The sequence below is a fragment of the Moorena sp. SIO3I8 genome, assembly GCF_010692325.1.
In the GTDB taxonomy this organism is placed as follows: domain Bacteria; phylum Cyanobacteriota; class Cyanobacteriia; order Cyanobacteriales; family Coleofasciculaceae; genus Moorena.
The window spans coordinates 1-51827 of record NZ_JAAHHW010000046.1; the positions used below are offsets into that span (position 1 = coordinate 1).

51 protein-coding genes are annotated in these 51827 nt (G+C 44.0%); 21 read left to right on the top strand and 30 right to left on the bottom strand.

Annotation, left to right across the window (positions count from 1 at the left end; all coding sequences use genetic code 11):
- The first annotated feature begins 30 nt into the window (after positions 1-30).
- From F6K51_RS18315 to F6K51_RS18330, 4 genes are all read left to right on the top strand, one after another.
- A complete protein-coding gene (locus F6K51_RS18315) occupies positions 31-210 on the top strand; it encodes a hypothetical protein (RefSeq protein ID WP_293022533.1) in 180 nt (59 codons plus the stop codon).
- A 195-nt stretch (positions 211-405) separates the two neighbouring features.
- Positions 406-1287: an EfeM/EfeO family lipoprotein gene (locus tag F6K51_RS18320; protein WP_293022536.1), complete on the top strand. Its 882-nt coding sequence runs from the start codon at positions 406-408 to the stop codon at positions 1285-1287.
- A gap of 826 nt (positions 1288-2113) precedes the next feature.
- Positions 2114-3130, top strand: coding sequence for a chlorophyll a/b binding light-harvesting protein (locus F6K51_RS18325; RefSeq protein ID WP_293022539.1), 1017 nt, complete (start codon positions 2114-2116; stop codon positions 3128-3130).
- Between the two features lie 145 nt (positions 3131-3275).
- Complete coding sequence (locus F6K51_RS18330) at positions 3276-4304, top strand: chlorophyll a/b binding light-harvesting protein (RefSeq protein ID WP_293022542.1); 1029 nt, start codon at positions 3276-3278, stop codon at positions 4302-4304.
- A gap of 498 nt (positions 4305-4802) precedes the next feature.
- On the opposite strand, the gene F6K51_RS18335 is transcribed toward F6K51_RS18330, so the two are convergent.
- Both F6K51_RS18335 and F6K51_RS18340 read right to left on the bottom strand, forming a co-directional pair.
- Positions 4803-4928 carry a hypothetical protein gene (locus F6K51_RS18335; RefSeq protein ID WP_293022545.1) on the bottom strand — a complete coding sequence of 42 codons (126 nt, stop codon included), beginning with the start codon at positions 4926-4928 and terminating at the stop codon, positions 4803-4805.
- Positions 4929-5061: 133 nt separating this feature from the next.
- Entirely contained in the window at positions 5062-5244 is a 183-nt protein-coding gene (locus F6K51_RS18340; protein WP_083304956.1) for a hypothetical protein, read from the bottom strand.
- A gap of 115 nt (positions 5245-5359) precedes the next feature.
- Between F6K51_RS18340 and F6K51_RS38485 the strand changes: the two genes are divergently transcribed.
- The gene (locus F6K51_RS38485; RefSeq protein WP_364300732.1) at positions 5360-5704 is read left to right on the top strand and encodes a transposase; all 345 of its coding nucleotides are present in this window, start codon (positions 5360-5362) and stop codon (positions 5702-5704) included.
- Between the two features lie 378 nt (positions 5705-6082).
- Positions 6083-6541 (top strand): transposase, encoded by a 459-nt coding sequence (locus tag F6K51_RS18345; RefSeq protein WP_293022660.1) that lies wholly within the window; start codon positions 6083-6085, stop codon positions 6539-6541.
- 168 nt (positions 6542-6709) lie between these two features.
- Here F6K51_RS18345 and F6K51_RS18350 read toward each other — a convergent pair whose 3' ends face one another.
- The 5 genes from F6K51_RS18350 to F6K51_RS18375 all read right to left on the bottom strand — a co-directional run bounded on the left by F6K51_RS18350 (position 6710) and on the right by F6K51_RS18375 (position 12265).
- Positions 6710-7039, bottom strand: a complete 330-nt coding sequence (locus F6K51_RS18350) for a hypothetical protein (RefSeq protein ID WP_293022550.1) — start codon at positions 7037-7039, stop codon at positions 6710-6712.
- Positions 7040-7178: 139 nt separating this feature from the next.
- Positions 7179-7916, bottom strand: a complete 738-nt coding sequence (locus tag F6K51_RS18355; RefSeq protein ID WP_293022553.1) for an alpha/beta hydrolase — start codon at positions 7914-7916, stop codon at positions 7179-7181.
- Positions 7917-8285: 369 nt separating this feature from the next.
- Positions 8286-8798: a flavodoxin FldA gene (gene fldA, locus F6K51_RS18360; protein WP_293022556.1), complete on the bottom strand. Its 513-nt coding sequence runs from the start codon at positions 8796-8798 to the stop codon at positions 8286-8288.
- Between the two features lie 828 nt (positions 8799-9626).
- On the bottom strand, positions 9627-11129 hold the full coding sequence (locus F6K51_RS18370; protein WP_365939981.1) for a chlorophyll a/b binding light-harvesting protein: 1503 nt from the start codon (positions 11127-11129) through the stop codon (positions 9627-9629).
- Between the two features lie 95 nt (positions 11130-11224).
- Positions 11225-12265, bottom strand: coding sequence for a chlorophyll a/b binding light-harvesting protein (locus F6K51_RS18375; RefSeq protein ID WP_293022559.1), 1041 nt, complete (start codon positions 12263-12265; stop codon positions 11225-11227).
- Between the two features lie 104 nt (positions 12266-12369).
- Here F6K51_RS18375 and F6K51_RS18380 point away from each other — a divergent pair, with 104 nt between their 5' ends.
- Entirely contained in the window at positions 12370-12981 is a 612-nt protein-coding gene (locus F6K51_RS18380; RefSeq protein WP_293022562.1) for a Crp/Fnr family transcriptional regulator, read from the top strand.
- Between the two features lie 121 nt (positions 12982-13102).
- On the top strand, positions 13103-13270 hold the full coding sequence (locus F6K51_RS18385; RefSeq protein WP_293022565.1) for a hypothetical protein: 168 nt from the start codon (positions 13103-13105) through the stop codon (positions 13268-13270).
- Here F6K51_RS18385 and F6K51_RS18390 read toward each other — a convergent pair.
- From F6K51_RS18390 to F6K51_RS18455, 14 genes are all read right to left on the bottom strand, one after another.
- Complete coding sequence (locus F6K51_RS18390) at positions 13247-13396, bottom strand: hypothetical protein (protein WP_293022569.1); 150 nt, start codon at positions 13394-13396, stop codon at positions 13247-13249. The two genes, F6K51_RS18385 and F6K51_RS18390, sit on opposite strands and share 24 nt — an antisense overlap.
- A gap of 36 nt (positions 13397-13432) precedes the next feature.
- Positions 13433-14935: a zinc ribbon domain-containing protein gene (locus F6K51_RS18395; RefSeq protein WP_293022572.1), complete on the bottom strand. Its 1503-nt coding sequence runs from the start codon at positions 14933-14935 to the stop codon at positions 13433-13435.
- Positions 14936-15029: 94 nt separating this feature from the next.
- Positions 15030-15545 carry a glutathione S-transferase family protein gene (locus F6K51_RS18400; RefSeq protein ID WP_293022575.1) on the bottom strand — a complete coding sequence of 172 codons (516 nt, stop codon included), beginning with the start codon at positions 15543-15545 and terminating at the stop codon, positions 15030-15032.
- A gap of 83 nt (positions 15546-15628) precedes the next feature.
- Positions 15629-17512 (bottom strand): aspartate kinase, encoded by a 1884-nt coding sequence (locus F6K51_RS18405; protein ID WP_365939982.1) that lies wholly within the window; start codon positions 17510-17512, stop codon positions 15629-15631.
- 341 nt (positions 17513-17853) lie between these two features.
- Positions 17854-18684 carry a DUF3050 domain-containing protein gene (locus F6K51_RS18410; protein ID WP_293022577.1) on the bottom strand — a complete coding sequence of 277 codons (831 nt, stop codon included), beginning with the start codon at positions 18682-18684 and terminating at the stop codon, positions 17854-17856.
- Between the two features lie 238 nt (positions 18685-18922).
- The gene (locus F6K51_RS18415) at positions 18923-20125 is read right to left on the bottom strand and encodes a 4-hydroxybenzoate 3-monooxygenase (RefSeq protein WP_293022578.1); all 1203 of its coding nucleotides are present in this window, start codon (positions 20123-20125) and stop codon (positions 18923-18925) included.
- A 205-nt stretch (positions 20126-20330) separates the two neighbouring features.
- On the bottom strand, positions 20331-20780 hold the full coding sequence (locus F6K51_RS18420; RefSeq protein ID WP_293022581.1) for a carboxymuconolactone decarboxylase family protein: 450 nt from the start codon (positions 20778-20780) through the stop codon (positions 20331-20333).
- 330 nt (positions 20781-21110) lie between these two features.
- Positions 21111-21914 carry an FMN-dependent NADH-azoreductase gene (locus tag F6K51_RS18425; RefSeq protein WP_293022584.1) on the bottom strand — a complete coding sequence of 268 codons (804 nt, stop codon included), beginning with the start codon at positions 21912-21914 and terminating at the stop codon, positions 21111-21113.
- Positions 21915-22132: 218 nt separating this feature from the next.
- On the bottom strand, positions 22133-23152 hold the full coding sequence (locus F6K51_RS18430) for a methyltransferase (protein WP_293022587.1): 1020 nt from the start codon (positions 23150-23152) through the stop codon (positions 22133-22135).
- A 57-nt stretch (positions 23153-23209) separates the two neighbouring features.
- Positions 23210-24907, bottom strand: a complete 1698-nt coding sequence (locus F6K51_RS18435) for a class I adenylate-forming enzyme family protein (protein ID WP_293022590.1) — start codon at positions 24905-24907, stop codon at positions 23210-23212.
- Between the two features lie 87 nt (positions 24908-24994).
- On the bottom strand, positions 24995-25261 hold the full coding sequence (locus F6K51_RS18440) for a hypothetical protein (RefSeq protein ID WP_293022592.1): 267 nt from the start codon (positions 25259-25261) through the stop codon (positions 24995-24997).
- Positions 25262-25391: 130 nt separating this feature from the next.
- Positions 25392-26504: a 3-dehydroquinate synthase II family protein gene (locus F6K51_RS18445; protein WP_293022594.1), complete on the bottom strand. Its 1113-nt coding sequence runs from the start codon at positions 26502-26504 to the stop codon at positions 25392-25394.
- The gene (locus F6K51_RS18450) at positions 26504-27292 is read right to left on the bottom strand and encodes a 2-amino-3,7-dideoxy-D-threo-hept-6-ulosonate synthase (protein WP_293022597.1); all 789 of its coding nucleotides are present in this window, start codon (positions 27290-27292) and stop codon (positions 26504-26506) included. The genes F6K51_RS18445 and F6K51_RS18450 overlap by 1 nt, the downstream gene beginning before the upstream one ends.
- Before the next feature lie 238 nt (positions 27293-27530).
- Entirely contained in the window at positions 27531-27683 is a 153-nt protein-coding gene (locus F6K51_RS18455) for a hypothetical protein (protein ID WP_293022600.1), read from the bottom strand.
- 265 nt (positions 27684-27948) lie between these two features.
- On the opposite strand from F6K51_RS18455, the gene F6K51_RS18460 reads away from it, so the two are divergent.
- Positions 27949-31539: an NB-ARC domain-containing protein gene (locus F6K51_RS18460; RefSeq protein ID WP_293022602.1), complete on the top strand. Its 3591-nt coding sequence runs from the start codon at positions 27949-27951 to the stop codon at positions 31537-31539.
- A gap of 239 nt (positions 31540-31778) precedes the next feature.
- On the opposite strand, the gene F6K51_RS18465 is transcribed toward F6K51_RS18460, so the two are convergent.
- Both F6K51_RS18465 and F6K51_RS18470 read right to left on the bottom strand, forming a co-directional pair.
- The gene (locus tag F6K51_RS18465) at positions 31779-32414 is read right to left on the bottom strand and encodes a response regulator transcription factor (protein ID WP_293022604.1); all 636 of its coding nucleotides are present in this window, start codon (positions 32412-32414) and stop codon (positions 31779-31781) included.
- Positions 32411-33655 (bottom strand): sensor histidine kinase, encoded by a 1245-nt coding sequence (locus F6K51_RS18470; protein WP_293022606.1) that lies wholly within the window; start codon positions 33653-33655, stop codon positions 32411-32413. The genes F6K51_RS18465 and F6K51_RS18470 overlap by 4 nt, the downstream gene beginning before the upstream one ends.
- A gap of 161 nt (positions 33656-33816) precedes the next feature.
- Between F6K51_RS18470 and F6K51_RS18475 the strand changes: the two genes are divergently transcribed.
- The 7 genes from F6K51_RS18475 (at position 33817) to F6K51_RS18505 (ending at position 38629) form a co-directional block, all read left to right on the top strand.
- Complete coding sequence (locus F6K51_RS18475; protein WP_293022609.1) at positions 33817-35868, top strand: alpha/beta fold hydrolase; 2052 nt, start codon at positions 33817-33819, stop codon at positions 35866-35868.
- A 51-nt stretch (positions 35869-35919) separates the two neighbouring features.
- On the top strand, positions 35920-36162 hold the full coding sequence (locus F6K51_RS18480) for a hypothetical protein (RefSeq protein WP_075905140.1): 243 nt from the start codon (positions 35920-35922) through the stop codon (positions 36160-36162).
- A gap of 163 nt (positions 36163-36325) precedes the next feature.
- Entirely contained in the window at positions 36326-36457 is a 132-nt protein-coding gene (locus tag F6K51_RS18485; RefSeq protein ID WP_293022614.1) for a hypothetical protein, read from the top strand.
- 80 nt (positions 36458-36537) lie between these two features.
- Positions 36538-36789 (top strand): hypothetical protein, encoded by a 252-nt coding sequence (locus F6K51_RS18490; RefSeq protein ID WP_293022617.1) that lies wholly within the window; start codon positions 36538-36540, stop codon positions 36787-36789.
- A 198-nt stretch (positions 36790-36987) separates the two neighbouring features.
- Entirely contained in the window at positions 36988-37581 is a 594-nt protein-coding gene (locus tag F6K51_RS18495) for a DUF4058 family protein (protein ID WP_229415520.1), read from the top strand.
- Complete coding sequence (locus F6K51_RS18500; RefSeq protein WP_293022621.1) at positions 37566-37781, top strand: DUF4058 family protein; 216 nt, start codon at positions 37566-37568, stop codon at positions 37779-37781. The genes F6K51_RS18495 and F6K51_RS18500 overlap by 16 nt, the downstream gene beginning before the upstream one ends.
- 245 nt (positions 37782-38026) lie before the next feature.
- Positions 38027-38629 carry a Uma2 family endonuclease gene (locus tag F6K51_RS18505; protein WP_293022624.1) on the top strand — a complete coding sequence of 201 codons (603 nt, stop codon included), beginning with the start codon at positions 38027-38029 and terminating at the stop codon, positions 38627-38629.
- 713 nt (positions 38630-39342) lie between these two features.
- Here the strand turns inward: F6K51_RS18505 and rpiA are convergent.
- Positions 39343-40053 carry a ribose-5-phosphate isomerase RpiA gene (gene rpiA, locus F6K51_RS18510; protein WP_293022627.1) on the bottom strand — a complete coding sequence of 237 codons (711 nt, stop codon included), beginning with the start codon at positions 40051-40053 and terminating at the stop codon, positions 39343-39345.
- Positions 40054-40581: 528 nt separating this feature from the next.
- Positions 40582-41061 carry an RNA-binding protein gene (locus F6K51_RS18515; RefSeq protein ID WP_293022630.1) on the bottom strand — a complete coding sequence of 160 codons (480 nt, stop codon included), beginning with the start codon at positions 41059-41061 and terminating at the stop codon, positions 40582-40584.
- 382 nt (positions 41062-41443) lie between these two features.
- Here F6K51_RS18515 and F6K51_RS18520 point away from each other — a divergent pair, with 382 nt between their 5' ends.
- A complete protein-coding gene (locus tag F6K51_RS18520; protein WP_293022633.1) occupies positions 41444-42805 on the top strand; it encodes a DUF2157 domain-containing protein in 1362 nt (453 codons plus the stop codon).
- 24 nt (positions 42806-42829) lie between these two features.
- Positions 42830-43498, top strand: a complete 669-nt coding sequence (locus F6K51_RS18525) for a GDYXXLXY domain-containing protein (RefSeq protein WP_293022635.1) — start codon at positions 42830-42832, stop codon at positions 43496-43498.
- On the opposite strand, the gene F6K51_RS18530 is transcribed toward F6K51_RS18525, so the two are convergent.
- Entirely contained in the window at positions 43430-43618 is a 189-nt protein-coding gene (locus tag F6K51_RS18530) for a hypothetical protein (protein WP_293022637.1), read from the bottom strand. The two genes, F6K51_RS18525 and F6K51_RS18530, sit on opposite strands and share 69 nt — an antisense overlap.
- Positions 43619-43819: 201 nt before the next feature.
- Between F6K51_RS18530 and F6K51_RS18535 the strand changes: the two genes are divergently transcribed.
- Both F6K51_RS18535 and F6K51_RS18540 read left to right on the top strand, forming a co-directional pair.
- Entirely contained in the window at positions 43820-44695 is an 876-nt protein-coding gene (locus F6K51_RS18535) for a hypothetical protein (protein ID WP_293022640.1), read from the top strand.
- Positions 44695-45591, top strand: a complete 897-nt coding sequence (locus tag F6K51_RS18540) for a hypothetical protein (protein ID WP_293022643.1) — start codon at positions 44695-44697, stop codon at positions 45589-45591. Before F6K51_RS18535 ends, F6K51_RS18540 begins: the two co-directional genes overlap by 1 nt.
- Before the next feature lie 202 nt (positions 45592-45793).
- Here the strand turns inward: F6K51_RS18540 and sppA are convergent, their stop codons facing one another.
- Entirely contained in the window at positions 45794-47611 is a 1818-nt protein-coding gene (sppA, locus tag F6K51_RS18545; protein ID WP_293022668.1) for a signal peptide peptidase SppA, read from the bottom strand.
- Positions 47612-47820: 209 nt separating this feature from the next.
- Here sppA and F6K51_RS18550 point away from each other — a divergent pair, with 209 nt between their 5' ends.
- Positions 47821-47982, top strand: a complete 162-nt coding sequence (locus tag F6K51_RS18550) for a hypothetical protein (RefSeq protein ID WP_293022646.1) — start codon at positions 47821-47823, stop codon at positions 47980-47982.
- Here F6K51_RS18550 and fni read toward each other — a convergent pair.
- From fni to F6K51_RS18565, 3 genes are all read right to left on the bottom strand, one after another.
- Positions 47948-48976 carry a type 2 isopentenyl-diphosphate Delta-isomerase gene (gene fni / locus F6K51_RS18555; protein ID WP_293022648.1) on the bottom strand — a complete coding sequence of 343 codons (1029 nt, stop codon included), beginning with the start codon at positions 48974-48976 and terminating at the stop codon, positions 47948-47950. The genes F6K51_RS18550 and fni overlap by 35 nt on opposite strands.
- Positions 48977-49011: 35 nt before the next feature.
- Positions 49012-49557 (bottom strand): bifunctional pyr operon transcriptional regulator/uracil phosphoribosyltransferase PyrR, encoded by a 546-nt coding sequence (gene pyrR / locus F6K51_RS18560; RefSeq protein ID WP_008184410.1) that lies wholly within the window; start codon positions 49555-49557, stop codon positions 49012-49014.
- A gap of 104 nt (positions 49558-49661) precedes the next feature.
- Positions 49662-50972, bottom strand: a complete 1311-nt coding sequence (locus tag F6K51_RS18565; RefSeq protein WP_293022657.1) for a peptidoglycan-binding protein — start codon at positions 50970-50972, stop codon at positions 49662-49664.
- Positions 50973-51827: the final 855 nt, after the last annotated feature.

The following is a 51827-nucleotide window of genomic DNA, read 5'->3' on the forward strand; positions in this document are numbered from 1 at the left end:
GGGGAGATGGGGAGATGAGGAGATGGGGAGATGGGGAGATGGGGAGATCGGGAGATGGGGAGATCGGGAGATGGGGAGATGGGGAGATGGGGAGATCGGGAGATGGGGAGATGGGGAGATGGGGAGATCGGGAGATGGGGAGATGGGGAGATGGGGAGATGGGGAGATAAAGAGATGAGTAGCCGTAGTTTCCAGAATTGGAATCAGTAACACTAGTCTGACTTGGGACTTTTTTTTTGGGCCACTTTTAATGAGTGGTATGGGATACTTGTGTCTTTACAACCTGTTCACAATCTCTTCATCACATCTTTAAGGTTTAATTTATCGATAAATATTTTTATCAAGTTGATCAAGGTCTACTATAATAATCGAAGCTAAAAAAGAATCTTTCTCAAGTTTAACCCCATGACAATTAATCGACGAAAAATACTACAAATTACTGCTGTGGGTGGTTTAGGCACCCTAGCGGCTTCTAGTCTAATTCGCCCTGGTTCAAGCAAGGAGTTAATTGCAGCTGCTAGAGACCCCTATGCTGCAGAGGTTGATCAGGGCTTAAGGTATTTCCGACAACAAGCCCAAGTACAGCTACCCCTTGTCGAAGACTTAGTGAAAGCAATTCGCAGTGGCAATTTGGAAAATGCCAAAGACGCCTATGTCAAAGCCCGTCCTCCTTACGAGCAAATTGAAACCTACGCAGCCAGCTTTGAAGAAACTGACCGGGATATTGATGCTCGCCCCTCTGCTTTTGATGGTGGGGAGGATAACCCAGAATTTAAGGGATTTCACCGGATCGAAGTTCTCTTGTACCGGGAAGGGAACGTGAAAGCAGCGCTTCCTTTTGCTAAAGAGTTAGTCGAGAGCGTCAAAACCCTAATCAAAGATTTAGATCAGCGGCAGAACTTCAATTCCACCTTGAACTTTGAGGGGATGATTGCTTTGGCGACAGAAGTAGTAGCCAAGAAGATTTGTGGCGAAGAAGAAACTTGGTCGGATCAGAGCCTGTTAATCTTCTCAGATAACTGGATCGGAATTTTCAGCCAGTATGCTCCCTATTCAGCAAAAGTGGCAGACAAAGACCCCAGTGTCAATGAAGAGGTTAAGGCAGCTTATAAAGCAGCAAAAGGCAAGCTTAAACCTTACTTCACCCAGGGCGAAGTCGCAGCTCAACCCTATAGTTCTCTCGACATTAGTCAGCGAAAAGATATTGTGGACGTCGGCTATCGGTTCCGGAGAGCTTTGGTCAAAGCAGCAAAGGTTTTAGAAATACCCGTTGGTTTCGAAGTTTAGGGAACGGTGGCACGGTGGCACAGTGTTAGCTGTTGGGTTTTGAGTTCATGGTTTTTGCCCTTAATCCTACTTATGCCTAATACCACCTAAGACGATCATGCCTATTCCGGTCAACGACCAGCAAAAAGCGCGGCAGAGAGTAATAAATGTAATCTCTGCCGCGATTCTGGCTCGTTATCAGACATAAGAGAAGATGTCTTAGGATAGACAGTATCAATATTGCTAAACTTTGTCAAGTGTTACCAAAGGGTCTATTATAGAATTTGTGATTACATTAAACCGATAAGGGTGGTTAGAGCCATAGGGCATTAGATCAAAGACAACTGACGCTTCCGTACGTGACTAAACCATAAATATAGCGGTAATCTGGATATAAACTTACTACAGGTAGTGCATATGGTGGCCGATACCTAAGTCTTATTAAATCATATTTAAATTGTACGATTTCATATATATCTCAGATATATAAGTCAAGTTTGAGCTGAATGACACCAGTAGATGTTCTCATTTTGACAGCATTTTCCGCAACTATTAGAAAAACTAATGATAAAACTTATTTATCAAATAAAAACTGATGAGAGGTGTTGACAACAATTTTGGGTAACTTGGGATTAGCATAAATAGCTGTAACTTTTGATATACAAGACTTTCATAGAATTAATGAATCTAAAAAATGATAATTAGTTGCAATAAATGTTAAAAAATATTGCAACTAAGTTTAAATTGGCTCCCTAATGCTGCACAATCGATTCATGTGATTTCACCTCAACCCTAAACAGGAGGTGGTGAAACAATGAAGCAATTAAGGATCGAGTAAGGATCGAGTATGCAAACATACGGTAATCCCGAGGTTAAATATGACTGGTGGGCTGGTAACGCCCGCCTAGCCAACTTGTCTGGCAAATTCGTAGCTGCTCATGTCGGCCAAGCAGCCCTGATCGTTTTTTGGGCTGGAGCATTTACTCTGTTTGAAATTTCTTGGTATGATCCCACCCTGCCCATGGGTGAGCAGGGGCTGATTCTGCTGCCCCACTTAGCTACTTTGGGCTGGGGTGTAGGCTCAGGCGGTCAGATAGTGGATACTTACCCCTATTTTGTTGTTGGCGCTCTACACCTGATCTCCTCGGCTGTTCTGGGAGCGGGTGCTCTGTTCCATTCCGCTAAAGGTCCAGCACAATTGAAAGATGCTGGCGGTCGTGCCGCTAAATTCCACTTTGAATGGAATGACCCTAAGAAGTTAGGCTTTATTCTTGGGCATCATCTCATTTTTCTAGGAGTAGGCGCTCTGTTATTGGCCGCGAAAGCCATGTACTTTGGCGGACTATACGATGCCACCATTCATGATGTCAGGCTCGTTACCAGCCCAAATCTTAATCCATTGGCAATCTATGGCTATCAAACCCATTTTGCCTCGGTGGATAACTTAGAAGACTTGGTAGGCGGTCACATCTATGTTGGCTTGCTACTCGTTGGTGGTGGTATTTGGCACATCCTCATCCCACCACTGAAGTGGGCAAAGAATCTCGTAAGCTTCGAGGGAGAAGCGGTTCTTTCCTACTCTCTCGGCGGTATTGCTCTAGCAGGATTTGTAGCAGCTTACTTCTGCGCAGTTAATACCCTAGCCTATCCCGTCGAATTCTATGGTCCTGCCTTAGAGGTCAAGCTTGGTGTTTCGCCATATTTTGCAGACACTATTGAGTTGCCTTTGGGTGCCCACACTCCTCGCTGCTGGTTGGCCAATGCCCACTTCTTCCTAGCTTTCTTCTTTCTTCAAGGTCACCTATGGCATGCATTGCGTTCCATCGGCGTTGACTTTAAGAAATTTGAGGAAGGCTTGAATTAATCAGCTAGTAAAAAGCAGCCCTCTCTAGATAGTAGGTGTTAGGTGCTGTCCAATCAATCTAACACCTACTAAACCAAAAATTTCCTGGGCTGCTGAGTAGCACTCTACCAAATTTATGTTTTAGATAGAGATATACTCGGTTTTCATGACAACAAATAGTATTCCATCACGAACTAATCCGGATTGGTTGCTTGGTAATGCCCGTCTTAGGGACTTATCCGGTCAATTATTAGGAGCTCATATTGCTCACGCTGGTTTGATTATGTTCTGGGCAGGCGCAACTACCATAGCGGAAATTTCCCAGCTTGTGCCTGGTCAGCCGATGTCCGAGCAAGGATTAACGTTGTTACCCCACTTAGCCACTTTAGGCTGGGGTGTCGCACCCGGTGGTGTGGTCACAGATACCTATCCCTATTTTGTGATTGGCATTTTGCATCTAGCTGCATCCGCTGTTTTGGGTGCAGGTGGTCTATTTCATGTTTTTAGTGGTGTTGCAAATTTGAAAGATGGCACTGGACGCGCCCCTAAATTCCACTATGAATGGACTGACCCCAAGAAGCTCAGCTTTATTTTAGGACATCATCTGATTTTCCTAGGTGTGGGTGCGTTGTTGCTGGTAGCCAAGGCAATGGTTTTTGGTGGCATTTATGACGCTGCTGTCGGCAATGTACGTATCATTACCAGCCCAACGCTTAACCCAGTGACTATCTTTGGTTATCTCTTTGGCATTGTCGATGGGGTTTGGAATCCTCTTGGAATGGCAGCTGTCAATAATTTAGAAGATGTCATTGGTGGTCATATTTGGATTGGGATGATGTGTATTGGTGGCGGGATTTGGCATATTGTCTCCACTCCATTTAACTGGGCTAGGAGTGCCCTCCAGATTGAAGGAGAAGCAATCCTCTCCTACAGTTTAGGGTCTCTAGCGTTTATGGCTTTTGTGTCTGCTGCTTTTGTTGCTAACAACACTACGGTCTTTCCCACTGAATTTTACGGTTCTAACCGTCTGGTAGCAGCAAATGTTCAGTTTTTCTTGGGACTCTTGTTCTTAGGGGGGCACTTGTGGCATGCTGTCCAAGCCCGTTCTGGCAGTGTATTAATGAGTACTCAGATTAAGTACTTAGATAAACTGTCAAAATCCCAAGACAATCCAACGACAGAGCCTTCGTCATAATTTCTTTGAAAAACTAGTTGCTAATTTTTAGCATTAAGTGGTATACTAAAAATGTAAGTTGCCATCTAGACGAGACACAGAGCCAGGGTTTCTTCTCTAGACAGGAAGCTAGTCCTCCTTATGGTAAACCAACAGCCAATCAGATCACTAGGGTGGTGATCTGATTTTTATTTTTTAGCTATTTATCAATAAAGTTTATTATTAAAAGCCCAATTCTTATGGAACCAGAAACCTGCTGGAAAACTGAAGCTGTTGTCAGCCGTGAGCTTTTAGCTCACGCTACCCGAACAGCGGTCAGCGGTCAGCCATTCTCTACTTGAAATGCAGACGTAAAAAAGATTAAACCAATGCTTAGTTGTTGTCTTAATGCAGCGCGGTCTTGGGGGTTTCCCCCAAGACCGCTTAGGTGCGCTTATTTAAAAACTGTTCGCGTAGCGTGGCACAGGCTTCTAGCCTGTGATATGGCCCATTAGCTGATAACTGATAACTTACGGTTACCTAACTTGCGTTCGCATAGCGTGACCGTAGGTCAATCCCCTTTGGCGCGCCAGAGCCAAACATATTATCAAAAAGGGAGTTTGTTCGCGTAGCGTGGCCAAAGGCCAGGGAAAAAGAATACCCCATCCTTCTTAAGGTTTAAAGTTACCGTAAGAATAGGGTCGCCTTAATAATAAAGTTTTAACCCTTTTGCTCATAGCCGACCAACCATAAAGGCGACCCTATTCTAAGGTTTCGTCTCCGGGGATGAATTTTTCCCTCAATCAGGCAAAGTCCCAGTCCTCCCTAGGAACTCTAAGTATTCAGAAAGGCTTAAGCCCGAACGAGCAGCCAGCCTTTTTAATCCTTGCCAACCAGTTTCAGTGGCCTTGATGCTGTAACTTTTTTTAGCTTCCTCGTGTAATCTGGGTCTTCCTACTTTTCTTTTAATTTGTTCACTCATTTACTTGACATTATTATTTTGGGGGTCTATAATTAGATTAGCACTGAAAGAGGTCGAACAGATGCAACTAGGATACTCTTACAAACTCAAGCCCACTCAACGACAAAAAGCCGTAATGAATCGGTGGTTAGACATGTTGAGGTCGCAGTATAATTACCTGCTTAGAGACAGAAATGATTCTTACAATCAAGCAAAAGCTCCTAGATTAGGCAATTATTGTGATCTGAAAAGCGGTGGAGAAGCGTGTCCATTAACTTGTTCAGTCAGCAAAAATTATTCAGTAGGTTACCCTTGGAAGAAAAGTCGAAATAATCCAAGACGAAGTGCCTATGAAGCCCAAAGTTCTAGTCTTCCCATACTCAAGAAAGAAAGACCCTGGTATAAATCAATTCATTCAACTGTATTGCAACAAACTCTAAGACAATTGGATGTTGCATTTGCTAAATTCTTTAAAGGATAAACTGGATACCCTAGACCAAAAAGAAGGTCACGATTTAGGAGCTTCAAATATGCTCCTGGTCAAGTAAAGCTTGATGGGGACAATATATATCTCCCAGGAATTGGATGGATGGGTTTTTACAATTCTCGCCCTATCCCTGAGGGTTTTATTTTAAAATCAGTCACTGTTCGGAGGAAGGCTCGCGGTTGGTTTGTAAGTCTTCAAATCGAAGACAAGTCAGTTCCAACTACTCCGATAAGGAGTAATAGCGAAATCAATCCTCTAAGAGTCAAAGGCTGCGATCTAGGAATTAACAAGTTAGTCAGTATCTCTAATGGTAAAACAATAGCTAATCCAGCTAAACAAAAGTCTTTTAAACGCAGATAAAGACGCTTAAAACTGAGACAAAAGGCTGCTAGCCGAAAGAAAAAAGGTTCTAAAAATAGAGGAAAGTCTTACTCTAGGGTGGCCTCACTTCATGAGCGTATTGCAAACAATCGTAGTGCCTATCATTGGGATGTAGCTAATCAGTTAGTCAAAGATACAGATGCCTTGGTACTTGAAGATCTTAATATAAAGGCAATGAAATCTCGCTGTAAACCTAGACCTAATGAGAATGGTGGATATGTCCGCAATGGACAGTCGGCAAAAAGAGGTTTAAACAGATCAATATCTAATGCAGCTTGGGGTGAACTGGTTAAAAAGGTAGAGGTCGTGGCTGCGAAGTCAGGCATACCAGTAGTCAAAATAAATCCCAAGCACACGTCTCAAAAATGCCCGAAATGCCATCACGTCAGTAAAAGTAACAGAAAGAAAGAAAAGTTTGTCTGTACCAATTGTGGTCACTATGATGACTAGAAATGTTAATGGGGCAATAAACATCAAAATGCGGGGTCTAAAAAAACTGGGAATTGACCCCACTCAGCTACCTCCGGTGCGGGGGGAAGTCACGCCCACGGAGTTAACAGCAACATAGTTGTTGTGCCTGGGAATCCCCATCCCTGCGACGGGTGGGGAGGTTCAACGTCACACAACTTTAGAAGTAGCTTGATGACTACACTTACACCGTCGTGAGTTAACCCTAGCAGGATTGAGAGTTGCCTCATAGTCATAACAATTGATTGCCTCTTCTGTTAGCGCCTTTGACGGATGTACTGTACACTTGAGGCGATAATCTCCAGTAAAAAAGGCGCAGCGACTACAGGGAATTTGATGTAATTGTCTCAGATGAGCGACACCGTCTCGAAAGGTCGCCCGCATCCGCCATAACGCTATTCCGATTAATGTCCAAGCAGCTATGCAGCACAGAAACGTTAGCAAATGTTGAATAACCTGAGAAAGAAGTATCTCGAACATGCTTAACTACTAACTAATAAGATTTCAATTTATGGATGCTACAGATAGTTTCAGCTATCAGCCATCAGCCTATGCGCTACGCGCACGCTGCGCGAACAGCTATCAGCTATCAGCTAATGGCTGATGGCTAAATGCTTACCTAAGTACTAATTGCTAATGGCTCAGGGACTGGTGATGATAGGGATTCCCAAAACCGGATGATTTGCCTTCCTACTCGATTGGGATGGAAATAGTGGCAAAAGTGACCCCCTTCGGGATATTCCCATAAGCGATCGCATTCTTTTAACCAAGATTTCCATCCTTGCAAAGCATTAGAATCAACAATAATGTCATCCTTGCAACCACATACCATTAATGGCACTTGCACTGCTGTTGGTGGTACACTAACCCGTTGATATAGGGAATGAGGAGAGGGAGAATAAGCTAAATCCTGCTCTAGGATGGTTACTAAACCTTTCGTGATACGGTGATTGTGATGACCAAAGAGGCTCTTAACCATTTGGCTAAGCAACACTTGGCGAGTGCAGGGTAAAAGTTGGAGCTGCACATAGTAGTGGGCTTGCCAGTCAACTGCGGGATTAACACCTACTGATAATAGAGTTAAAGACTTGACTTTTTCAGGATATTTACGGCTATAGAGTAGTCCTACCAAACCAGCAGTGCTGTGGCCTACCAGATGGATAGGATGATCTGAGGTTTTGAGATAGTCATGAAGTAAGGTCAGGGCGATATCAAGAGAAGTTGGTTCATCTTGGTTTTGGCGATACTCCCACTGGCCAACTCGCTTTTGTTTAGACAAATAACGAATTAAAGGCTGATCAAAACGTAGAAAACTTGGACTAACATTCAACCAAAGGATTTCAGGCAAATTAGACATATAGCAAAGGGAGTAGGGAGTAGGGAGTAGGGAGTAGGGAGTAGGGAGTAGGGAGTAGGGAGTAGGGAGTAGGGAGCAAAAATTATCATAATTCCTACACGGATCCCTATAGCAATTTTATAATCACAAATCTTCAATAGGGGTGAAGCATTTTATTATATGTTTGAAAGTCATTAATGTTGACCGTTAACGCTCAAATGTAAGTGGTCAATAGTCAACGGTCAACGTAGCTAGCTTTATAAAAAAGAGACGGTTTTCAGGTGCGACCCGTGGCGAATTTAATTCGCCTACGGAAAGCGCACCTCAGGTTTTTTCCTAATTGGAAAATACCCAATTTAAATGCAAAGCAGCTTACAACGGTTGTAAAAACTAAACTCCAAACTCTTGTTTGAGTTGGGCTACCCAAGTTTTTATCCGTTTTTCAGTCAGTTCAGACTGGTTATCGTCATCGAGGGCAAGACCAATAAACTTACCATTTTTGAGAGCTTTTGATTCATTAAATTCGTAACCCTCATTCGGCCAGTTTCCAACGGTGCTACCCCCCAATTCGGAAATTTTTGCTTCTAGAATACCAATGGCATCCATAAAGTTATCGGGATAGCCCTCCTGGTCTCCAGTTCCAAAGTAGGCAACTTTCTTACCACTAAAGTTGATATTATCTAGCTCTTCAAAGTAGCCATCCCAGTCAGCTTGTAATTCCCCAATATCCCAAGTAGGACAGCCGATGATGATATTGTCGTACTTTTCAAAATCGCTATTTTCAGCCTCTTCTATTTTATGTATAGTGACGACACCATCACCGCCAAGTCCTTCTTGAATTTCTTCAGCTGCCGCCTCTGTTTTACCGGTTTGAGAGCCGACGAAAAGACCAATTTTTGACATTTTTATTTACTCCTGATTGATGTTGATTAGATGGTGTAATAGCAGCATGTTAATTTTATTAATTCCTGATTCAGATCCCCCTAAATCCCCCTTAATAAGGGGGACTTTTTAATCTAATTTCCCCTTATTAAGGAAAACTTTTTAATCTAATTCCCCCCTTTTTTAAGGGGGGCTAGGGGGGATCTATGTACAGAATTACAAAGATGACATGCTCCTTGGTGTAAGGATTGCTCGCTCAGCGCTCAGCTATTTTTAACCAGCCTTTAGTTAAAGGGAAAGTAATTTTTAACTCAATCCCTAAGTTTTACTTGATTCAAAATCTTGCTGAGTGCTGATAGCTGTTCGCGCAGCGTGCGCGTAGCGCATATACTTACTAGATGGTTGAGAAACTAAGTAGTATGCTTGCTGTGCTTAGTGGTTACCGAGGTAGAGTCAGTCAGTATCCTTTCCTCCAGCATTGGCATCTGTTGCCGACAGTGGCAGCAATACCAGTAAATGCTAGTTGCTAGTGGAGACATCCATCGTGGTTATGGCATCCATCTTTATGAACGCCCTCTAGGTCGTTTCTAGTTTATCACTAAATTTTATCAATAAACTGAAACCAAAAGGAGGGCATATTGTCTGTTCCAATAGTTTAGGTCAAAGTTGCACTTAACCTGGCTGTCACTATGGGACGGATGAACGGTTAGTTATATCTAAGCTAGGGAAAAGAGATAATGGGGTTAGGGTTGACATGGCTTCCTAGCCCCAAACAGCTCCTGTTTTAAGAAGCGTATAGAATGCTCCATTAATTACTCTAGCATTTGTTGAGACTTCTTAGCAACTATTTTAACCCATCATTCCCTGAATCATACTTAGGTTATTGACCAGCAGATAGGCAAAAATCGCTCCTCCTGCGCCACCAACTAGAAAAGCTCCAGCAAACTGACTCCATCCGTCAGCAGTTTGGATAGTTTCTGGTACCTCGGGTACCCTGGTAACGAATGTGGGTCGAGGTACAGTTTTTAGCTCTTTTTTAAAGGTGACTGTACCGTAGATTGATAGGCCGATGGTCGCGATTACAATCAGAGCAATGGCTGCTGTTACACCAGCTAAGTTTGCCATCTGTGAATCCCGCAACGGTCCTAATTTGGCAAACGGACCAAAGATAAAATACCCATGAGCCATGCCAATTTCTAGACCCCTGGACAGGGGAGAAAGACCGGGACGGTAAATAGGTAGGTTTTTGAGGAAGTTAAGGCTGAGATCTGAGGAGTTAATTGGGGTTGCCAAGTCACCAACTTGGGGATTACTCCGAGGGATAATCAGCTCACCTTTTTTGAAGTCAAAACCAGCTTCTGCTCCTCGCGCCCGGATAGCATGCCAGATATGACCGAACAGAAACAACACGGCAAAGACAAAGTGGAATGCTGCCAACCAACCGCGAGCAGATACGATGCCATCACTGGATTCTAAAGTGCCTACTGGACCATAGAACACTTCCGGATAAACGGTGTCATTGACCATGACAAAGTAGGCGGCAAAAATTCCCATGTAGGCCAGCGCCCCTAAGCTATAGGAGAGATAAGCTTCTCCGGAATAAACCAAAACCTCACGTGCCCAGTTAAATGGCTTGGTTAAGATGTGCCAGAAACCACCAGCAATGCAGATCGAACCAATCCAGATGTGACCACCAACCACATCTTCTAAATTCTTGACGGCTGCCATGCCTTCTGAACCGGATGCACCAATTAAGTAGCCAAAAATTTTGACAGGGCTAAGGGTGGGATCGGTAATCACTCGTACATTGCCACCGCCACTTGCCCAGGGGTCAAATAGTCCACCCCAAAACAGGGCTTTAGCTACCAAGAGCCAAGCACCAACTCCCAAAAGGATGAGGTGAATGCCGATAATGGTGGTCATCTTGTCGGAGTCTTCCCAGTCATAGCCAAAGAAACCAGCAAAGGTGCCATCATTGGTTAATTTATCTGGGGCAAGCAGGGAATGGTAAAGTCCTCCAGCTCCGAGCACTGCTGAGGAAATCAAATGCAAGACCCCAACTACAAAATAGGGATAGGTGTCGATAATTTGACCACCAGACCCAACACCCAAGCCTAACGAAGCCAGGTGGGGCAACAAGATTAATCCCTGGTCATACATCGGCACGTCAGGGTTGTAGCGAGATAGTTCAAACAGGGTCATTGCTCCCGCCCACAGGACTATCAAACCAGCATGGGCGATATGAGCACCTAGCAACTTACCGGATAATTCAATAAAACGAGCATTACCAGCCCACCAGCCTACTTTTGAGATTTGGCCTTGGTTGGGACTATCAGCAATTACTGCTGTCATTGATGTACCTCTTTGAGAATTATTGGCATTTTGAGTTGGTCAATAAAGTGCCATTATATACACACTTTATTAGAATTAATTGCATTAATCTGAATTTAGGTAGTAGCTTCTGAAGCTACTACCTGACCCCGGCCAAAATCAAACCCAGCTGCTCGCAAAGCATGCCAAATATGACCTTGGAGGAAGAAAAACCCAAGGAAGAAGTGAGCATTAGCTAACCAACTCCGACAAGAAATAGAGCTAGAGTTAGGATCGGCAAAGTAGGGGAAAACATCCAGCTTAATTGATAAGGCAGGTCCATAGAAGACTTCTGGGTAGACTACGGTGTTAACAGCGCAGAAGTACGCGGCGATAAAGCCCATCAGCGCCAAAGCACCCAAGCTGTAGGAAAGATAGGCTTCTCCAGACCAAATAAAAAGACCGCGCGTCCACTCAGATGGCTGAGTCTTGATGTGCCAAAAGCCACCGCCAATACAGAGCAGACCAACCCAAATATGACCACCAACTACATCCTCTAGGTTACTGACTCCAGCAATCCAGTTCTTGCCCACAGTACCAAACAGATAACCGAAAATCACTGCTGGATTCAGGGTAGGGTTGTTAATGACTCGCACATTCTCCACTGCTGGATCGTACAACCCCCCAAACGCGATCGCTTTAGCCACCAGTAGGAAAGCTCCAAATCCCAGTAGAATCAGGTGAATGCCAATGATAGTGGTCATTTTGTCCCCATCTGCCCAGCTATACCCAAAGAAGCCAGACTTTTCTTCTAAAGTTTCCGGACCACGGAGGGCGTGGAAGATACCACCAAAGCCGAGAAATGCTGAAGAGATCAGGTGCAAAACACCAATCACAAAGTAGGGGTAAGTATCCACTATAGCTCCCCCAGCACCAACGCCCCAGCCTTGAGCTGCTAAGTGGGGCAGCAGGATTAAGCCTTGTTCGTACATGGGTTTGGCAGGATTGAAGCAGGATAGTTCAAACAGGGTTATTGCTCCAGCCCAGAAGACGATTAGACCAGCATGGGCAACATGAGCCCCCAATAATTTCCCGGATAACTCCGTGAGGCGAGCGTTACCTGCCCACCAACCATACTCTCCCTCTACTAATCGGGAACTCTCAGCAATGTTTGCCACTATACTACACCTCCTAGGATTTTATTGCAAAATATATTCAATAGTTACTTGGAATAGCTTACACTACTGCTTAAGGAAAATGAAACCTATTTTTATTAAGAATCATGACAATTCGCAGATTTGGTAAGGGATCACAGCAATCGTTAGTCACTCAGAACCCTGTCACCACTAGGTTCAAGCCATCTGTTCATCTCTTTAAGCGCCATGACTTGATTGCTCTAGAACCCGATCAACTATGGGTAGTTCAACAGGGTGTGGTTAAAACCTTGACCTGGAATGACGAAGGAACAGTAATTACATTAGGATATTGGGGAGTTGGGGATGTAGTGGGGAAATCTTTGTCTAACTTGCAAACTTACGAGATCGAGTGTTTGACTAGGGTTAAAGCGCAATGTCTGTCTTTGTCTCAGTCTTACCGCTTATCCGAGGCTATTGTTTGCCATCTGCGACAGACAGAAGAGTTGCTGTGTATCATTAGAACACCAAGAGTCTCTCAGCGTTTGCAACAGTTTTTGAGTTGGTTAGCCCGGAAGTTCGGTCGTCCCGTCTGTAGTGGGCAACTTATTGATATACCAGTGACCCATCAAGAACTAGCTGAGATGATTGGCACCACACGAGTAACCATCACCAGGCTGATCAAGCAGTTTGAGGAAGAAGGGATAATCAGTCGTCCTCGTCGATACTGTATTGTGTTGCGCGATTGTTCTGAAATATAAATGAAAATGCTATCAATGGCGCTAGATTCAGCATACCTGGAAAGAGTACCGCTAGCGCCATGGACGTGATTAAGTTACGGGCTGATGGTGGGGAGGAAATTATGCGTTGCTTAATAATAGAATGATTTTAATAGTTTTGTGGAATGGGCATCTTGGTGGAACGGGCATCTTGGTGGAACGGGCATCTTGCCCGTTATCAATAATTTCGGGCGGGCAGGATGCCCACCCCACTCATATTAATTCGAAGATTCAGCAATGCCCGAAATTATGCGATCGCAATGTAGCCTGATAATTGCTTAATCCGCTCCATCCAAGACAGCACATTGGGGTAAGCATCTAGAGAAATCTTGGCGTCTGGTGAGAGAGATACTCTTAAACCGTCATTAATCGGGATAATCCGGTATAAAACGGTCAAGGTGCAATTTATTGTTGCCTGAGGGAGGAGTGGTAGTCAGCAATTGGAGTTAAGCCTTCCACTCATCTTTCTAGGCGATCCTGGCATCTCGACCAGGAGTTCCTTAAAAGCCTTAGTTTTGCTATGCTTGCAATTAATCCATCCAAGCTCAACTGCATCAAGCAAACTAAGTCCCATCCCTTCCAAGAAACGCGCGGTACGACGCAACAATACTGCCTGCACCTCGGTTTTACTCATATACCGGGTGATTTCCTTATCCGTACCTCGATTAAGTATGTTTTTGGCAGCATTGTAGTCAGCCTGTAACACGACCCCATTAAACCTGGTAAAATTGTCCCCGTTTCTTTCCCCCAACAGGGTTCCAGTAACAGAGTCAACTTGCGACGTGTAGCTAGGCTGAACTTCCGTAACAACCGACCCAGTCCAATCAGCCCATTTCTGTAAGGAGTCCCGCATTTTCCCTTTCATCCAGCTATTAAGCTTACGGGACATGGCTTTGGACTGGCGTTTATTTTTTATTGGTTGTGTTAAATCTTCCGCAAAAACTAAGAGTGATTCACCATTAAAAAGAGACTTGGAGGCCGCTCCTATTATGGCAGTTAGTTCGGCTTGGTTCTGTCTGTATCGCTTGTTTTCTGTTTTTCTAGTTAGGTTGTTTTTAAGGATACGAGCAGATTTTGCTGGAGCAAGTTTTTCTAACTTTCTATGTATCGCCCAAAGCTTTCCTCTATTACGATTCTTGGCACAGATGCGATTGGACTTTTTGGTAGCCGCTTTGCCCAAATTTTTGCCATGCGCTTGGCCATTTGAATCATATAAAGCCTCTGTGTACCCTTTGTCTATCCCGATAGGGTGGCGGTTAGCGGGTACTTCCACTGTTCCATAATCTACTAAGAAGTGAATTTCAAATCTTTGTAGAGTTTGATTGTAGATTAATCTAATCTGCCCACTTATTTTGCGATTAGATCTGACGATTATTCTGTTTCTTTTTCCTCTTCTTAATCCAGCTAGTTCTAGCTGATAAGTGTTACGGGAGAGCCTCCTGCACTTATAGCCTATTTGTTGATAGACTATCTGGTTCTTGACCCAGGAATGACCCCTTTTAAACTCCTTTCTGACCAGCCTATGCAGCAGTGGGTTCTCCAGAAAAGCCAAGGTCTTAAGCTGTTTACAAAGCTCCTTTCTTGTCTTTTGATTGTCTTTCCCAGGAAACCTTTTATAAATTTTTCTGACAACGGCGTCGATACAAGCTGCTTGGCTCGCTGTGATAGCCTTCGCTACATCGTTTACAGTCCAATCCATCAACTTGGCAGGCAATCCCAGAGTATCGGGAGTCCTGAAACTCTTCACTTCCGGGATGGCCTTTTTCCAGTCCAGTCCCCAATGGTTAATGCTGCCTAGTTTATTGTAAGACTCAGACCTGACAATTCCTAACTTTTTCATTACCTGCAACAACTCAAACTCTACCGACTTAGTCATCCCCACTACGGGGACAACCTGAGTCGATATTTTCTTTGTTGCTCCTACTTTTCTTGGCATTGTTAACTGACTGTGTCCTACATCTTAAGTGTACTCTAGCGCTAGCAAAATGTCAATGTCGGTTTTATACAGTTAAATACTGTTTTATACCTATTTATTGGGGTTTAGTTGCGGGACTAACATAGGGGAAGCAAGCAATATCAGCAATTGTGGGGTGACCCAGTTCCAGCCATTCCCGATCACTGAGGTGGTTGTCGAGCAGTGTCAGGATAGTTTCCGACTTTTGTGTTGCTACCTCGATGTTAACGGTTTGTACATTAAACTTGTAATAAAGTCTAGCAAACTCTGGACCCTGACGAATCTCTCCTGCAGTTGTAGATAACCAGCGCACCACTCGACTCATAGCTTCAGGCTCCAAAGGCAGCCAGTCTTCGCTACCATAGCGCCGTGCTAGATATACTAAAATAGCTTGGGCATCCTGAAAGATTAAATCTCCATCGGTGAGAACTGGCACTTGTCCAAAGGAATTCAATTCCAGAAACTCTGGAGATTTGTGTTGACCATTGTCCAGATCAACCCAGACAGTCTCGTGTTCTAACCCAAGTAGTGACAGCATTAGCCGCACTTTGTAGCAATTGCCAGATAGCTGGTAATCATAAAGTTTGATCATGATTTTATTCTCCTGATTTTTGCCTAATTTTTGTCAGTATTCAGCCGTCAGCTTTAATTGTGCCGGATTTATTAGCCTACTTATTAGCCTGCGTAGCTCGGCTTTGCTGGTGTAGCCAAACCCTTGAGGGTTTGGGCATAGTTTTTAAGCACCGGGATGCTCCCCTTATGCACCGCATTTAAAGCCTTAACTCCTTCTTCTTGAGCAACCACACAACTAATTTTAGTGTCCGAACTTGTAATCATCTGAATAGTTATTTGCTGTTGTGCTAATGCCTCAAAAAACTGAGCCACAACCCCTGGTTGTGCCACCATACCACCCCCAACTAGACTAACTTTAGCGATTTCTGTATCCACTAGAATTTCCCCACAACCAATACTTAGTGCTAACGCTTTTAAAGCCATGGATGCTGCTTCAGCATCAGCTTGAGCCACCGTAAACGCAATATCACAGCTGGGGATATCATTAAAGCTATGACAGCGTTGAGACTGAATAATCATATCAACACTAATATTTTCTTGTGCCAGTCGTCCAAAGACTTTTGCTGCCATTCCCGCTTGATCTCTGACATGGCGAATTGTGATACAAGCTTGGTTGAGATCAACCACAGCACCGCATACTGGGGATGGGCTTGAACCGGTAGAAAACTCCTGAATTGAATCAGCTCCGAGCACTACAGAACGATCAATTTCAAAAGCCTGACACAAAGCAGCAACAGCGCGATCGCATACCTCAGCATTAATCACACAGGTGATCTTCAACTCAGAGGTAGAAATCATCTCAATATTAACTCCCGCCTCTGCTAGAGTAGAAAACATTTTAGCTGCAACCCCAGGACGTCCAATCATACCAGTTCCAGTAATTGCCACTGTTGCCATATTCTGCTCTACCATCATTTCTACCTCTTGTGACCCTTGCCAAGGATCCCTGTATAAAGCAGAAGTAATCAACTCTTTGAGTTTAGTTTCACTTGCTGCAGCTCCTAAAGTCTCACCTTGTTCAAAACCTCTGTTCACTACGGTCAACGCAATATCTTTACCATCGTCCTCCTGAATTGACTGAATCATCAGATTAACATCGAGATTGTCACGAGCAATTTCATCAAATAACCCTGCCGCTACCCCTAAACGATCCCGCCCTTGCCATCGGGCTACTTTTACTTGATTTGTCTCCAATTCCACTCCATATACTGCCTTGTTAATTTCCAACCCTTTCAGAGAACGAGGTTTAGGCATCGGAGAAATTATCCTAGTTCCTGGTGCATTGTTCCAGCTTGAACGTACAACCAAAGGTACCCCATAATTACGAGCAATCTCTACCGCCCTAGGATGTAGCACCTTTGCCCCTAAACTCGCTAACTCTAGCATTTCATCACAAGTAATTTCTGGGATTAATTGTGCCTCTGGTACAATCCGAGGATCAGTTGTAAAAATGCCTGGAACATCAGTATAAATTTCGCACAAATTTGCTTTTAAGGCAGCCCCTAACGCCACAGCTGATATATCTGAACCGCCACGTCCTAGAGTAGTAATTTCAAAGTTATCACCACTGCTCATACCCTGAAATCCAGCTACAACTACCACTGTTCCTTGATTAAGATAGTGCTGAATTCGCTTTGGCTGAATTTCCCAAATCCTGGCACGACCGTGTTCAGCATCAGTGATAATTCCTACTTGTGCCCCAGTTAAAGAAATAGCCGGTTGTCCCAATTCCTGCAATGCCATACTCAGCAAAGCAATTGATACTTGTTCTCCAGTAGACAGAAGCATATCCATCTCCCGAGCACTGGGATTAGTCGAGACTGCCTTCGATAAACTGAGCAAGTCATCAGTGGTTTTACCCATCGCCGAAACCACTACCACCACAGTATTATTATTTTGGACTGTTTGCTTCACCCGCCGGGCAACTGCTTTAATTCTTTCAACTGATCCAACCGACGTACCACCATACTTTTGAATAATTAGCATTATCTAGCCTCAGATAAAGTATTAATTTTAAATTGATTTAAATAATACAAATTTTTTTTTTTATTGCTTTAGTAATGGCTAATCGAAGGATTTACTAGTAAAATAGTATTACTATAAACAAGTAACATAAAACTTCGGGAAAGGGAACAGTATGAAAGAGCTATTGAGCCCTATAATAACCTGAGTTCGATGACCCTTCCCTGTTCCGAAGTTCCCTGTTAACTATGGCGGTTTGCATAACTATTAGGTACACAGGATTGTTTTCCCTGTTCCCTGTTCCCTGTTCCCTGTTCCCTAAAAACCCAGAACTTTGTACCTAACAGCAATTGCAAACCGCCTTATTACATCTCAAGCAGCGCTATATCATTCTCTTTGTTGAGCTGAATCAACTCAGCTACACCATCCCATAGAGCATAGCGTGCTTTGAGAGCATTCTCAGCAGAGTTGAAAGCTTGCTCCCACTTTACAGGATCATCACCACAAAGATTTTTTAAGAGTTTTTTCCCCATCGGAACATGTTGATCCTCATCCAGAAAATTATGCCTGTCTAGATAGAGACGCAAAGAATCCCAAGTAAATCCATAAAGACTATCTAAAGTAGCAATAACCTGTCTGAACATAGCAGGAATGATATCTTCTCGACCTAGTAGAAAAGCTGCAGCTACTTCATGGGTTGACTTAGTCGTAGTTTCCAAGGTTAATTTCACAAACGTTTTGGTTAATTCAGGTATCGAAATAGAGGCTAGACTTTGCTCAGATGGAATACCTTTTCTAAGAGAATATATAAACGTTTTAATTGGATTAGTATCAGCCCCAATCTCTGTCATCGCCACCATATATAGATCATAGTGACTGATGTAATTTCCTGGTGAGACTTCATCAGTCTCTTCAGCTAAAACAATCTCATTGACCATCCTGGCAGAATTAATATCTGTCGGTGGCACCCAAGGTACATCCAAGCAAGTGACTCGGTGTTGAAGAGTCTTAATCAGAGACATGAAATCCCAAACAGCAAACACGTGAGACTCCATAAATATCTGTAGAGATACCAAATCATCTAACTGTTGGTAAAGCGGGTGATTGATCAGATCCATACGGCTTGGTTTAAGTTTTTCTTCCAGCTGAGTGTAATAGTCGAAACTCTTATAATTTTGCATTTCGATAATCTTCATGATTGGTCTCCTTAATAACCTGTAGTTTTTTTTTAATCGGGTGAGGCACAAACTCCTCGCTTTTAGGGAGCAGGGAGCAGGAAACAGGGAACAGAGAAGAGAGAAGAGGGAATAGCGAGGCAATTGCATCAAGACAGGAAAAAAATTCTGTATACCTCTCAGATAGGGCTCCTCAATGAATTGTGAGAATTTTGTTACCTACTCCCTACTCCCTACTCCCTACTCCCTACTCCCTTTGCTAAATAATACCGACATAGTTTCTGGCAAAATCCCTAGCAAATGTCACCGATGTAGACAATTGCTTCAATTTCGATTCACTCAACTTATTGAAGAAACGGACATTATCTACATCCTTCTCTTCAGACTTATGCAGCATATGCAACATCGAACAAGAGAATTCTTGAGCACGCCAAATATAGGGCAAACGAATTTCCGAGTAGCGTTTTAGGTAAGAAATATCCCGTTTTTCCTGGTAGTAACTTACCAATACTTCTCCGAGAACACCCGCATCCTGTACCGCCAGATTTAAACCTTTCCCACCGCAAGGTGTAATAATGTGACCCGCATCACCAGCTATCAATAACCGTTGGTACTGTAACGGCTCCATAACATAACTGCGCATGGATAAAATCCGCTTGTCAAAGATTTCCCCTTCTTTCAAGGTCCATCCCTTTTTCGCCAGACGCTTGGCCAAGGTACTCCAGATGCGTTGATCAGGCCAATTTGTAACCTCATCATGGAGTGGAACTTGTAAATAGTAACGAGAAATCTTGCTATTGCGCGGCATGTGAGCTCCAAAGCCATCATGATGCAAGCCATAGATGACATGTTTTGCAGAAGGTGGTGCGTAAGCTAAAATTGCCAGCCAGCCGTAGGGATGCTGTTTTGTGTAGATGTCTACCGCTCCGTCTGGAATTGATTGGCGCGAGATTCCATGATAGCCATCACACCCTGCTACAAAATCAGCATGAATCGTGATGGTGGTGTCACCATCTTTATCGTAACACTCAACAATGACGCCGTCATCGGTTTGAGTAATTTTTTTCCCCTCATGGCGTAACAATAACTTACCACCTGCATCCAGATATCTTTGAATCAGATCGTCATTGAGATCGCTTTGGGGATAAATGTAATGGACATCCCCATCAGCTAACTTGCCGTAATCAAAGACAACGCTGTAATCAGGGTAACGAAATTCACAGGTATCATGGGTATAGCCATTTTGGAGAATTGTATCCGCTAGACCATGTTTTTTGAGTAGGTCAACTGTGGTGCTTTCCAGCACACCGGCCCGCGCCTTCGTATATATTTCTTCGCGGTTGTATCTATCCGCAATGATACAATCAATCCCATTTTGTAGCAGGATATTACCAACTACAATCCCAGCTGGACCTGAACCTAAAATACAAACTGATGTTTTCAATGCTGTACTATTAGTCATGGTTTAAGCTACCTCTTTAGTTAGATTTGAATAACAAGAAAGCACATTTTATTGACAAACAGCCTCTGTAAGCAGTCAGCAGTCAGCAGTCAGCCGTCAGCCGTCAGCGGTCAGCTTAAAATAAACTTATTTGGCTGATAGCTAATAGCTGATAGCTGTTCGCGTAGCGTGCGCGTAGCGCATTAGCTGATAGCTTACACACCCTCTAATAGGCACCTGGAATCATTTTTGTAGTAATAGCAATACGATTCCAACCATTTATCGTGACAATAGCCATCAAAATTTTAGCGATTTCAGTTTCTGAAAAATAGCGACTTACCTCTTCATAAACTGAATTCGGTACCTGATTCTCTGAAATCAGAGTTACTGCTTCAGTTAGCTCTAATACAGCCCGCTCTTCTGGACTAAAAAACGGCGCTTCTTGCCAAGCATTTAGGGCATAAATTCGTTGTTCTGTTTCTCCATTACTTCTGGCTTCTTTTGTATGCATATCGATACAAAACGCACATTTATTCAGTTGAGAAGCACGAATTTTTATCAACTTTATCAGTGTTTTATCTAACCCACTTTTATTCACATATTTTTCCAAATAATTCATGGCTAGATAAGCTGCTGGTTCAACTTTATTTAGTTCCAATCTTGTTTCCATTTCCATACCTAAATTGGTTGGTAAACTTACAAAAGTTGACGTTTTAATTGATTAAGCTAATACAGCGGTTTGCAATTCAATTAGGTGCAAATTTATGGGTTTTTAGGGAGCAGGGAGCAGGGAGCAGGGAGCAGGTAAGAGGTAAGAGGTAAGAGGGAAAACAATCTTGTCTACCTGATAGTTATACAAACCGCCATATCCATTTAAATTTCAGTCCGATCCACTTCTGAAAAAGCCGGTCTACCCTCTCCCCATCTCCCCATCTCCCCATCTCCCCATCTCCCCATCTCCCCATCTCCCCATCAGCCGACCTTTACAATTTAAATGCGTGAGACCTTACCAGGTTTCTACTGCTTTCTCAAGCTCAGCACGGGCATTGGCCAAAGATTGCTGACGGGCTTCTTCCCCTAAATCTAGTTTCTCGGCATGAATAAACGTGATATCTGTAATGCCAAGTACTCCAAATATAGCCCGTAAAAAAGGTTCCTGATAATCGTAATCAGCAATAGGGCTTCCTGGAGAGAAAGTACCGGCACGAGCTGTAAAAATTAGCATTTTCTTTCCCTTAGGAACTAAGCCCCGATATTGACCAGGTTCGTCAAAGGTAAAGGTGCGATTAAATCGAAAAATTTGATCGATATATGCTTTGAAGGTAGATGGAACATTGAAGTTGTACATGGGAATGCCAAAAACATAGCGATCGGCTGCTAAAAATTCATCCACCAAAGTATCTGATACTTTAATTGCCTCTACTAATTCAGTAGTGCGTTTTTCGGGAGGACAAAATGCTGCAGCAATCCACTTTTCATCAACATGGGGCACAGGATTATGACCTAAATCTCGATAGCTGACAGTGTCGTCTGGATAGAAAGACTTCCAAGTTTGAATAAACCGATTAGACAATTGCCGAGAAATAGAGCGATCGCCACGGGGACTCGCATCAATGTGAAGAATATGCGTCATCTTAAGTTGAAGGTTGTTTGCCTGTTTGATTGGAGGTTGAAGGTTGAAGGTTGAAGGTTGAAGGTTGAAGGTTGAAGGTTGGAGGTTGAAGGTTGAAGGTTGGAGGTTGAAGGTTGGAGGTTGGAGGTTGAAGGTTGAAGGTTGAAGGTTGTTCGCGTAGCGTGGCCGAAAGGCCAAGGTTCAGAATATAACCTTTAACCTGGTAACCTAGTAACCTGTAACCTGTAAACTCTAACCTGATCAGCTGATAACCTGATAACCTGCTAACCTGCTAACCTGCTAACCTGTAACCTGATAACCTGCTAACCTGCTAACCTTCAACCTGATAACCTGCTAACCTTCAACCTGATAACCTTAAACCTGCTAACCTGCTAACCTGCTAACCTGTAATTGGATTATTTGATGCCTACTGCCATTGAGTAAGCTCCTACAAGAGGTTTAGTGTAAGTGTCTTTGAATCCTACTTTGTCCATCCAAGCACAGCAGTCTGCTCCTGTATAGTCGAAACCCCCAAAGGTCTCGATCAGCATATTTAGGCTCATGAGTAACCCAAACTTGTTCTGGCAGCGCTCATCGTCGATTAGTGCGTCGTAAACAATCAATGCACCACCGGTCGGGAGTGCTTCGTAGGCTTTGGCAATTAACAGGTGCTTTTGTTCTAGATTCCAGTCATGGAGGATTTGTCCCATCACCAAAACATCAGCACTAGGCAGCATATCCTGGAAAAAGTCACCACCATGGAAGTGTAATCGCTGGCTAAGTCCTCTGGAAGCAACATATTCCTCGTAAATTGGGCGAACCACTGGCAAGTCGAACCCACCTCCTTGTAAATGATGGTGACTTAGGGCAACGGTTACTGGTAACTGCCCTTGAGCGGTACCGATATCGATAAAAGTCTGGAAGTTCTCCCAGGGAAATTTTTCAGCGATCGCCTTAGCTACTCCCATACTGACCCCAGACATTGCTTCCAGAAAGAGTTTTAGGCGGGCAGGGTCCCTGTAAAGGGTGCCGAAAAAGTCTTCTCCATTTTTGGCTTCATTCTGGGGTTGACCGCTCCGTAACCCTTCTGTTAATGAACCCCAAAATTGATAGAGACGGTTGTTGTACATCTCTAGGTAACCACCGATATAGGAAGGCTTGGAGCGGTCAAGAAACAAATCACTTTCAGGAGTGTTACTGTAACCGTTATCAGAAAATTCTAACACTTTTAAGGCAACTAGTGCATCCAAAAAATCTCGCGCACTACGGGGATGAAGTGCTAGTTTTTCAGTCAATTCAGCAGCAGTCATAGAACTCTGAGCCAGTTCAGTAAATACTCCCAGTTCCACTGCACTTAAGAATGTCTTAGATGCCGAGAAAGCAAACCCCAATTCCAGTAGTTTGTCCGGTACCAGCTGTTTAGTAACCGCTTCCATTGACTAGTCTCCTTCTAGTTTATTTTAGTAAAAAATGTTCAGTGAATTATAAAAAATCTAAGACCTAACTGGAACTTTAGTTAGCTGTGCATAAGCAAAATCATAAAGCCCTTTACTATCTAAGTTATGCTCAGCACAAATTAGGATATCCTGATATTGCTCGCGAAGCTTCCTTTTCAGGACTTTTCCTGTTGAACCGACAGGAAGATTACTAACAATTTCTAAGAAAGACAATGGTTCCAAATTGTTATACAATAGCTGATGATTGATAGCAGTAATCAGAGCTGATGCTTTAATACTTTCTTGTGCTTTCAGCTTGATAAAAGCCACCAAACCATCGAAGCCTTTTTCCTTAGGAACCCCAATTATTGTACAATCAGCAACAGCTGAGTTGTTCTTCAAAATTAATTCCTCGATGGGTAACGTATTGACTAAGCCCCTAGCGCACTGAATAGCATCAACGGAACGATCCACGTGAAAAAATTTATTATCCTGATCATAATAAGCCAAATCCCCACTAATCCAGTACCCTTGTTTATAACTTTTGAGGGTGCGGTTAGAATCATTCCAATAGCCTGGTGTAATAGTTGGAGATTTAATACCCAGGAAACCTACCTGATAGGGTGGCAGTAGATTTCCCTCCTCATCTAATACTACAGCTTTTACAAAACTGCGTGGCTTACCCATATATCGATTATACAAGCTTGTCTGGCGACTAGAGACTTTATTAAACAAAGCCATGCCGAGTTCTGAAGCACCTAGACCATCAATAAAGACTGATTTAGAATTCCCGGCATTTACCAGAGTCCTGATATGAGCTTCATGGGCAGCATCTCCCGTATTAATCCACATTTTTACAGAACTCAATTGGTCTTTTTCTAAAGCCTGGGAAGCCATGTCGGCATAGGTTTGTGGAAAAGCTGCTACTATAGTCGGTTTAAGTTTTTTAGCTTGAGTAATAGCATTATTACCAGATAAATCCGACAAAACCATAGTGGGTAACCCCAGTAAGGTTACTGTCATAAAGTAGCTAATTCCCGCTGAATGTGAACTAGGTAAGGCAAACAAAAACTTATCGGATTGACTAGCTGGGAAATTTAGCAGCCGAATTCGTTTGCCAAAGAAAAACTGTTGATGCCCAAATATCACTGGCTTAGGCTTTCCAGTAGTACCAGAGGAATGACAGATCATAATTGGATGAGAATCTGTAGGAGAATATGGATACCACTGGGGAAGCTCTATCTCTGAGCTTTGAACAGCTGTATTGTTGACATCTGTGGCAATAAACTTTAATGAGTCATTAGTTTTGACGTAGCCACTAATACTATCGAGGTGCTTCTGATCAGAATATAAACCAATGGCACCAACACGCCTGATAAAGTCAGCAGCAATATCAGGATCCATACGACCGTTTACCAAAACTGGAATAGCACCGAGGTTGTTTAGTGCTAAGTAATGGATAAAGTAACCGATTCCATCGTCTAAATAGATAGCAACAGGATCATTCTCACGAATACCAGATTTCCTGTACCAAGAGGCATAGTTATCAACAACATCTTTTAAGGAAGATAAACTAAAACTGTTGATCGTCTCTCCTGTGAATGTTTTAAAAGGTTTTTCTAAAAACAAAAAATCATTGTTTCGATAATGGTTATTAGTAACAGAGTAATGGAGGAAGTTACCACATCCTAATTTCTTAGACAGGAATAACTTAATTCTTTCGTACAATGGCAAAATAGTTGGGTTAATGTTCATGAGCTTAAATCCAAAGTCGTGTCGAAATATAATTTATAATACCTAACAGATAATGTAATGCCGATAATGCCGATTATTTTTGAAAATTTAAATCAAATTTGCAAGTTCACTATCAGACAAAATAATCTCACCATAATCGGGAATCCAAGCTAGCCAGGTATTCTCAGATTGCCGACATAAAATAAGAGCTTCTTCACAATGAATCGAGTTAGGGATATCAGGGGCTTTAACCCAAACTTGAGAGTAGGATTCTCCCTCAAGGTTACTTGAGTTATTGTCTCTAAAACTTAAGGTCGATTCACTCTGCCTATTTTGGTTTTGCTTATAGTCATTTAAGCTAAGTAATGTACTCATTCTTAAATCCCCTCTTACTTGCTAATACATGTTGATTGTTTCCAAGGAAGTGATATCGTGTCCGGTTGTGGGCGATAGTGTTATTTGTCGTTGTTTCTTTGGTAATCGATACTCCCGGACATGATATTATTTACTTTTCCAGACAAGACTCTTTTACTGGAAGCCCAACATGCCGTCCACTAGGCGCAGTATGACCAAGCAGCTTATCGCCAGGCTTCAATTCTGTGACATTCAGGACTTTACCACCAGGTCCAAGAACTCTTACATGCCAATCGTCTTGAACAATCACATTTACCGGAATTCCCGATTGAGACACTGCATCGATACTGAGTAGGGGACGAACTTCTATCTTCATCCTGCCTACAACTATTTCTCGTGCCTTGCCATCACAATTTACCCCTAATACTTTGTGTCCTGAACTCAGCTCACTAAGATAATTAGTTTGACTAACACTAGACACTAAATAAGAATGTATAGCACCAGCATTGACTCGGAAAGGACGAGTTGGCATGTAGGGCAGTGGATGGGTCTCGCTGCTAACTAAAATCATTCCTTGGGAATAAGAACCAATGAGTATACCTTCATCTTTGGCAAAGTTAGAACAAGTATCTACACAAGCCCGTTCTCCCATTCCAATATGGGAAATTTTTGTTACTTCAAGTTCTTCCAGTGAAACTTCCAAATTGTTGGCCTTACGACACAGCTGCCCAAGCTCTCTGGCATCGATAATCCCGTTAGGGGTTAGCATGACCCCATGTGACCCTTTTTCTAAGACCCCCAGGACAATTTCTGCTTCCTCAATATCTTTGACAACGGTAATTATTTGCCCATCCGTGTTGTCTGCTGAGGCTAAAACAATCTCTAGAGGAATTTTTGTGGGGTCTTTAAAATAGATGACAGCCCATTTTTCTTGTCTAGCGATCTTACAAGCAGTTTGTAAGGTTTCGTCATCGGTCACATGAACAAAAAATCCGATTTCTGCTTGAGATTTGTACGTTTCTGGTTGAGTAGTTATTTCAGAATACCAGGAATGATCAAACAGTACTATATCGGCCTTTTCGATACATCCGTCCGCTTCTTCTGGGCTGTCTACAAAAGCAATGCGAGAGACAGAGTCATGACAATCCATGACTGGACTTGATGAATCAACTACCACTCCATTGATATCAGAGTTTAGAGATCCACACAGCGCTTTATAGTCAACATCATTAAAGCTTCTGAGGTCTAACCAAGATAATTTCATTACGCTACCTCCTTGATAGTAAACTGATAGGGATTAGTGATAACTTTGGCAATTTCTTGAGAAATGAATGAGGGATTACTGTGTTGAAATATATTTCTACCAACAGCAACGCCTTTACCGCCAGCCCTGATGGCATCTTTGATCATCGATAAGATCGAGCTATCTGCATTACTCTTTGCTCCTCCGGCAACGATAACAGGGATGTCAACGGCATTAACAACTTGTCTGAAGGATTGAACATCGCCAGTGTAGTTGACCTTGACAATATCTGCTCCTAGCTCCCAGGCCAATCTGGTTGAGTGAGCGATCGCATCTGCATCGTACTCATTTTTAATCTTTTCTCCTCGTGCATAAACCATTGCTAGCAATGGCATACCCCATTGATGACAGGCTGCTGATATTTCGCTGAAATCTTTGAGCATACGGTATTCATCGTTGGCCCCAAGATTAACGTGAATTGAAACTCCATCTGCACCAAGCTTAATGGCTTGTTCAACACTACTGACTAGATGTTTGGAAGATGGATCGGGAGATAGACTCGTTGATCCAGAAAGATGCAAAATTAACGATATATCTTTCTGAATTAAACCTGGATGGATTGCCCGAGCGATCCCTTGATGAGCAACAATTGCACTAATGGTTTTCTCCGGTAACGATCTGATAAATTGATGAACTTTTGCCAGACCATTAACCGGACCTAGTGTAAACCCATGGTCAATTGGAACTATAAAATAGTTGTCTAATCCTTTGAGAATTCTTGCCAAACGATAATTTTTACCAAGAGACATAAGAGACTCCTTTTGACTCGATTACATGATGTGGTGTTTTCCAAAATCTTAGATTCCTATCGAACTAAGTGTTGGAAAACTAACTTTTAGTGTTTCATGGCACTTAGCTCAATCTCGATATTTCTATCGTGCCTGACACTCACAAAGCGAAAGTCTCAGTTTTTGCCTCAGTTTTTGTCTTAGTAACTGAAACTCAGGTGAGTTGTCTGGTTTTTTTTTGAGTAATCTCAGGAATTTCTCAGATTTGGCTCAGGTTGAACTTAACAGGATAACTCATGTAGCAAAGGGCACTTCGGATCAGGGAGTCGGGAGTCGGGAGTCGGGAGTCGGGAGTCGGGAGTCGGGAGTCGGAAGTAGGGAACTGTAGCTTTACAACCAGTTCTGCTAGCATAGAATTTAAACAGGTTTGTCTCAGTTTTTGTCTCAGTGGTTTCAGTTATGCTGTGTTTCTCAGATTTTTCTCATTTTTACCTCAGATTCCCTCTTAGTTAACCTTGCCTAACTAATTCCATAACTTTCGATAACATTTATACATTGCGCGGCTTTTTGCTCACCCATAGATTAAAGATTTAGGTATAGTGATGGCTGGATTAGGGATGGTGCCATAGCGATCTACCTTATGGATTGGGGGTTAAGCAAAGCAAGAGAGTGGACTTATGATGAATTCCGTGCGAGCATCTGAATCAGGACTTAAATTAGTAGACCAAGCTAGACGTCAGAAAAGATGGAACAAAACAGCGGTAGCTTGGTATACTAGCGCATTTACCTCTAAGGCAACCTTAAACCGGTTTTGGAGGAGACAGTCAATTCGTACTGACACCTTCATGGCCATTTGTAGTGCTGTAGGCGTTCATTGGGAAAAGGTAGTTGAGCCGGATCAGTTTGAGATAGACCAGTTTGAGATAGATCAGATGGAGCTAACAGCGCTATCGACAACTGCTGTGGCTGGAATTGGACATCTTGATTGGGGTGGAGCTCCAGAACCGAGGAGTTTCTACGGTCGGATGCAGGAACTGAATACCCTACAGGAATGGATTCTACAGGACAACTGCTGCCTGGTGGCACTTCTAGGGATGGGGGGAATTGGCAAAACCACCTTGGCTGTGAAGTTAGCCCATCTGCTACAGGATAAATTTGAGTTTGTGATTTGGCGCAGTCTACGCAATGCTCCGCCCCTAGAGGAAGTCCTGGCAGACATGATTCAATTTCTGTCTGTGCAGCAGGAAACGAATTTACCTTCCTCTGTGGATGGCAAAATTTTGCGATTGATTCAGTATTTACAGACGGCCCGTTGCCTGCTGGTTCTTGATAATACCGAATCGATCCTCGAAAGTGGTTCTCGCACTGGTGGCTATCGAGAGGGATACGCTGGATACGGTGAGCTGCTCAGAACTATTGGGGAAACCTCCCACAACAGCTGCCTAGTGATGACCTCCCGGGAGGCACCTCAAGACTTGACCCTTCTGGAGGGGGAAGCCTTACCCGTTCGCTGCTTCCCACTCAAAGGTTTACCAGAAACCCACGGACAGGAAATCTTTAAGGAAAAGGGAAATTTTATTGGCGATGACAGCCAATGGATGACTCTAATTGAGCGTTATGCCGGAAATCCTTTAGCCTTAAAGATGGTAGCCTGTGCAGTCAGAGACTTTTTTGATAGCAATATTGCTCAGTTTCTGGATTTTTTAAAGGAAGGCTCATTCATTTTTGATGATATTCGGGATTTACTAGATCGGCACTTTCAGCGCCTCACCCCTACAGAAAAGGAACTGATGTACTGGCTAGCTATCAATCGGGAACCCATTTCTCTTGAAGAACTGCAAGAAGACTTTGTATGCTACCTATGCGCTACGGATATTTTAGAAGCTGTAGGGTCTCTACAACGGCGGTCATTGATTGAGAAAACTTCAACTGGGTTTACCCAACAACCTGTAGTCATGGAATACATGATTAATCGACTCATCAAGCAGATTCCTGAAGAGATTATTAGTCAAAATATCGCTATCTTCCGCACTCACTGCCTAGTCAAAGCCAGCGCCCCTGACTATGTTCGGGATGCTCAAGTCTGTCTGATTCTAGAACCGATTATTGAGAAGTTACTGTCTAGTTTTGGTTCTACAAAACAGCTGGAAAATCATCTCCTGGAAATCCTCTCAAAGCTGCGCGCCCCGACTCCTGGGGTTAAAAAATCTACTCTCCAGATGGGATATGTCAGTGGTAATACTATTAATTTACTTACTCAATTACAGATTGATTTAAACGGCTATGACTTTTCTGGTCTGACAGTTTGGCAAGCCAACCTACAGGGACTGACATTACATAATGTCAATTTCGCTGGCTGTGACTTGGCTGGCTCAGTGTTTACTGAAACCCTAGGGAATATGTTATCGGCAGCATTTAGTCCAGATGGGAGGATGTTGGCAATCTCTGATACAAATTTTGAGATTCGCCTATGGCATGTGCAAACTGGTAAACTACTGGTAATCTGTGAGGGTCACACTAATTGGGTACGCTCTGTTGCGTTTAGTGGGGATGGTAAAACCTTAGCCAGTAGTAGTGCTGACCATACCGTCAAGTTATGGCAAGTCAGTGATGGCAGCTGCTTGCAAACTTGTACTGGACATACTAATCAAGTGTTCTCAGTTGCTTTTAATCCTCAAGGTAATACCCTGATTAGTGGTAGTAGCGACAACACCTTAATACTCTGGGATGGTGACACGGGTCAATGCCTTAACACCTTTACTGGACATACCGGTTGTGTGAGATCAGTGGCGTTTAGTACTGATGGCAACACCCTAGCCAGTGGCAGTGATGACCACACTGTCAGACTCTGGGATGCTAGCACTGGTAGTTGGGTTAGAACTTGTACTGGACATACCAGTGGAGTACGCTCAGTTGCTTTTAGCACTGATGGCAAAACCCTAGCTAGTGGCAGTAATGACCACACTGTCAGACTGTGGGATGCTAGCACTGGTAGCTGTGTTAGTACTCACACCGGACATAGTAGTGGAGTCTACTCAGTGGCTTTTAGCACTGACGGCAAAACCCTAGCTACTGGTAGTGGCGACCATACTGTCAGGTTATGGGATTACCACACTGGTATTTGCCTGAAAACCTTGCATGGTCATACTAATCAGATCTTTTCTGTGGCGTTTAGCCCTCAAGGTAATACCCTAGTCTGTGTGAGTTTAGATCAAACTGTCAGACTTTGGGATTGGGGCACTGGTCAATGCTTGAAAACTTGGCAGGGAAATACTGATTGGGTATTTCCAGTGGCTTTCAGTCCTGATGGTAAAACCTTGGCTAGTGGCAGTAACGATAATACAGTCAGACTATGGGATTATCATAGCGATCGCTGTATCAGTATTTTGCACGGACATACTGCTCACGTGTGTTCAGTGGCCTTTAGTAGTGACGGTCAAACCGTAGCTAGTAGCAGTAGAGACGAAACAATCAGGCTGTGGGATATCAAGACGGGAAAATGCTTAAAGATTTTGCACGGACATACTGATTGGATCTATTCGGTCACTTTCAGCGGTGATGGGAACACCCTAGCCAGTGGCAGTGCTGACCAAACGGTGAGGCTTTGGGATCAGGTTACTGGTCACTGCGTCAGTACTTTGGAAGGACATACGAATCAGATCTGGTCAGTAGCTTTCAGTAGTGATGGTAAAACCTTGGCGAGTAGCAATACAGACCAAACGGTGAGGCTGTGGGATGTCAGCACAGGGGAATGCTTGAAAACGTTACAGGGACATGGTAATCGGGTCAAATCCGTCACTTTCAGTCCTAAGGATACTATCCTGGCCAGTTGTAGTACAGACGAAACGGTACGCCTCTGGGATTTGAGTACGGGTCAATGCTCTAAACTATTACGCGGACACAACAATTGGGTCTTTTCCGTGGCATTCAGTCCCGATGGCAACACTATCGCTAGCGGCTCTCACGACCAAACTGTCAAGGTGTGGGATGTTTCGACAGGGGAATGCCGCCACACTTGCATCGGACATACTCATCTGGTCTCTTCTGTTGCCTTTAGTGGGGATGGTCAAATTATAGCTAGTGGCTCTCAAGACCAAACCGTGAGGCTTTGGGACACTAAGACGGGCAAGTGCCTGAAAATTCTCAGAGCTCCGAGACTCTACGAAGCCATGAATATCACTGGAGTGACAGGATTAACTGAGGCACAGAAAGCAACTCTGAAACAGTTGGGTGCGATCGCAATCGACAATTTTCGTATTGATAGTTAATTTTGCTGTTCATTTAACGTCCTAATCTATACTTCGATTCCTATAAATGCTGATATTTTTATTTAGAAAATATTTGTAAAAATTTTTGTAAAAATTCCGGAATTATTGCTATTTTTATTACATCGAACTCAGGTAATCCTCCGGTGGGTTGGTTCTTGCAGTTTAGTTTTTACCAAAAAAGCTCTGCTATGATGATTTCCCAGATAAAATAGTGATAAAATAGTTTAATCTCATGCACATTAAAGATGCTGATGGGCCCAGAGGGCAGCCTGGGTGCGATCGCGAACATCCAACTCACAGAAAATATTAGTTAGATGATTTTTAATCGTGCCTTCGGTCAGATTAAGGGCGGCTGCAATTTCTCGATTGCTTTTACCTTGTCCCAACAGCTTCAGGATCTCTAGTTCCCGCTGATTGAATTGAGCATGATAATCTGTTTTTTCCCGTTCAGGTTGGGTATTATTCAGTTGAGAAAACACCTTCGGAGCGATGGTAGGACCTAATTGGCTGTATCCCTGATGCAAACTGCGAATGGCCGCTGCCACCTTAGGGGCTGGAGTGCTTTTAAGCAAATATCCCAAGGCCCCAGCCTGAAGAGACTGGAACACATAGTCATCATTGTCAAAGGTGGTTAAGACTAGAATCCGAATCCAGGGGTAGCGGGTATGGATTTCTCGGGTTGCTTGCACACCATCGCAGATGGGCATCCGCACATCCATCAAGATAATATCAGGCTGTAACCTCTGGGTGAGGGCAATGGCTTCTTCACCGTGATTGGCTTCACCCACCACCTCGAGATCATCCTCTAGGGACAACAGTGCCGCCAGTCCCTGCCGAAAGATGGGTTGGTCATCAGCCAATAGAAGTCGAATCATCGTGGTATCCTAATCTGAATACAGGTGCCTTGTCCCGGTGTGCTATCTAATTGTATCGATCCACTTATCAGCTGAACTCTCTCCTGCATACCCCTGAGGCCAAAACCCTGGGTGGGTTTAGCAATATCAAAGCCCATACCGTCGTCCTTTAGTTCAAGGATAACCGCATCAGCAGAAGCATATCCCCGGAGGTGAATAACCTGGGCTTGACTGTGTTTGCGGATATTTTCCAATCCTTCCTTAACCACACAGTAAAGCTGATGATTGGTTTGTAACGGCAGCTGGGGCAAATCTATTTTGCTTTTAACCTTTATGGAGGGGTTGGATGTAAAAGATTCCAGCAGCTGTGGCAGCGCCTTATTGAGATCAAAGGTCTCTTCTCGCATGGTGGTCACTGCCCGACGCACTTCTTGTAAGGATTGGCTGGCCAGCAGTTTGGCCGTCTCTAACGCTGGTTGAAGCTGATTAGAGTTTCGTTCGTAGAGTCGTTGTGCTAATTCTAGCTGCACATCAAGGGAGGTCAAAGTATGCCCCAATGAATCATGAATATCGCGAGCAATGCGGGTGCGTTCTAAATCTGCGGCTAGCAATTCAACTTCCTGGGTCAAGGCGATTGCTCGCTGACGACTCCTGTACTCAGCCACCAAGGTTAAACAGAGCAGAATAATCGGTACGCTCAGGGAAATATAGTTCACAAGGTTATTGAGAACAATACCCGCAAGAAATACTTGGGGAGCCTCTTGAAAGGTTTGTAGGTTTTTTTCTAAGCGAGCTTGCTGCTCTGCAATCGGTTTTGAGAGATCAGTTAGTACATCATTCGTTAACTGCCACGCAAAACCTACATGCCAGGCAATACCGGCTAAAACAACCGTGATGATCACGTCCCGACGACGCAACAGAAAACAGCTTTTGGCGAAGTATAGAAAGAGAAGGAGATCCAGACCTACATGACTAAAGATACGTGTCAGCAACAGACAGGCAATTTCGGCAAAGATATAGGCTCGTCGCTGCCACATGGGGCGACGGATTGGAAAGAAGAAGCTCAGAATGGCCAAAACTCCCAATACGAAGAAGTTTATTAGGTAGTCACCGCCCTTGGCCTCATAGGACAATGATTTATTCAGGATGAAAAACAGCAGTATCAGGGTCACCATCACCAAACATGCCCATTCCACATAACGCAGGATTTTGGGAATTGAAGGATTAATGGTGGAAACCTGAGGAGTTGTCCGAGCTGACATCAGCTTACCTAATGCTTATGACTGCTTCTACAGCTTATGAAACTTATGGATAAATTTCCATGACAAACGTCATGTATCCATATGACCTTTCGCTATAGTCAGTTTGAAATGGCCTGTTTAATATTGAATTATAAGCAACTTTTCAGAGGATACGGTTTATCATGAAACAATTTCAATTTGGTGCAGGTTTGATGATGTCTATTAGTTTGATGGGTTTTAGCCTTGGCAATCCACCGCTACCCCTAACGGCAAAAACTGCTAGCGCTGCTGAGAGTCAGACCGCTGTAGCACCGTTACTTCAGCGGGAACTATTCTTTGGCGATCCAGAGATTACAGGTGCCCAGCTTTCCCCCGACGGTCAGTTTCTGGCCTTTCAAAAACCTCTAGACGGCGTGATCAATGTGTGGGTTAAGGGCATCGATGAACCGATGGAAGCTGCTCGTCCAGTCACGGCTGATGCTGAAAGCCCGATCATGATTTACTTTTGGAGCGCCGATGGTCGTTACATTCTCTACGGCCAGGATAAAGGGGGCAATGAGAATTTTCACATTTATGCGGTTGAAGCTAAATCTTTAGGTGAGACTAGCCCGGTAACCCGCGATTTAACCCCTGTAGAGGGGATTACGGCCATGATCTATAGCGTTCCTAAACGGACTCCGAACCACATCATTATCGGTCTTAACGAACGCAATCCCCAGTTTCATGATGTCTATCGTTTGGATTTGACAACAGGGGAGCGGACGCTGCTGATTCAAAATGACGAGAATATTGCCCTCTGGACAACCGATTTAGACGGTAATGTGCGCATCGGCTATCGCCAAACCCTGGAAGGGGGGCATGAGATTCTGGCGGTGCAACAAGATGGATTAACACCTGTTTACACCTGTCGAATTGAAGAAACCTGTGTCCCCATTCGCTTTCATAAAGATGGCCAACGGGTGTATCTGATCAGCAATCGGGATGGGAATTTAATGCAGTTAAAGCTGCTTAATCTCGAAAGCCAGCAGAGTCAGGTCGTGGAAGTTGATCCTGAAAACCAGGTGGATTTTGGCCGTGCAGTGTTTTCAGAAGCGACTGATGAGTTGATTGCTACCTCCTATGTTGGCGATCGCATCCGCATCTATCCTCAAAACGACAAGATAGCGGCTGATCTAGCCTTTCTGAAACAACAACTGCCCGACGTTGATATTGTGTTGCAATCCCTTACTATCGATGATCGCTTTGCGTTGATTAGAACCCGGAGCGATGTGAATCCTGGGTCTACTTATCTATTTGATCGTAGTACTCAAACCCTGGAAAAACTCTACGATGATCGGCCAGAGCTGCCCAGGCAACATTTGGCCACCATGCAGCCGATCCGCTATACAGCCCGTGATGGTCTAGAGATTCCAGCCTATCTGACCCTGCCCCAGGGGGTAAACCCAGTCAAGCTACCGGTGATTGTCATGCCCCACGGTGGACCTTGGGGACGAGATATGTGGGGGTACAGGCCGTTTACCCAGTTTCTCGCTAATCGTGGCTACGCCGTTCTCCAACCCAACTTTCGAGGGTCTACTGGCTATGGTAAAGCCTTTCTCAATGCCGGTAACAACGAATGGGGCACGGGTGCAATGCAGCATGACCTGACGGATGGCGTGCAGTATCTGATTGATGCAGGGATTGCCGATCCCGAGCGTGTGGGAATTTTTGGTGGCTCCTATGGAGGCTATGCCACCCTAGCTGGTTTGGCATTTACACCAGATATCTATGCCGTTGGCGTATCCAATGTGGGGCCATCGAACCTGATTACCTTGCTCAAGTCAATTCCCCCCTATTGGGAATCGATGAAGGCTACCTTTGCTCTGCGGCTGGGAGATCCAGATGATCCGAGCGATCGCACCCGTCTAGAAGCCCAGTCACCCCTGTTTTCCGCCGACCAAATTCAGGCCCCGCTGATGGTGGTTCAGGGAGCCAACGATCCCCGAGTTAAGCAAGCGGAGTCAGACCAAATTGTGGCCGCATTACGAGATTTAGGCCGACCCGTGGAATATCTGATTGCCCCGGATGAAGGCCATGGTTTCCGTAAGGAGATCAACTCACTGGCCATGACAGCTGCATTAGAGAAGTTTTTAGCTGAACATTTAGGCGGACGTTACCAGGCTGAGATGTCTTCAGAGGTACAGGCTCAACTAGACAAATTAACTGTTGATATTGACACTGTCACAGTTAATTAATCCGGTGAGCCCGAGATTGTTGAACTTGACCCAGCAATTTACAAGCGCTATGTGGGAACCTACCAGTTACTCCCTAATATGGAGATCGCTATTCGAGTCGAGGAACAACAACTACTTGCCCAAGCCACAGGGCAGGAAGCGTTTACCCTTTACCCTGTTTCAGAAAGTGACAGCTCCCACACTGACTCTTTGAGTTCAGTGTGGGCTTCCCAGCCAATCCAGCTATTGCTTAGGAGGCGCTGGGCTTTAAGAACGGACTGCCCTGCCGCTCTGTTTTTTTGGTCTTTTGTTTAATAATGTTTGACCAACTTTCCAGCATTTATGGCCTTTGGCCACGCTACGCGAACGGCTTTGAAAGTCAGTATTATGAGTATAACACATCGATTGGTCTTTTGTGAAAGACTCTGTGGAAAATTTATCCCACATCTCAATGCGCAGCATGAGTGTGGGATGAATTTTGCCAGAAACTAAATTCTTGGCTCAGGTTGCAGATATCACGATTCAATTCAATTTGTCAGCAGAGGAAACGGTTGACGGACTAACACTTTATCAAGGGGGTCAGGAATTGATTGCATCCAAGGTGAATTAATTTAATAGATTGACATTGGGGGCACACTGCTGTGTGTCCCGTGCAAAATTGCTAACGATACTAACGAGGAGCCTCTAGTTATGGAAACAGAAACGACTCAACCTACTGCAAAACAAGTATTAACTCAGACGGCAGCAGGTGCGGCTGCCGGATTACTGGCGGGCATCGCTATCATGTCTATCTATCGATGGCTTTGGCATGTAGAGATATCTTTGAATACAATAATACTTTTAAGCATTGGCTTCTCCATTTACTGTGGAGTGTTATCAGCTTGGCTAGGGAAAAGATTCTGGAATTTACTCGGTACCTTTCTCAGCCATATCAGTTCATAGTTGGTTTGGGGCAAGGCCCCCTTAGAGCTGATTCGTAAAGTAAATCTTAAGAAGTCTGAAAGCCTTGCTATGATTGTCTTTTCGGTATTAAATAGTTCAATTGTTCTATTTTAGCGCAAGCCTTATCCTACAAGGTTTAGTGCGAGTTTACGAATCAGCTCTAAGGAAGTATGTTTACAACTCAAATCAAAATGCTATATGACTAACCCATTTCCAGGGATTCATCCCTACCTCGAACAACCGGAATATTGGTCGGATTTCCACAACCAATTGGTGGCGGCTTTGGCTAGAGCATTAATTCCGAAACTGCTACCTAAATATCGGGTAGTTACCGATAAGTGGGTTTATAAGATTGCTGGCTCAACCAAGATTGCCATTGGTAGACCCGATGTTACGGTTCAACAAAGCCGAGATGCTTCAGCTGCAATGGCTACAGCAGTTGCGGTATCTGAACCGTTAGTTCAACCGATTAAGGTAGCTGTTCCTTTACGAGAAGAAGTCCGACAATCCTACATCGAGGTTAAAGATGTAGCCACTAAGGAAGTGGTGACAGCGATTGAAGTTATCTCTCCTGCCAATAAACGAGGAGAAGGGCGTCAGAAATACGAGGCCAAACGGCAGCAGATATTCGAGAGTATGACTCATTTGGTCGAAATTGACCTGTTGCGAGATGGGGAACCTCTACCTGTTTCTAACAGCAGTAATCCCAGTCATTATCGGATATTAGTCAGTCGTTCTAATACCCGTCCCACGGCTGACTTGTACCTTTTTAATTTATGCGATTGGCCGTAGGCCACGCCAAAGGCGATCGCATTCCCTCTTTTCGGCTTCCCCTTCTTCCTGGGGATACCGAACCAATGGTAGAATTACAGACATTAGTGGATGAGCTTTATGACCAGTTAGGCTACGACTATTTTATTGACTATAGCAGCAATCCGCCATTCCCTTGGTCGGAGGATGATGTGGCATCTTGGGCAGGAGATCGTCGATAAAATTTTTGAATCAGGACAAGAATGAACAGCAAGATAAATGTTCGCAGATTGCCCAACCTTTGTTTTCCCTGCTCAATTATCCATTAAGCGATTGGCCGTAGGCCACGCCAAAGGCGATGAAGCTAAGCTTCCGCTAAAAGCGAACGCGACTTAGATAAACTCCCCATAATCCCAGTAAAATTAACCGACGTGAGTTCTTTATCTTCTGCTCTCTCGTTATATCTCAATTCCAAGGATTAACGGTTATGTCAAGTCAACTAGAACCCCTACTAAAGCTAATAGTTCCACAATCTTTGGACCTCAACGTCAGTCACCAACAGTTTGAACAATTAGCTAATGCTAACCGAGACCTGAGATTAGAAAGAACTGCTGAGGGAAAATTGATTGTGAATCCACCAACAGGATGGGAAACCGGTAAAAGAAATCTAAGTATTAGCAGGCAATTGGGCAATTGGTATGAGGAAAACCCGGAACAAGGAGAAGCATTTGACTCATCTACCGGATTTGAACTTCCCAATGGCTCCAATCGTTCCCCTGATAGCTCTTGGGTGTCACGTAACCGCTGGGATGCACTGACAGAGGAACAAAAACAAACTTTCCCTAAAGTCTGTCCTGATTTCGTAATTGAGTTGCGATCAAAGTCTGACAGTCTCAAGGAGCTACAGGCAAAAATGCAAGAGTATATTGACAATGGCTTGCGCTTGGGGTGGCTGATTGACCCTCAGAATCGACGGGTTGAAATTTATCGCTCAGGACAAAAAACTGAGGTTATAGATAATCCCAAAGAGTTATCTGGAGAAGCAGTGCTTCCCGGTTTCAAACTTAAATTACAAGGTATTGTAAACTGATTCCCAGGGTAAACCCATCCTACGTTTAACAGCAACTAGAAGATGCTGATAAATTCGTTATTCTCCTGCTCCAAGTTAAGGACAATTCAGCTATCAGCTAATGCGCTACGCGCACGCGTGCGCGTTCAGCTTTTGAATAAAAGAGGTAAGCATTCGTTTAATACTGAGTTAAATCCCAGCGTCGTTCGCACAGCGTGGCCAAACGCGCCCCGCGTGGCCAAAGGCCAAGGCCAAAGCCTGTGCCACACGCGAACGATGTTTTTTTTGAAGCTGAACGCGCACGCGTGAGCTTTTAGCTCACCGCTGTTCGCGTAGCTTGGCCAAAGGCCTTTCGCTGAGGGCTGACCGCTGAGGGCTGACCGCTTACGAATTCTTGATAAATTCTTGATTTTCCGGGATTAGCCTTTGTAGCAGGTTAAGGTAGTAAAGAAGCAGTTAGGAGAGTTTACGATTATGGAATCCCATGATTTTTTGATGTTAGTTCTGTTACTAAGTCCTGGTATGTTGCTTTCAGCAGTGATCATGCTCACCTTTGCCGCTGGTGGCTAAGCTCGACAAAGTCTAATCAACTATTCTCTAGCTGGAAAATTAATCAAGCCGTGGGACATACACTTAATTGCCTTGGCTTGGGAGAAATATCTGAGTATTTCTATCAAGAGTATTTCTATCAAGCAAGAATCCCACGGCACTTTCAAGCTTTAGTGCTGGACGTGTTACATTTCCCGAATCACGGTCTGACCATCCTTAACTTCTCCAACTAGAACCAGATCCGTAACCCCAACAAATAAACCATTTTCCAGAACACCAGGAATATTATTGATAGTTTTTTCTAGCTCAGCTGGGTTATCAATGGCATCAAATTTGACATCAACGACCATATTTCCCTGATCTGTAATCACTGGTCCAGCTTTTTTGACCCCCATGCGCAGTTCCGGTTTACCCCCTAGCTTTTCAATGGCATTCATAACTGGTGTAATTGCCATCGGGATAACTTCTACAGGTAATAGGAAGGTAGACCCCAAGCGGTCAACTATTTTAGTGCTATCCACCACTACGATAAATTGTTTGGCCAGGGAATCTACAATTTTCTCACGGGTGTGGGCAGCGCCACCCCCCTTAATCAAATTTTTCTGGGGATCGACTTCGTCAGCACCATCAATCGCTACATCTATGTGATCAACCGCATCAAGGGTAGTCAAGGGAATACCGTACTGTTTCGCCAAGACTTCTGCCTGGAAAGAGGTGGGGATCCCTACAATATCCTTAATCTCTCCAGAGTTTAAGCGATCGCCTAAAAACTGAATTGCATAGGCAGTCGTTGAACCAGTGCCTAGCCCCACAATCATTCCCGACTGCACCCGCTTGGCAGCTGCTTTGCCAACTTCCTGTTTCATTAACTTAATGGGGTCAATTTCTGCACTCATAACAACGTTAGTGATTAGTGGTTAGTGGTTAGTGGTTAAAACGTAAGTTTTAATTCACAACTCACAATTTTAAATCGATCGGGTAACAGACGATGCAAAATTACCTGAGCTTGCCAGACTTTCCACCATCAGCGTTAAGCTAATAGGTAGTTGGTACTGCGCACACAAAATTAACAGCTATCTATCAAGCTCAATAGCTTACTGTTTCGTTAGCTTTAATTTCTTTGGTATTGGTAAGCTATCCTGATCTGGCTTAAGACACCATAAACCTATCGGGATTTGCCACTGATCATCAACCAAAAAAAAGAAAAGACTCTCTGTCTGGCAGAATGAGTCAGATATCGATATTAAAGTAGCACTATCAGCAGACTGGTCAAACCCAATCTGAGGTGATTAGATCTTTTATTTAAAAATTGCGTGGAAAGCCTGAAGCTTTACAGAGGAATAAGCCCACGCCTCCCTGACGGGTAGGACGTAGGGCTAATCTTGCCAGAATTGGTAATGGAAATCAGTTAGATTTATCCCAACTTAAGAGTTAGTAGTTTGAGCCGATAACAGTTCTTTCAGCTTCGCCAATTCATTAGCCCAACGGGGATCGGGTTGAATTCCAGCGGGGTCAGATGTAGTCTGTTGCTGCTTACGCTTAGACTTATTCTTGTTGTTGTTACGGCGAGGGGGAGGAGTGTTGTTGGCAGATGGGGTTGATTCCTGATTGGGTTTTTCTTTCTCCTTAGATGCTTCTTTGTCTTGATTCTTGGATCGTGGCAGGGCTTTTTCAATTTTCAAGGTAGTATCCTTGAACATATGACCATTGAACTTTTCAATGAATTGATCAGCCTCCTCATCCGTTGCCACCGTGACGAAGCCGAAGCCCCGACATTTACCAGTTTTACGATCTTTAATCACTTTTGTGCTAAAGTTTTCACCGGCTTCAGCAAAAATAGCTTGCAGCTCATCACGGTTTACTTCTTCTTTAGGTAAGTTACCTATGTACAGACGAATAGACATTTAGAGATACCTCCGGGCGATAACAAAAAAAAGAAAAAATTGTTGACAGCAGTCACTAGGGTGGATAAAGATAAATTTGAGCGACGAAAACTTGCCACGTCTAGACAATCTTCTGACGTACCTTACCAACCTCAACTGAATAGACGGATGCAGTAAAATCAAAACTCCTATATACCACATGTTCGGAGCTACTACGACCCACTCGTTGACCTCTGGTTTACCATTAGCTCCGATTCTAGTTAACAGTTTTTTACTTACTCTTATCTAATTATTACAGAATGTTTACACCATATCATGGACATAATCAAACATTCAGTCGGTTAGTGATTATAACATTGTATATTCCCAGAGGAAAGTCTTAAGCTCTAAAATATAGGTTGTGATGCCTTCCGATAAATTTCGTCACCAGTTACGTCAAGAAGCACAACAATGGCAAACAGAAGGGTTGATTGATGCTGGCCTATACGCTCAATTAGCGGAACGCTATCAATTTAGTGACCTGGAAGTAGCGGCCCGTAATCGATTCGTCGTAATTTTGCTAGTTCTAGGCAGTCTTCTCTTAGGCTTGGCCATGATCACCTTTGTGGCAGCCAACTGGCAAGCCTGGTCTCGGTGGTTGAAAGTGACCTTGCTTCTGAGTGTCTTCTTCGGGATCAACATTGCTGGCTTCTATCTATGGCGAGACCCAACCCAAGGTAGGCATTGCCGTTTGGGACAAGGTTTATTACTTTTAGGAGCCCTGACTTTAGGAGCCAATATAGCACTGATGTCCCAAATGTTCCACCAAAGTGGACCACTCTATCAGTTATACCTGATTTGGGGATTAGGAGTCTTAGCCATGGCTTATAGCCTACGCTTGACCCTATTAGGGATGCTGGCAATGGTCTTGATTGGGTTAGGGTATGTGCAAGGAATGTCCCAGCCAGAATTTCTGGCAATCACAGAGTTGTCTTGGCTAAGGCTAATCATACAACATATGCCAGTGTTTGCGGGTTTACTGTTTATTCCCCTGGCTTACTGGTGCCGTTCACGATGGATGTTTCGCTTAAGTGCGATCGCAGTAGTTGCTGCCCTGGAATGGAACTTGATCAACTTCGAGCTATGGCCTTATCCCGGTTGGATTGCTGCGATCGCATGCGCTCTACCACCAGCCTTGTTATGGTCATACGGGGGTTTCCTGGGAAGAATTCAGCCCAACCTCCAGGAATTTAATAGCACAGCCCGCACCCTTGGTATCACCTTCGGAGGCCTATCATTTTATTTTTTGTCTTTCCACGTGTTATGGGATAGTTCACCATCAGTCAAACCGCTAGTTGACGTCACCTCAATACTCTTGGAACCTGCTGTGATTGATAGTGTCATTTTAGGTAGCTTCACGATCTGGGCGTGGATAAAACTGTTGCGTCGAATGGACTCAACAACTAAGGTTGTGGCTATTATGATTGTGATCAGCGCCCTAGTTCCCTATTGGCATCTCAGTATTGGTATTCTACCCATCATAGCGGTATTCATCTTCAATCTGCTTTTATTCCTAATCGACATCGGTTTAATCCGCGCCGGACTAGCAGAGGGGAAACGAGGTTTATTCTGGGGTGGCATGGTGCTACTGACGCTGCAAATTTTGACCCGGATGCTGGAGTACGATACTGGTTTATTAGTCAAATCCATAGTCTTATTCCTCTGTGGGCTAGGTATTATTGGTGCTGGACTATGGTTTGAGCGCTATTTGAAGTCTGAATTATGACTTATGACTTATGACTTATGACCTATGAGCATTAATTCTGAGTATTACCGTCCTATACCAAGCTGGCGATTCTGGGTACCTCTTTTATTTCAAACCGCACTAATTATTACTGTTCCCACCCAGGCAATTTACACTACACTGACTGGAAAAACTGTCATCCTTCAGACAGCGCCAGTAGACCCTTATGAACTTTTGCGAGGCTATTCCCAAACTCTAAGATACTATATCTCTAATCAGGATAACTTGCGCAATCTTCCTGGCTGGCAAAAATTGCCCAAGCAACAACCTAATGGCAACAAGGTAACCTTTATCAAGCCTGGTACCCGTTTTTACGTAATTTTAGAAGCACCAGACTCATCCAACTCAACTAAACTACCAATAGCTTGGAAACCAGTAGGCTTAAGTGCCAAATTCCCTTCCCAACTACCAGCTAATCAGATTCCTATCAAAGGTGTTGCTAACTATGGTTCGATTGAGTACGGATTGGAAACTTACTATATGCCAGAAGACCAACGGGAACAAATTAATGAAGAATTAAATAGTGCTAGGCAAGAGAACTCTAACCTACCGATATCACCACCACCAATTGTGATGGAAATTAAGGTGGATGCTCAAGGGAATGCTTTACCAATCGGAATCTGGGCGCTGGTAAGTAAGGATTCTCAACAGCAGATTCGCAAGTATCGGTTTTAAGAGGGAATCGGGAATCGGGAATCGGGAATCGGGAATCGGTAATTGGGAATCGGGAATCGGTAATTGGGAATCGGGAATCGGGAATCGGGAATCGGGAACGGGGCAAATAGTGTAATTCACATTTCACCGTACCCGACCCATGAAAACCGCTATAATGCTTAAATTTTTATAAAGCCTCATCTTATTTAGAAACAAAAAGGATATACATTCCTATGGATAGTTGAGTCAACCATCAAAGTTACTTTGCATCAAACGATATAAGGTGACTTATGACTCATGATGAATAACTGTTAGATATATCTGGAGAAAATACGTAGCAGGATGAAAGTTTTCCGTGTTTTGCAAGTTTCTGTAATTAAGGTAAGTGAGTCTCCCCTTGTACTCAGTATTCAAGCAGATGGGCTTGCTGCCACTTCTGGCTGGACAAATCCCCGGTTAGACAACTCAGCAGACCCCAATCCAGATGATTCTGTCCTAGAATTCAGTTTTGATGCTGATAAACCGTCAGGTATTAGTCTTCCAAGACTGACGCCAATCACGGCTTGTGTTGACTTTACACCGACCAATGGTGCAGATGCGGTAATTGTTTCTGCCCGAATCAATTGTATTACGGTTCATGCTGCTGAGTTCCTCAAGCCTGGCGAGTCAAGCCCTCGACCCACGACATTGGCAGTAGGAGAAGAGGAACCTACGACACTAGCATTGGGAGAGGAAGACCCTCAAGTTACTACACAGGCACTAGGAGAGGAAGATCCTCAACCGACTACACGGGCATACGGAGAGGAAGACCCTCGATTTACTACACAAGCTCAACCAACTACACGGGCATACGGAGAGGAAGAACCTCAACCAACTACACGGGCATACGGAGAGGAAGAGCCTCGATTTACTACACAGGCATACGGAGAGGAAGAGCCTCAAACGACTACACTAGCATACGGAGAGGAAGAGCCTCGATTTACTACACAAGCTCAACCGACTACACAGGCACTAGGAGAGGAAGCTCAACCGACTACACAGGCACTAGGAGAGGAAGAGCCTCAACCGACTACACGGGCATACGGAGAGGAAGATCCTCAAGTCACTACACAGGCACTAGGAGAGGAAGAGCCTCAACCGACTACACGGGCATACGGAGAGGAAGGACCAACAACTCTAGCACTGGGTGAAGAGAGTAGTCCATTTGGTCGGTACTAATGATTAAATCAGCAGATGGTGGATGTTTGCTTGTTGCAGGTGGGGAGTTAGATCCAAATCTCACTCGGTTGATTGAAGTTGCTCAAGGTCAACAAGTCCCGATTTGCGATTTACGCCATGGGCAAGAAGAAAGTCCGAAATTGTCATGGCATCTTACTCAAAGGCATCTCAGAGTTGAAGCTCCAGTTCTGTCTGTAACCGGAGCTTTTATTCGGTATGACGTTTTTGGTAATCTTAACGCTCCGAACTCTGGGGCATCACAACGGGCATCGGGTTGGTATCAAACCCTCTATGGTTGGTTGCTATCGCAAAACCAGATCCGGTTGTTCAATCGTCACCATGTACCTGCAGTTGGCAATAAGCCAGCAATGCTGATACTAGCGCAACAGTTAGGTTTGCAAATCCCTGATACTTGGATCACCAACGAAGCCGAGGAATTGGGAAAATATTCTGCGGGGAGTGCGATTGCTAAACCCGTTGCTGGGGGTGATTTTTGTTATTCCCTAGAGCAATTGTACTCCTCTATCCAGTTTCGTAATGGTTGTGCTGCGATGCCAGCCATTGTCCAAAATCGTTTAGTAGCCCCAGAAGTACGGATCTATGTCGTAGGGAATCATGCCTTTGCTTTTGAAATCCGTAGTCAGCATCTAGATTATCGGGTTAAACCAGATGCTGAGGTGATTCCACTCGAAACAGTTCCGCAAGAAGTAGAGTTGCTACGCAAATTAATGGTCGCTTTACAGATGGATTTTGGGGCGGCTGACTTCAAAACCGATCCACACACCAAACAACTTGTATTTTTGGAACTCAATAGTTCCCCCATGTTTGTTAGGTTCGATCAAGTTTTGAATGGGGCGCTATGTGAAGCAATGATTGAGACCTTAGTGGTTTCTTGAGGATTAGGTCAGCGAAGTTTTGTGTTGGATTTCTAGCTGAATCTTAAAAAACTTTAAAGAAGCTCAATCTCAAACAGTTTTGAATTAAGAAGGTATAATTCCAAAGTCTACCTTCTTAATTCTACATTCTTAATTCTACATTCTTAATTCTTCATTCTGACAGACAACCTTGGCCAAAAGGCCACGCGTGCGCGTTCAACCCTTAATCAAGCCGCCAGTTAAACGGTAAAATAGAATAAATCCCCTTCGGGTCATTGAAGGTTGTGAAAATTGCCAAATCATCTTTTAGCTTCAGCAATTCTGTAGTTAGTGGCTCAGGTAATTGTCGGCTTGTGACCCTAACATCATTAGTCAGTGTCTCCAGAATCCTTTCCTCGAAACTAGGAATTTTTGGATACTCTTCTACTTTCCAATCATCCTTTAACTTAGCTTGCTTAGCGGCATACTTAATAGCATCATTAATACCCCCAATCTCATCAACTAAACCTATCTGCTTGGCGTCTATACCTGACCAAACCCGTCCCTGAGCAATGTCTTTCACCTTGCCCTTAGGCAATTTACGTGACTCTGCTACTTTGTCAATGAACTGGTCATAAATCTGATTAACCATGGTTTGGTAGATTGCTAACTCTTGGTCTGTTTTGGGACGGACAGTACTTTGAATATCCGCTAAAGAAGCTGTTTGTACAATATCCCAGGTCAGACCATTGTTGTTAGCTAATTCTTGGATATTAAAAAGTACACCAAAGACACCAATAGAACCAGTGATAGTATTTGGCTCAGCAAAAATTCGGTCGCTATAGGTAGAAATCCAGTAGCCACCAGAAGCTGCCACATTGCCCATAGACACAATCACTGGCTTTTCCTCACGGATCAGCCGCACTTCCCGTTGAATAATCTCAGAGGCTGTAGCACTGCCACCAGGACTATTAACCCTTAGCACTACTGCTTTAATATCTTTATCCAGCCGTAGCTCGCGCAGCTGTTTAGCAAAGCGTTTACCCCCCACTTGCTCAAGGTTTCCTTGACCGTCAACAATGCTACCCTCAGCATAAACTACGGCAATTTTATGCTTAGACTTGCGATTTTTAGAGTAAGGACTTTTCGCTCTAGCGTAAGTAGCCAGCTTAATTTTCCGGAACGATTTATCCTTTTCTTTTTCTCCAGTAAGCTCCTTGAGGGTAGCAATCACCTCATCGAAGTATCCAACTTGATCCACCAAACCTTGAGTTTTGGCCTCTGATGCGATCAACATCCCTTTAGTATTAGCGATCGCTTGCAAGGTCTTGGGAGTAATCTCACGACTTTTCCCCACTGCTGTCAAAAATTCATCCCAAATATCATCTAACAATTCTCGAGTCTGTTCCCGACTTTCAGGACTCAGCTGTTTGAGCAAGAACGGTTCAACTGCGGACTTGTATTTGCCAACTCGAACCACCTGAACACCAATACCATACTTCTGGAGAGCTCCGGTCAGAAAAAGTTGGGAAGAGTTCAAGCCATTGATTTCCACAACTCCCATCGGGTTAAGAATTATCGTATCCGCAACCGAGCTAAGATAGTATTCCCGTTCTCCCAAATCTACGTCATAGGCAATAATTTTTTTTCCAGCAGCTCGGAAACGCTCCAGAGCCTCCCTTACCTCCTTGAGATTTGCTAACCCAGTGTTGCCAACAGTTTTAGATGCAGCTCCATCCAGGTAGAGGGCAACAATGCGTTTATCCTTAGTTGCCTTATCCAGAGTATCGAGCACTTTGCGCAAAGGGATGATATTGCTTTCTTGACCCGATAACACCTCTTCAATCACTTCACTAGTGCTTGAGGTAGGATTGGTATCGCTGATATTGACCGATAAATCAAACACCAGCACTGATTTATCTTGAACCTGTGGCCCTGTATCTTTCGATGCTACTGCAATCAGTACAAACAGGAATCCACTAGTAGCTAAACTAAAAAATAGAATTAAACCGGCAAGACTTCCTACTAGGCTGGCAAAGGTTTGTTGGAGAAATTGACGCATGTGGTAAAGGATTAAGGGGATTAAGGATGAAGGATTAAGGATAGCATTTATCAATCAGCTGAGGTGCTTTACTTCTTGGTTTTAGGGAGCAGGGAGCAGGGAGAAGGGAGCAGGGAGAAGGGAGCAGGGAGAAGGGAGCAGGGAGCAGGGAGCAGGGAGCAATAAAAAAAAATTATATGTACCTCATTAGACTAGTAAACGCTATCTTAATGATCAAGTCTATAATGATGAAGTATTTAAGGATTAAGGGCGTTGAGCTATTAGCCATTCCCGATTCCCGATTCCCGATTCCCGATTCCCGATTCCCGATTCCCGATTCCCTACTCCCTATTACCACTATCCTAACTTTTTCAAAGTGTTGGATTGCTTGAGATCAGACAACGTAGCATTACCGGTGCAGAATAGAGCGGTAGTGATTTCTGCCATCAACAGTTGCACTAAGGCATCAACGGCATCTACTGACTCAGCTGCTGCTTGGAGGAATGGTAATGCTAGACCAGCAATATCGGCTCCTAATGCGATCGCTTTTGCCACATCCAAACCATTGCGCAATCCCCCAGATGCAATTAGGGGAATGTCGGGAGCAATGGCTCGAATACTGGTAATGCACTCAGCGGTTGGTAAACCCCAGTCACCAAAGGTCTGTCCTAACCGACGCTGATGAGCGGTTAATCCTCGCTCACTTTCTACCTTTGCCCAAGACGTGCCCCCCGCACCAGCGACATCAATAGCGGTAACACCAGCCTCCAGCAACTTCTGGGCCATAGCCGCTGAGATGCCATTACCCACTTCTTTAGCAATCACTGGTACCGTTAACTTACTGCATAAACCATTAATTTTGTCAAGTAACCCCTTGAAATTAGTATCCCCGTTATCTTGAATGCACTCCTGCAAGGGATTGATGTGCAAAATCAGCCCATCTGCTGTTAACAGGTCAACCACCTTTTGGCATTCTTCTAGTCCATAACTGTAGTTAAGCTGAACCGCACCGATGTTGGCAAATAGAAGAATATCCGGAGCTTGGGAGCGCACCGCAAAGGTATGACCAACCTCGGGTTTTTCCACAGCTACTCGCTGAGAACCAACCCCCATGGCTAGTTTGTAATGTTGGGCAACCTCAGCCAGACGAAAATTAATCGTTTTTGCCTGTTCAGTACCACCAGTCATAGAAGAAATCAACAATGGTGCTCCCAAGGATTTCCCCAGAAATGTGGTAGATATGTCAATCTCACTGCGGTTTAGTTCTGGTAAGCAACAGTGAGTGAAGCGGTACCTCTCAAGTCCATTGGTATTGGCACGAAATTGAACATCTTCATCCAGACAAATCCTGATGTGGTCGGCCTTTCGCTGTTGGGTTTGGGTCATAATTATTTGGAAAATAAGAGCAATCTGATCACGATTCAGGCGCTAATTACTTTAATTAATTCCACTCCATCCCGACCATCATTATCGTTTAGATAAACCTTTACCTGTTCTTCGGCGGATGTGGGGAGTAGTTTGCCCGTAAAATCTGGACTAATCGGCAGTTCCCGATGTCCTCGGTCTACTAGCACTAATAATTTAATCGTTTGGGGTCTACCATACTCAAGCACCGCGTTTAGAGCAGCACGAATGGTACGTCCTCTATAAATGACATCATCCACCAACACCACTATCTTACGATCAAGATCGAAGGGAATATCTGTTTTTGCTGGGGTGCGAATGCCAATTCGATCGAGATCATCCCGATAAAAGGTGATATCCAACGCTCCCACTGGCACACTGACCTGCTCTAGGGTTTCAATCTGACGTCCTAGCAACTGAGCTAAAGGAACACCTCTGGTATATATACCCACCAGTGCTAGTTTGGACAAATCACTCACTTGTTCGATCACTTGAGATGCCAAACGATTTACTGTACGGCGCAGTTCTTCAGCTGATAGGATTTCAATGGTTTGAGTAGGCATCCTGGTTCATACAAAATTTCAGCAGGATACCCCGCCCACACAAATAGCGAGTTAGGCGGGGAAGGGGCTTTCAAGGTTTTGATATTATACCAGACGAACACCTATCACCGTGGAGCAAGAGATGAAAAGGTTTTAGCATCAGCGATTCCAGTGGGAAATAAGCCTTTGTCCCGTTGATATCGCTTCAGGGCTGCCTCTGTGGCTGGTCCAAATACGCCATCTTTTAGTCCTTTATAGTAGCCTAGGTAAATCAAGCGATTCTGAAGGCTATTCACTCTTGTGCCACTACTACCTCGTTTTAATGGAGTAATGATGCTAGCAGCAACGGCAATTCCAGAAGAATTGCCCCGTAGTGCTGATAAGGTACGAGAGTCAGCAATGCCATTTGCTGGCAGTTCCCGAGAAAGCTGATACTCTTTGACTGCCGTCTCAGTTAATTTACCATAGTATCCTGTTACTGGCCCTTTGTAGAATCCCAACTCTGTGAGGCGATTTTGCAGTTGTTTCACCGATTCGCCATTGCTGCCTGGTCGCAACTCAGTGACGTTGGGAATAATATCCTTATCATTAGGATTTTTGGCTAAGTCTGACAAAGTGCGAGAGTCAGCAATACCAGTCACTGGTAGTCCCCTCAAGCGCTGAAATTTTATGACCCCTGCTTCAGTTAAACGACCGTAGAATCCCGTTACTGGACCGTTGTAGACTTTCAACTCCCTCATCCGCTGTTGCAGTTTGGTCACAGCAGTTCCTCTGTTACCTCGCCGTAACTCAGTGGCGTTTTTGATAGAACCACCATTGATTACGAACAATGTGTTTGGTCCAGCAACGCCATCCGCGCGTAATCCCTTGGCTCGCTGAAATTTAATTACCGCTGCTTGGGTCATGCGCCCGTAATACCCAGTGATCGGACCATTAAAAAATCCCAAGGTTGTCAACTTCTTTTGCAGATCGCTGACTACCTTTCCTCTACTACCGCGTTTGAGCTGTGTGTTTGTTGGTAGACGAATATCAGTACCAGCAGTTTTATATAAAGCTGCTAGGGTTTTTGGTCCAGCCACACCATCTATTGGTAGTCCCTTCTTTTGCTGAAAGATAGCAACATAAGACTGGGTTAACATGTCATAGTTGCCAGTAATCCGACCTTTATAAAAGCCAGCCGCTGCCAACTCTTTCTGAAGAGAAGTCACCTGTGATCCACGGCTGCCTTTTTGAAGCACTTTAGCACTGGCATGAGCAGCGGTACTGAGAATGGTTAGGGCAATTGCGATCGCACTAATCTTGATCCAAGCTGAACTAGGAATAGTGGGACTGTTTAGCCCATCCAACCATCGAATTAAACCATTATCATCTTGCCACGGAAAATTCTCCGCGTCTTCATAGGACTCGGCAAGATTAACGCAGACTAAGCTTTCCATCGCTTTCCTACCAAATTTTTTTGTATGATAGCCAGTTCTCTAGCAATATTTGTATTGTGTTCTTGACACTACCATTTTAATGGACATTACTCTTGTCCACGTCATCCCTAGTTACCTTCATAGGTCATAACTGCTCAACCGATCATCCCTTCACCGGATCACCCCTTTACCCGATCACTCCTTCACCAATTCCCAGGTAATATCTTTGATCCCAACCATGAGCAATCTTTAAGGAGCAATCTTTCTTTTAGCAATCTTTCCGGAGCTAGTCAAATTCGGGCTGGATTTAAGAAATATAACGGATGTGATCAAAGTAAATCTGCTCGATAATTACCCTCAAAAGGTAAATCTCCTGGATATTGCCCCCAGCTGACTGCTGGGGGTTTTTATTGTGTTCGGCGCTCTACAGTAATGCGATCGCCTCAGAAGTGTTGAACAGGGAATAGGTAATAGGTAATAGGTAATAGGGAATAGGGAATAGGGAATAGGGAATAGGTAAGAAGTAGTTTTCGAGGCTTAAGAGTATCGTTAACTACATTTTTGAGCCTGGTCTTGATGCAGCCGTGAGCGACTGCATCAAGACCGGAAGAGAAAAGCCAAGTTTTACAAAGCTTTTAGGAATTTATCCCTCACCATTATTTGTAAATACCCGCGCGCGTATTGCTATAGAGCAACGCGACTCTCTAGATTAATTCCAAAGGGGATGACCATGCCTAATTGTTGTTGGCCCATCCTCAAGTCATATATTCTGAGCCTCTTCAGTTTTTTGAGCCCAAACCCCTAAAAAGTATGGACCTTCTGGTTGAATGGACTTTATTAATCCAATGTAGTGGGCTGCCATATCCTCAACTCGTG

Bases quoted from the DNA above. Each gene is read 5' to 3' on its own strand.
- F6K51_RS18400 (WP_293022575.1), bottom strand. From the start codon at position 15,545: ATGATCAAACTTTATGATTACCAGCTATCTGGCAATTGCTACAAAGTG.
- F6K51_RS18355 (WP_293022553.1), bottom strand. From the start codon at position 7,916: ATGTCTAATTTGCCTGAAATCCTTTGGTTGAATGTTAGTCCAAGTTTT.
- F6K51_RS18505 (WP_293022624.1), top strand. From the start codon at position 38,027: ATGTCAAGTCAACTAGAACCCCTACTAAAGCTAATAGTTCCACAATCT.
- F6K51_RS18340 (WP_083304956.1), bottom strand. From the start codon at position 5,244: ATGAGTGAACAAATTAAAAGAAAAGTAGGAAGACCCAGATTACACGAG.
- F6K51_RS18335 (WP_293022545.1), bottom strand. From the start codon at position 4,928: ATGGGGTATTCTTTTTCCCTGGCCTTTGGCCACGCTACGCGAACAAAC.
- fldA (WP_293022556.1), bottom strand. From the start codon at position 8,798: ATGTCAAAAATTGGTCTTTTCGTCGGCTCTCAAACCGGTAAAACAGAG.
- F6K51_RS18465 (WP_293022604.1), bottom strand. From the start codon at position 32,414: ATGATTCGACTTCTATTGGCTGATGACCAACCCATCTTTCGGCAGGGA.
- F6K51_RS18315 (WP_293022533.1), top strand. From the start codon at position 31: ATGGGGAGATGGGGAGATCGGGAGATGGGGAGATCGGGAGATGGGGAG.
- F6K51_RS18565 (WP_293022657.1), bottom strand. From the start codon at position 50,972: ATGGAAAGCTTAGTCTGCGTTAATCTTGCCGAGTCCTATGAAGACGCG.
- F6K51_RS18490 (WP_293022617.1), top strand. From the start codon at position 36,538: ATGGAAACAGAAACGACTCAACCTACTGCAAAACAAGTATTAACTCAG.
- F6K51_RS18450 (WP_293022597.1), bottom strand. From the start codon at position 27,292: ATGTCTCTTGGTAAAAATTATCGTTTGGCAAGAATTCTCAAAGGATTA.
- fni (WP_293022648.1), bottom strand. From the start codon at position 48,976: ATGACCCAAACCCAACAGCGAAAGGCCGACCACATCAGGATTTGTCTG.
- F6K51_RS18395 (WP_293022572.1), bottom strand. From the start codon at position 14,935: ATGCCAAGAAAAGTAGGAGCAACAAAGAAAATATCGACTCAGGTTGTC.
- F6K51_RS18520 (WP_293022633.1), top strand. From the start codon at position 41,444: ATGCCTTCCGATAAATTTCGTCACCAGTTACGTCAAGAAGCACAACAA.
- F6K51_RS18435 (WP_293022590.1), bottom strand. From the start codon at position 24,907: ATGAACATTAACCCAACTATTTTGCCATTGTACGAAAGAATTAAGTTA.
- F6K51_RS18515 (WP_293022630.1), bottom strand. From the start codon at position 41,061: ATGTCTATTCGTCTGTACATAGGTAACTTACCTAAAGAAGAAGTAAAC.
- F6K51_RS18475 (WP_293022609.1), top strand. From the start codon at position 33,817: ATGAAACAATTTCAATTTGGTGCAGGTTTGATGATGTCTATTAGTTTG.
- rpiA (WP_293022627.1), bottom strand. From the start codon at position 40,053: ATGAGTGCAGAAATTGACCCCATTAAGTTAATGAAACAGGAAGTTGGC.
- F6K51_RS18320 (WP_293022536.1), top strand. From the start codon at position 406: ATGACAATTAATCGACGAAAAATACTACAAATTACTGCTGTGGGTGGT.
- F6K51_RS18370 (WP_365939981.1), bottom strand. From the start codon at position 11,129: ATGACAGCAGTAATTGCTGATAGTCCCAACCAAGGCCAAATCTCAAAA.
- F6K51_RS18405 (WP_365939982.1), bottom strand. From the start codon at position 17,512: ATGCTAATTATTCAAAAGTATGGTGGTACGTCGGTTGGATCAGTTGAA.
- F6K51_RS18430 (WP_293022587.1), bottom strand. From the start codon at position 23,152: ATGGAAGCGGTTACTAAACAGCTGGTACCGGACAAACTACTGGAATTG.
- pyrR (WP_008184410.1), bottom strand. From the start codon at position 49,557: ATGCCTACTCAAACCATTGAAATCCTATCAGCTGAAGAACTGCGCCGT.
- F6K51_RS18415 (WP_293022578.1), bottom strand. From the start codon at position 20,125: ATGACTAATAGTACAGCATTGAAAACATCAGTTTGTATTTTAGGTTCA.
- F6K51_RS18525 (WP_293022635.1), top strand. From the start codon at position 42,830: ATGAGCATTAATTCTGAGTATTACCGTCCTATACCAAGCTGGCGATTC.
- F6K51_RS18455 (WP_293022600.1), bottom strand. From the start codon at position 27,683: ATGCTAGCAGAACTGGTTGTAAAGCTACAGTTCCCTACTTCCGACTCC.
- F6K51_RS18540 (WP_293022643.1), top strand. From the start codon at position 44,695: ATGATTAAATCAGCAGATGGTGGATGTTTGCTTGTTGCAGGTGGGGAG.
- F6K51_RS18330 (WP_293022542.1), top strand. From the start codon at position 3,276: ATGACAACAAATAGTATTCCATCACGAACTAATCCGGATTGGTTGCTT.
- F6K51_RS18350 (WP_293022550.1), bottom strand. From the start codon at position 7,039: ATGTTCGAGATACTTCTTTCTCAGGTTATTCAACATTTGCTAACGTTT.
- F6K51_RS18500 (WP_293022621.1), top strand. From the start codon at position 37,566: ATGCGATTGGCCGTAGGCCACGCCAAAGGCGATCGCATTCCCTCTTTT.
- F6K51_RS38485 (WP_364300732.1), top strand. From the start codon at position 5,360: ATGAATCGGTGGTTAGACATGTTGAGGTCGCAGTATAATTACCTGCTT.
- F6K51_RS18420 (WP_293022581.1), bottom strand. From the start codon at position 20,780: ATGGAAATGGAAACAAGATTGGAACTAAATAAAGTTGAACCAGCAGCT.
- F6K51_RS18325 (WP_293022539.1), top strand. From the start codon at position 2,114: ATGCAAACATACGGTAATCCCGAGGTTAAATATGACTGGTGGGCTGGT.
- F6K51_RS18380 (WP_293022562.1), top strand. From the start codon at position 12,370: ATGACAATTCGCAGATTTGGTAAGGGATCACAGCAATCGTTAGTCACT.
- F6K51_RS18460 (WP_293022602.1), top strand. From the start codon at position 27,949: ATGATGAATTCCGTGCGAGCATCTGAATCAGGACTTAAATTAGTAGAC.
- F6K51_RS18535 (WP_293022640.1), top strand. From the start codon at position 43,820: ATGAAAGTTTTCCGTGTTTTGCAAGTTTCTGTAATTAAGGTAAGTGAG.
- F6K51_RS18495 (WP_229415520.1), top strand. From the start codon at position 36,988: ATGACTAACCCATTTCCAGGGATTCATCCCTACCTCGAACAACCGGAA.
- sppA (WP_293022668.1), bottom strand. From the start codon at position 47,611: ATGCGTCAATTTCTCCAACAAACCTTTGCCAGCCTAGTAGGAAGTCTT.
- F6K51_RS18470 (WP_293022606.1), bottom strand. From the start codon at position 33,655: ATGTCAGCTCGGACAACTCCTCAGGTTTCCACCATTAATCCTTCAATT.
- F6K51_RS18445 (WP_293022594.1), bottom strand. From the start codon at position 26,504: ATGAAATTATCTTGGTTAGACCTCAGAAGCTTTAATGATGTTGACTAT.
- F6K51_RS18440 (WP_293022592.1), bottom strand. From the start codon at position 25,261: ATGAGTACATTACTTAGCTTAAATGACTATAAGCAAAACCAAAATAGG.
- F6K51_RS18550 (WP_293022646.1), top strand. From the start codon at position 47,821: ATGATCAAGTCTATAATGATGAAGTATTTAAGGATTAAGGGCGTTGAG.
- F6K51_RS18385 (WP_293022565.1), top strand. From the start codon at position 13,103: ATGATTTTAATAGTTTTGTGGAATGGGCATCTTGGTGGAACGGGCATC.
- F6K51_RS18410 (WP_293022577.1), bottom strand. From the start codon at position 18,684: ATGAAGATTATCGAAATGCAAAATTATAAGAGTTTCGACTATTACACT.